The sequence below is a fragment of the Micropruina sp. genome (assembly GCF_047606365.1).
GTDB lineage: Bacteria > Actinomycetota > Actinomycetes > Propionibacteriales > Propionibacteriaceae > Micropruina.
The window spans coordinates 1-56,155 of record NZ_JASGEN010000036.1 but is presented as its reverse complement, the minus strand read 5'-3'; the positions used below and the strand labels follow the sequence as shown (position 1 = coordinate 56,155).

The 56,155-nt window shown below is 68.2% G+C and carries 54 protein-coding genes and 1 CRISPR repeat array (1 of these 55 cut by a window edge); of the genes, 20 read left to right on the top strand and 34 right to left on the bottom strand.

Annotated elements, in window-relative coordinates:
* Nucleotides 1–512 carry the 5' portion of an aminoglycoside phosphotransferase family protein gene (locus QM624_RS05145; RefSeq protein WP_415089423.1) on the bottom strand. It extends 418 nt beyond the left edge of the window, so the window shows 512 of its 930 coding nt (coding positions 1–512); its start codon is at nt 510–512; its stop codon lies beyond the left edge, outside the window.
* Between the two features lie 59 nt (nt 513–571).
* Between QM624_RS05145 and QM624_RS05140 the strand changes: the two genes are divergently transcribed.
* Complete coding sequence (locus QM624_RS05140) at nt 572–1,147, top strand: GNAT family N-acetyltransferase (protein ID WP_415089421.1); 576 nt, start codon at nt 572–574, stop codon at nt 1,145–1,147.
* 10 nt (nt 1,148–1,157) lie between these two features.
* On the opposite strand, the gene QM624_RS05135 is transcribed toward QM624_RS05140, so the two are convergent.
* The 3 genes from QM624_RS05135 to QM624_RS05125 all read right to left on the bottom strand — a co-directional run bounded on the left by QM624_RS05135 (nt 1,158) and on the right by QM624_RS05125 (nt 3,070).
* Complete coding sequence (locus tag QM624_RS05135) at nt 1,158–1,451, bottom strand: DUF1905 domain-containing protein (RefSeq protein WP_415089419.1); 294 nt, start codon at nt 1,449–1,451, stop codon at nt 1,158–1,160.
* 178 nt (nt 1,452–1,629) lie between these two features.
* Nucleotides 1,630–2,367 (bottom strand): siderophore-interacting protein, encoded by a 738-nt coding sequence (locus QM624_RS05130; RefSeq protein WP_415089417.1) that lies wholly within the window; start codon nt 2,365–2,367, stop codon nt 1,630–1,632.
* A gap of 34 nt (nt 2,368–2,401) precedes the next feature.
* Nucleotides 2,402–3,070: a TetR/AcrR family transcriptional regulator gene (locus QM624_RS05125; protein ID WP_415089415.1), complete on the bottom strand. Its 669-nt coding sequence runs from the start codon at nt 3,068–3,070 to the stop codon at nt 2,402–2,404.
* 113 nt (nt 3,071–3,183) lie between these two features.
* Between QM624_RS05125 and QM624_RS05120 the strand changes: the two genes are divergently transcribed.
* Both QM624_RS05120 and QM624_RS05115 read left to right on the top strand, forming a co-directional pair.
* Nucleotides 3,184–3,684 (top strand): DinB family protein, encoded by a 501-nt coding sequence (locus QM624_RS05120; RefSeq protein ID WP_415089413.1) that lies wholly within the window; start codon nt 3,184–3,186, stop codon nt 3,682–3,684.
* A gap of 26 nt (nt 3,685–3,710) precedes the next feature.
* On the top strand, nt 3,711–4,139 hold the full coding sequence (locus QM624_RS05115; protein ID WP_415089411.1) for a VOC family protein: 429 nt from the start codon (nt 3,711–3,713) through the stop codon (nt 4,137–4,139).
* Nucleotides 4,140–4,240: 101 nt separating this feature from the next.
* Here the strand turns inward: QM624_RS05115 and QM624_RS05110 are convergent, their stop codons facing one another.
* Nucleotides 4,241–4,711: an AAA family ATPase gene (locus QM624_RS05110; RefSeq protein ID WP_415089409.1), complete on the bottom strand. Its 471-nt coding sequence runs from the start codon at nt 4,709–4,711 to the stop codon at nt 4,241–4,243.
* Between the two features lie 129 nt (nt 4,712–4,840).
* Between QM624_RS05110 and QM624_RS05105 the strand changes: the two genes are divergently transcribed.
* Both QM624_RS05105 and QM624_RS05100 read left to right on the top strand, forming a co-directional pair.
* Entirely contained in the window at nt 4,841–5,068 is a 228-nt protein-coding gene (locus QM624_RS05105) for a hypothetical protein (protein ID WP_415089407.1), read from the top strand.
* Nucleotides 5,061–5,468 (top strand): PIN domain-containing protein, encoded by a 408-nt coding sequence (locus QM624_RS05100; RefSeq protein ID WP_415089405.1) that lies wholly within the window; start codon nt 5,061–5,063, stop codon nt 5,466–5,468. The genes QM624_RS05105 and QM624_RS05100 overlap by 8 nt, the downstream gene beginning before the upstream one ends.
* Nucleotides 5,469–5,608: 140 nt before the next feature.
* Here the strand turns inward: QM624_RS05100 and QM624_RS05095 are convergent, their stop codons facing one another.
* Complete coding sequence (locus QM624_RS05095; RefSeq protein WP_415089403.1) at nt 5,609–6,571, bottom strand: helix-turn-helix transcriptional regulator; 963 nt, start codon at nt 6,569–6,571, stop codon at nt 5,609–5,611.
* Between the two features lie 96 nt (nt 6,572–6,667).
* On the opposite strand from QM624_RS05095, the gene QM624_RS05090 reads away from it, so the two are divergent.
* On the top strand, nt 6,668–7,288 hold the full coding sequence (locus tag QM624_RS05090; RefSeq protein WP_415089401.1) for a DUF664 domain-containing protein: 621 nt from the start codon (nt 6,668–6,670) through the stop codon (nt 7,286–7,288).
* A gap of 133 nt (nt 7,289–7,421) precedes the next feature.
* Here QM624_RS05090 and QM624_RS05085 read toward each other — a convergent pair whose 3' ends face one another.
* Nucleotides 7,422–9,962, bottom strand: coding sequence for an ATP-dependent DNA ligase (locus QM624_RS05085; RefSeq protein ID WP_415089399.1), 2,541 nt, complete (start codon nt 9,960–9,962; stop codon nt 7,422–7,424).
* Between the two features lie 70 nt (nt 9,963–10,032).
* On the opposite strand from QM624_RS05085, the gene QM624_RS05080 reads away from it, so the two are divergent.
* The 3 genes from QM624_RS05080 to QM624_RS05070 all read left to right on the top strand — a co-directional run bounded on the left by QM624_RS05080 (nt 10,033) and on the right by QM624_RS05070 (nt 12,421).
* A complete protein-coding gene (locus tag QM624_RS05080) occupies nt 10,033–10,491 on the top strand; it encodes a YdeI/OmpD-associated family protein (RefSeq protein ID WP_415089397.1) in 459 nt (152 codons plus the stop codon).
* A gap of 105 nt (nt 10,492–10,596) precedes the next feature.
* On the top strand, nt 10,597–11,424 hold the full coding sequence (locus tag QM624_RS05075) for a type II CAAX prenyl endopeptidase Rce1 family protein (RefSeq protein WP_415089395.1): 828 nt from the start codon (nt 10,597–10,599) through the stop codon (nt 11,422–11,424).
* Nucleotides 11,425–11,434: 10 nt separating this feature from the next.
* Nucleotides 11,435–12,421 carry an aldose epimerase family protein gene (locus QM624_RS05070; protein ID WP_415089393.1) on the top strand — a complete coding sequence of 329 codons (987 nt, stop codon included), beginning with the start codon at nt 11,435–11,437 and terminating at the stop codon, nt 12,419–12,421.
* Between the two features lie 46 nt (nt 12,422–12,467).
* On the opposite strand, the gene ppgK is transcribed toward QM624_RS05070, so the two are convergent.
* The 4 genes from ppgK to QM624_RS05050 all read right to left on the bottom strand — a co-directional run bounded on the left by ppgK (nt 12,468) and on the right by QM624_RS05050 (nt 16,584).
* The gene (gene ppgK, locus QM624_RS05065; RefSeq protein ID WP_415089391.1) at nt 12,468–13,202 is read right to left on the bottom strand and encodes a polyphosphate--glucose phosphotransferase; all 735 of its coding nucleotides are present in this window, start codon (nt 13,200–13,202) and stop codon (nt 12,468–12,470) included.
* Between the two features lie 26 nt (nt 13,203–13,228).
* Nucleotides 13,229–14,653: a sugar porter family MFS transporter gene (locus tag QM624_RS05060; RefSeq protein WP_415089388.1), complete on the bottom strand. Its 1,425-nt coding sequence runs from the start codon at nt 14,651–14,653 to the stop codon at nt 13,229–13,231.
* A gap of 159 nt (nt 14,654–14,812) precedes the next feature.
* A complete protein-coding gene (locus QM624_RS05055) occupies nt 14,813–16,009 on the bottom strand; it encodes an ROK family transcriptional regulator (protein ID WP_415089386.1) in 1,197 nt (398 codons plus the stop codon).
* A gap of 41 nt (nt 16,010–16,050) precedes the next feature.
* On the bottom strand, nt 16,051–16,584 hold the full coding sequence (locus QM624_RS05050) for a peptidase (RefSeq protein ID WP_415089384.1): 534 nt from the start codon (nt 16,582–16,584) through the stop codon (nt 16,051–16,053).
* 312 nt (nt 16,585–16,896) lie between these two features.
* Between QM624_RS05050 and QM624_RS05045 the strand changes: the two genes are divergently transcribed.
* From QM624_RS05045 to QM624_RS05020, 6 genes are all read left to right on the top strand, one after another.
* Nucleotides 16,897–18,273, top strand: coding sequence for a DUF6421 family protein (locus QM624_RS05045; RefSeq protein WP_415089382.1), 1,377 nt, complete (start codon nt 16,897–16,899; stop codon nt 18,271–18,273).
* Entirely contained in the window at nt 18,273–18,845 is a 573-nt protein-coding gene (locus tag QM624_RS05040; protein WP_415089380.1) for an SDR family NAD(P)-dependent oxidoreductase, read from the top strand. The genes QM624_RS05045 and QM624_RS05040 overlap by 1 nt, the downstream gene beginning before the upstream one ends.
* A 414-nt stretch (nt 18,846–19,259) precedes the next feature.
* A complete protein-coding gene (locus tag QM624_RS05035) occupies nt 19,260–20,312 on the top strand; it encodes a threonine aldolase family protein (RefSeq protein ID WP_415089378.1) in 1,053 nt (350 codons plus the stop codon).
* Between the two features lie 93 nt (nt 20,313–20,405).
* Nucleotides 20,406–20,942, top strand: coding sequence for a VOC family protein (locus QM624_RS05030; RefSeq protein WP_415089376.1), 537 nt, complete (start codon nt 20,406–20,408; stop codon nt 20,940–20,942).
* Nucleotides 20,926–21,738, top strand: coding sequence for a MerR family transcriptional regulator (locus QM624_RS05025; protein WP_415089374.1), 813 nt, complete (start codon nt 20,926–20,928; stop codon nt 21,736–21,738). The genes QM624_RS05030 and QM624_RS05025 overlap by 17 nt, the downstream gene beginning before the upstream one ends.
* 57 nt (nt 21,739–21,795) lie before the next feature.
* Nucleotides 21,796–22,221, top strand: coding sequence for a leucine zipper domain-containing protein (locus QM624_RS05020; protein ID WP_415089427.1), 426 nt, complete (start codon nt 21,796–21,798; stop codon nt 22,219–22,221).
* Nucleotides 22,222–22,346: 125 nt separating this feature from the next.
* Here the strand turns inward: QM624_RS05020 and QM624_RS05015 are convergent, their stop codons facing one another.
* The gene (locus tag QM624_RS05015) at nt 22,347–22,895 is read right to left on the bottom strand and encodes a YbaK/EbsC family protein (protein WP_415089372.1); all 549 of its coding nucleotides are present in this window, start codon (nt 22,893–22,895) and stop codon (nt 22,347–22,349) included.
* Complete coding sequence (locus QM624_RS05010) at nt 22,879–23,436, bottom strand: pyridoxamine 5'-phosphate oxidase family protein (RefSeq protein WP_415089370.1); 558 nt, start codon at nt 23,434–23,436, stop codon at nt 22,879–22,881. The genes QM624_RS05015 and QM624_RS05010 overlap by 17 nt, the downstream gene beginning before the upstream one ends.
* A gap of 58 nt (nt 23,437–23,494) precedes the next feature.
* On the opposite strand from QM624_RS05010, the gene QM624_RS05005 reads away from it, so the two are divergent.
* Both QM624_RS05005 and QM624_RS05000 read left to right on the top strand, forming a co-directional pair.
* A complete protein-coding gene (locus tag QM624_RS05005; protein WP_415089368.1) occupies nt 23,495–23,977 on the top strand; it encodes a YqhA family protein in 483 nt (160 codons plus the stop codon).
* A gap of 9 nt (nt 23,978–23,986) precedes the next feature.
* A complete protein-coding gene (locus QM624_RS05000; RefSeq protein WP_415089366.1) occupies nt 23,987–24,643 on the top strand; it encodes a GNAT family N-acetyltransferase in 657 nt (218 codons plus the stop codon).
* A gap of 452 nt (nt 24,644–25,095) precedes the next feature.
* On the opposite strand, the gene QM624_RS04995 is transcribed toward QM624_RS05000, so the two are convergent.
* The 5 genes from QM624_RS04995 to QM624_RS04975 form a co-directional block, all read right to left on the bottom strand.
* The gene (locus QM624_RS04995; RefSeq protein WP_415089364.1) at nt 25,096–26,199 is read right to left on the bottom strand and encodes an adenosine deaminase family protein; all 1,104 of its coding nucleotides are present in this window, start codon (nt 26,197–26,199) and stop codon (nt 25,096–25,098) included.
* Nucleotides 26,200–26,464: 265 nt separating this feature from the next.
* Entirely contained in the window at nt 26,465–27,538 is a 1,074-nt protein-coding gene (locus QM624_RS04990) for an extracellular solute-binding protein (RefSeq protein ID WP_415089362.1), read from the bottom strand.
* Nucleotides 27,539–27,584: 46 nt separating this feature from the next.
* A complete protein-coding gene (locus QM624_RS04985; protein ID WP_415089360.1) occupies nt 27,585–28,592 on the bottom strand; it encodes an ABC transporter ATP-binding protein in 1,008 nt (335 codons plus the stop codon).
* The gene (locus QM624_RS04980; RefSeq protein WP_415089357.1) at nt 28,589–29,386 is read right to left on the bottom strand and encodes an ABC transporter permease; all 798 of its coding nucleotides are present in this window, start codon (nt 29,384–29,386) and stop codon (nt 28,589–28,591) included. Before QM624_RS04980 ends, QM624_RS04985 begins: the two co-directional genes overlap by 4 nt.
* On the bottom strand, nt 29,383–30,201 hold the full coding sequence (locus tag QM624_RS04975) for an ABC transporter permease (protein ID WP_415089355.1): 819 nt from the start codon (nt 30,199–30,201) through the stop codon (nt 29,383–29,385). Before QM624_RS04975 ends, QM624_RS04980 begins: the two co-directional genes overlap by 4 nt.
* Nucleotides 30,202–30,399: 198 nt before the next feature.
* Here QM624_RS04975 and QM624_RS04970 point away from each other — a divergent pair, with 198 nt between their 5' ends.
* Nucleotides 30,400–31,356 (top strand): LacI family DNA-binding transcriptional regulator, encoded by a 957-nt coding sequence (locus QM624_RS04970; protein ID WP_415089353.1) that lies wholly within the window; start codon nt 30,400–30,402, stop codon nt 31,354–31,356.
* 215 nt (nt 31,357–31,571) lie between these two features.
* Here the strand turns inward: QM624_RS04970 and QM624_RS04965 are convergent, their stop codons facing one another.
* The 5 genes from QM624_RS04965 to QM624_RS04945 all read right to left on the bottom strand — a co-directional run bounded on the left by QM624_RS04965 (nt 31,572) and on the right by QM624_RS04945 (nt 36,314).
* A complete protein-coding gene (locus tag QM624_RS04965; RefSeq protein ID WP_415089350.1) occupies nt 31,572–32,033 on the bottom strand; it encodes a type II toxin-antitoxin system VapC family toxin in 462 nt (153 codons plus the stop codon).
* A complete protein-coding gene (locus QM624_RS04960; RefSeq protein ID WP_415089348.1) occupies nt 32,014–32,244 on the bottom strand; it encodes a FitA-like ribbon-helix-helix domain-containing protein in 231 nt (76 codons plus the stop codon). The genes QM624_RS04965 and QM624_RS04960 overlap by 20 nt, the downstream gene beginning before the upstream one ends.
* A 210-nt stretch (nt 32,245–32,454) precedes the next feature.
* The gene (locus QM624_RS04955; protein ID WP_415089346.1) at nt 32,455–33,363 is read right to left on the bottom strand and encodes a 1,4-dihydroxy-2-naphthoyl-CoA synthase; all 909 of its coding nucleotides are present in this window, start codon (nt 33,361–33,363) and stop codon (nt 32,455–32,457) included.
* A gap of 123 nt (nt 33,364–33,486) precedes the next feature.
* The gene (locus QM624_RS04950) at nt 33,487–34,200 is read right to left on the bottom strand and encodes a glycerophosphodiester phosphodiesterase (RefSeq protein WP_415089344.1); all 714 of its coding nucleotides are present in this window, start codon (nt 34,198–34,200) and stop codon (nt 33,487–33,489) included.
* Nucleotides 34,201–34,202: 2 nt separating this feature from the next.
* On the bottom strand, nt 34,203–36,314 hold the full coding sequence (locus QM624_RS04945) for an acyltransferase family protein (protein WP_415089342.1): 2,112 nt from the start codon (nt 36,312–36,314) through the stop codon (nt 34,203–34,205).
* 65 nt (nt 36,315–36,379) lie between these two features.
* Between QM624_RS04945 and QM624_RS04940 the strand changes: the two genes are divergently transcribed.
* Nucleotides 36,380–38,050 (top strand): DUF885 domain-containing protein, encoded by a 1,671-nt coding sequence (locus QM624_RS04940; RefSeq protein WP_415089340.1) that lies wholly within the window; start codon nt 36,380–36,382, stop codon nt 38,048–38,050.
* A gap of 248 nt (nt 38,051–38,298) precedes the next feature.
* Here QM624_RS04940 and QM624_RS04935 read toward each other — a convergent pair whose 3' ends face one another.
* The 3 genes from QM624_RS04935 to QM624_RS04925 form a co-directional block, all read right to left on the bottom strand.
* Nucleotides 38,299–39,405, bottom strand: coding sequence for a PQQ-binding-like beta-propeller repeat protein (locus QM624_RS04935; protein WP_415089338.1), 1,107 nt, complete (start codon nt 39,403–39,405; stop codon nt 38,299–38,301).
* A 271-nt stretch (nt 39,406–39,676) separates the two neighbouring features.
* The gene (locus QM624_RS04930) at nt 39,677–41,587 is read right to left on the bottom strand and encodes a M3 family metallopeptidase (protein WP_415089336.1); all 1,911 of its coding nucleotides are present in this window, start codon (nt 41,585–41,587) and stop codon (nt 39,677–39,679) included.
* Between the two features lie 42 nt (nt 41,588–41,629).
* Nucleotides 41,630–42,589 carry a DNA-3-methyladenine glycosylase family protein gene (locus QM624_RS04925; RefSeq protein WP_415089334.1) on the bottom strand — a complete coding sequence of 320 codons (960 nt, stop codon included), beginning with the start codon at nt 42,587–42,589 and terminating at the stop codon, nt 41,630–41,632.
* Between the two features lie 313 nt (nt 42,590–42,902).
* On the opposite strand from QM624_RS04925, the gene QM624_RS04920 reads away from it, so the two are divergent.
* Nucleotides 42,903–44,450 carry an ATP-dependent DNA ligase gene (locus tag QM624_RS04920; RefSeq protein WP_415089332.1) on the top strand — a complete coding sequence of 516 codons (1,548 nt, stop codon included), beginning with the start codon at nt 42,903–42,905 and terminating at the stop codon, nt 44,448–44,450.
* Here the strand turns inward: QM624_RS04920 and QM624_RS04915 are convergent.
* From QM624_RS04915 to QM624_RS04880, 8 genes are all read right to left on the bottom strand, one after another.
* Nucleotides 44,437–44,733 carry a hypothetical protein gene (locus tag QM624_RS04915; protein ID WP_415089330.1) on the bottom strand — a complete coding sequence of 99 codons (297 nt, stop codon included), beginning with the start codon at nt 44,731–44,733 and terminating at the stop codon, nt 44,437–44,439. The genes QM624_RS04920 and QM624_RS04915 overlap by 14 nt on opposite strands.
* A gap of 298 nt (nt 44,734–45,031) precedes the next feature.
* Nucleotides 45,032–46,813 (bottom strand): ABC transporter permease subunit, encoded by a 1,782-nt coding sequence (locus QM624_RS04910; RefSeq protein WP_415089327.1) that lies wholly within the window; start codon nt 46,811–46,813, stop codon nt 45,032–45,034.
* Nucleotides 46,810–48,366: an ABC transporter substrate-binding protein gene (locus tag QM624_RS04905; RefSeq protein ID WP_415089325.1), complete on the bottom strand. Its 1,557-nt coding sequence runs from the start codon at nt 48,364–48,366 to the stop codon at nt 46,810–46,812. The genes QM624_RS04910 and QM624_RS04905 overlap by 4 nt, the downstream gene beginning before the upstream one ends.
* Before the next feature lie 9 nt (nt 48,367–48,375).
* Nucleotides 48,376–49,227, bottom strand: coding sequence for an ABC transporter ATP-binding protein (locus QM624_RS04900; protein WP_415089323.1), 852 nt, complete (start codon nt 49,225–49,227; stop codon nt 48,376–48,378).
* Nucleotides 49,224–49,925 carry a dipeptide/oligopeptide/nickel ABC transporter ATP-binding protein gene (locus tag QM624_RS04895; RefSeq protein ID WP_415089321.1) on the bottom strand — a complete coding sequence of 234 codons (702 nt, stop codon included), beginning with the start codon at nt 49,923–49,925 and terminating at the stop codon, nt 49,224–49,226. The genes QM624_RS04900 and QM624_RS04895 overlap by 4 nt, the downstream gene beginning before the upstream one ends.
* Before the next feature lie 452 nt (nt 49,926–50,377).
* On the bottom strand, nt 50,378–51,859 hold the full coding sequence (locus tag QM624_RS04890; protein ID WP_415089319.1) for a phosphatase PAP2 family protein: 1,482 nt from the start codon (nt 51,857–51,859) through the stop codon (nt 50,378–50,380).
* Between the two features lie 280 nt (nt 51,860–52,139).
* On the bottom strand, nt 52,140–52,673 hold the full coding sequence (locus tag QM624_RS04885) for an alpha/beta hydrolase (protein ID WP_415089317.1): 534 nt from the start codon (nt 52,671–52,673) through the stop codon (nt 52,140–52,142).
* Between the two features lie 160 nt (nt 52,674–52,833).
* The gene (locus QM624_RS04880) at nt 52,834–53,469 is read right to left on the bottom strand and encodes a carbonic anhydrase (RefSeq protein WP_415089315.1); all 636 of its coding nucleotides are present in this window, start codon (nt 53,467–53,469) and stop codon (nt 52,834–52,836) included.
* An 876-nt stretch (nt 53,470–54,345) separates the two neighbouring features.
* Nucleotides 54,346–56,110: direct repeats of the CRISPR family, unit length 36 nt; unit sequence GCTTCAATGATGCCCGTCATTCCTGACGGGTGTGAC.
* Between the last annotated feature and the right edge of the window lie 45 nt (nt 56,111–56,155).

The following is a 56,155-nucleotide window of genomic DNA, read 5'->3' as shown; positions in this document are numbered from 1 at the left end:
GGCGCCGCCTCGCCATAGCGTCCGCCGAGGTCGGCGAGGATGCCGCGCAGCCCGCTCGCCTTGGACTCGAACGCACGCCCGATCGCCACCGGCACCGCCCATGCCTGACGCAGCAGCGGCACGATCGTGCGCACCTGCCCGACCAGGTCTGACCGGACGCCCCAGAGCGTTCCGCCCAGCCGCTCGGTGAGCAGCGCCCCGCGGGAGGCGTCCCAGTCGAGTACCCGCACGTAGCCGTCCCCGCCTGCGGCGAGTAGTACAGCCGCGGCGACATCCTGGACGCCGGGCAGCTGAATCTTCAGTACCGCCGGCGCCCCGTCAGGGGCGATCACCGCCAGCGGCGGCGGATTGACCCCACCGCCGAACCACTCGGTCGGCGTCAGCGCCCAGACATCGCACACCTTCGCCAGGACGGACCCATAGTGAGCCACCTCCGCACCGAGATCTCGATCGGAGATCGCCTCCCGGCGCCGCGCTTCGTCGATGGCCGCCGCGATCACCTCCGAGTCCACCCTCCGAGGCTAGTGGTGTCCCGACCCCGGGATCTCGGCACGAAGCGTAGGTTGACCGCATGACCGTGCAGATCCACCCGGCGACCGCCGCCCGGTTCGACGACGCGGCAACGATCCTGGCCCCGAAGCGGCCCGGCGCTCAGGGCTGCTGGTGCCTCAGCTACCGGCTGCCGCCGGCGGAGAACGACGCGCTGCGCCAACCGCACCGGGGCGAGGCACTCCGCGAGCTGTGCGGACGCCGCGGGCGGGCGCCGGGCGTCCTCGCCTACGACGGCGACGAGGTGGTCGGCTGGGCCGCGATCGCGCCGCGCAGCGAACTGAACGGTCTGGGCGACAAGCACTTTCCCCGCGATGAGGACGATCCGTGGGCATTGACCTGCTTTCGCGTCCGCGCCGGTCACGGACGCCGTGGCGTCGCCCGGGCACTGCTGACCGGCGCCGTCGACTACGCCGCTTCGCGCGACGCAGCAGCCGTCATCGGCTACCCGATCGACGCGGACGGGGCGAAGATCGACCGCACCCAGGCGTCCGCGGGGCTACTCACATGGTTCACCGAGGCCGGTTTCGCGGTCATCGGCGATACCGGCTACAAGGTGAACGGCCGGCCTCGGGTGATCGTCCGCAAGGAACTCTGAGCCGCTCAGCTCACATCCCGCGGATCCGCAGGGTCACCTCGGCAACGTGGTCGACCGCAACCTTCTCGGCGTCACGGACGGCCGCCTTGACCGGCAGCAGGTACCCGCCGTCACGGGGAAACAATGAGGTGGTCCAGGTGGTTCGCCCGATCGTCGCCTCGACCGGGATCACACCCCAGCCGTAGCTGACCGCCCGCGCGACCACGCCGATCTGCTCGGCCACCCAGTCCGGTAGCGCGATGAAGTAGTAGGGCGCCGGCCCACGCCACTCGATCACTGTTCCGGAGAAGTCGAATTCGACCACGCGCAGAGTCTGCCACTAAGACGAGGTGGGCGCCCCACCGCTGGTTGAGCTCGTCGAAACCTGAGCTTGTCGAAAGACCATGCCTGCCTGTGGTCTCGACAAGCTCGACCAACGGTGGTTGAGTCCGCGAGTCTCGACAAGCTCGACCAACGGTGGTCGACCAAGGATCAGCGCTTCCTTAGCCGGTGGTGCGGCCCACGGTCCAGTAGCCCATCGCGTGGCCCTCCCGCTTGCCGGCACCAGTGGCCGTCCGCAGCATTTCCTTGATCGCCCGGGTCTGGGCGGTGTCCACGCAGACCCAGCCGAACCAGCCGTGCACGCCGGCAAGTTCGGTGCTGAGCCGCCTGGTGAGTTCCTCGTGCGGCACCCATGTCGCCCGCAGGCCGGGGTGGGAAGCCAGCGGCAACTCGTCGTCGGCAGGATGCTGCCGCCCTAGCCAGAGTTGGATCTGCAGATCGTCGGGCAGTGTGGGCAGAATGCTGTTCACCGCGGGCAGCGAGGCCGGGTCGGCCACCATGACGAAGCCGGGCGGCATCGGATCGGGCCGGACGTAGTCGTCGCGGGTCAGCACCGACACCTGGACGACGTCGCCGGGCTGCGCGGTGCGGGCCAGGTCCATGGCGTAGCCGGTGGAGTGCATCGCGAAGTCGATGTCGAAGGTGCCGGCTGCGGCGTCCGGGTCGACCAGGGTGAAAGCTCGTTGATAGAGCCGATCGGGTCCGGGGCACCACAGTCGGATCCACATGCTCGGGTAGGGCGGGTGGGCGGCCAACAGCTCGGGGGCGGCGAACGACAGCCGGCGATAGTACGGACCGATGTCGCGGGCGCCGGTCACCGTGATCGTGTAGTCGCGGGACCGGAAGGCCCGCATGATGACTCCTTGGACGCCCTTGCCCAGCGTCGCGGTCTCAGCCATTGCGCTTCCTTAGGTTAGGTTTGCCTAACCTAAATTAGCTGGTTTCGTCGCCTTCTCTTCGACTGCCCACGGCGAGGACGCCGTCCACCACGTCGCGGACGAGTCGTCGAGCCATCGCGTCGCGAACCTCACGCGGCGCTCCCCGCAGTGGGCCCTGGGTGGCCAGCGAGGCGAAGCCGTGCACGCTCGACCAGCACTGGATCGCCGCCGGTTCGACGCGCTCCGCCGGCAACGCCCCGACCGCGGCGAGGCCGGCGAGCGCATCGGTGAGCAGTTGGAACGGCGTCCGGCCGCTGTCGCCCGCACCCTCGGCCAGTTCGGCATGTTCCATGCCGAGCAGGCCGTAGAGACCGATCCGAAAGACCCGCGGCTGATCGAGGGCGAACGCCAGGTAGCCGTCACCGACCGCTTCGAGCATCGCGCGCGCCCGCGGTGCGGGGTCGGCGATCTCCACCCGGGACTGGTGCTCCTCGATGGATCGAGCCAGTCCGCGGATCGACCACAGCCCGATGGCCACCCGGAGCTCCTCCAGGCCGGCGAAGTGACGGTAGGCGGCGGCCGGGCTGACTCCTGCGCGCCGGGTGACCGCGCGCAGGGTGACGGCGTCCGGGCCCTGTTCGACGGCCAGGCGATAGCCGGCCTGCACCAACGCGGCCCGCAGATTGCCGTGGTGGTACCGCCCCTTGGGGGTTGCCTCCGCCATTCGCACCGCCTACGGTTTCAAGAACCAAATGTTTACATCGTTTACTTTAGACTTGGGAGCGCTGCTGTGAGGGAGCCGAACAAAGTGTCGGTGGCGGCATGCAGGCTGTGCCCATGACTTCAGACGTCGCGGAACGCGACCTGTTGCTGGGCCGGCTGCGCGGTCAGCGCCGGCACATTCTCGACCAACTCGACGGTCTGAACGACGAGCAGCTGCGCATGGCGACGCTGCCGTCGGGCTGGAGCATTCTCGGGCTGGTGCGGCACCTGACGCTGTCCGACGAGCGGTACTGGTTCGAGACGGTGATGGGCGGGGCGCCGCTCGATTTCTGGCCCGAGGGCGACAACGCCGACTGGCGGGTCGGTGCGGACGAGCCCGCCGATCAGGTGATCGCTGACTACCGGGCCGCCGTGGCCGCGTCCGATGCGCTGATCGAGTCCACGCCGCTGAGCGCGCCGCCCAAGAGTCCCGAGGACTGGTGGCCCGCCGCCGGCCTCGCCTTCCCCGACCTGCGCAGCGTGATCGTCCACGTCCTGGTCGAGACCGCCACCCACGCCGGCCATCTGGACGCCGCTCGCGAGCTGATCGACGGTCGGCAATACATCGTCTTGTGACATCAACCAACCGATAGGAGCACACCATGACCATCACGCTGAGCCCGTACCTGAACTTCGCCGGCAACGGCCGCGAAGCGATGACCTACTACCACGGCATCTTCGGCGGCGAACTGCAGCTGTTCGGCTATGCCGACTTCGGCATGAAGGACATGCCCGACGACGGCCTGATGCACGGCAACCTGCAGGTCAACGAAGGGCTGAGCATCTCGGCCTCCGACGCCATGCCCGGCGCCGAGCAGACCTGGGGCGGCACCCGCGTCTACTGCTCGTTCTTCGGCGACGACCTCACCACAATGCAGGGCTGGTTCGAAGCACTGGCCGCCGACGGCAGCGTGGGCATGCCGCTGGAGAAGCAGGTGTGGGGCGACATCTACGGCCTGGTCAAGGACAAGTACGGCATCGAGTGGATGTTCAACGTGTCCGCGCCCGGAGGCTGGTCGCAGCAGGACTGAGCCCTCCGCTGGTTGAGCTTGTCGAAGCCCAGGACCGTGTTTCGACAAGTTCACTCAGCGAGGGTCGAGCTTGTCGAGACCCTCCCAGCGGACAGTCGCGCTCACTCAGCGGTGTTGATCACCCGAGCGTCCTCGTCGGCCGCCGGCCAGTCGAAGCCGTCCACATAGAGCCGCAGCCGCGACTCGGTCAGCCGGACGGCGTTGGCGTGCTCTTCGTCGTTGCGCCGTTTGACCCGCTGCCAGAGCACCTCGAAGGGCGCGGTGAAGACCAGAAGTTCGCAACGGACACCGGCGGACGCGCACAGATGGCGCCACTCGTCGCGCACCGAGCGATCGGCCAGGGACAGGTCGACCACGACGTCCGAGCCCGCCTCCACGGCGTGGACCAGGTCGTCCCGCAGGCCGGCGTACAGCGCGTCGAGGCGTTCCTGCGGTGGCTCGTCCTGCCGCCAGCCGTCGTCCCAGACCGCCTCATCCATGGACAGCCGGACGGCGCCACGCCGCTCCAGCTTTCGCGCATAGGTGGTCTTGCCCGCTCCGGCGGGCCCGCACAGCAGCGTCACCATCGGCATGCCTGCCAGCATGCCAGCCGTCCGCCCACCGACAAGGCACCGAAGTGCCTTGTCACCCGTCAGGGTGGGACGGATCGAACAGGTCGGCACTGTCCTCGTGTAGCACTGATTCAGTGTCACACTGATCCAGTGGCGAACCTGACCATCACCGTGGACGACGCGACCCTGAAGCGTGCCCGTCAGCGAGCCCTGGAACGCAACGAGTCCGTGAACGCCTACTTGGCCGACGTGCTCCGTCGCTACGCCGGATCGGCCGATTCGACGATGGACGATGTCATCGCCCTGGCCCGTGCCAGCGAGGCCGGTTCGGCCGGCACCGGGCGCAACTGGACCCGGGACGAGCTTCATCGTGGCTGAGGTATTCCTCGATACGAATGTGCTGGTCTACGCGTTCGACACCTCCGACCGTGAGAAGCAGGCGCGGGCATTGGCGGTCCTCGCCCAGCACCCCGACGCGACGATCAGCACACAGGTCCTCCTGGAGTGGTTCGCCGCCGTGACCCGGAAACTCACCCCGCCGATGCCTCCCGCGACCGCTCAGAAGAGCCTGGAATCCCTCGCGAAGCTGTCGGTGGCTACGGACGATGCCGAACTCGTCGTGCGGGCGGCACAGACCTCGGTGGAGCATCAGCTGTCGATCTGGGATGCAATGGTGATCGAAGCCGCCGCCATCGCCGGCTGCCGCGTCCTGCTGTCGGAGGATCTGAACGACGGTCAGGTGATCCGCGGCGTCCGCGTCCAGAACCCGTTTGCTTGAGGCAGCGCTGACGTTCACGTCATCCCGAGCTCCGCCCCGGGATCTCTTCTGTTATGTCGCAGGACATCGGTGACAGTTCTGGATCTCTCCCGACCTGAGATCCCGGGTCGGAGCCCGGGACGACGATGGAGGGGCCTTGATTAGCGCATCCCCAACGCCGCCCGCATCCGTTCCGCTGCCTCAGCGAATGCGGCCCGGACGGCGTCGTCGCCGATCACCCGGTAGGGCACCGGCAGGTCGGACAACCAGCCCGGCACGTATTCCGCCCGTTCGGCACCGGTGCGTAGTTCGGTGGTGTGCTCGTCGATCGCGCTCAACACCGTGCGGTAGTGGCCGAACCACTCACTCACCGTCTCCAGCGGCGCGTCGATATGCACCAGCACGGCGAACGGATAGCTGTCGACCGGGATCCGGCGCAGCCGCTCCACCGGATCGGGTGGCTCCGGACGCGGCCGGAACCCGAGCGTGGACACGGCGACGTCGCTCATCCGATCGAGCCGGAACAGCCGCCAGTCATCCCGGTCGAGGTCGAAGGCCGACAGGTACCAGCCCCGCTCGGCGGCCACCAGCCGGTAGGGCTCGACACGACGTTGTTCCAGCAACTGGGCCGACCGGGTGGGCGGGTAGCTGAAGCGCAGCCGGATCCGAGCACGGATGGCGGCGGCGATCCGGGTCAGCAGTTCGGCGGGCACGGTCGCCGTGGTTCGCCCGGTGTGGCTGACGAAGCTGCGCAGGTCGCGGAGTCGTTCCCGCAGCGGCCCGGGCAAGGCGGCATCCAGTTTGACCAGCGCGCCGACCGCCGACTCGGCGTCCGGTCCGGAGGTCAACGCCGCCGCTCGCTGCAATGCGACACCGACCGCGACCGCCTCGTCCTCGGTGAACAGCAGCGGTGGCACCGCCCTACCCCTGGCCAATCGGTAGCCGCCCGCCGCACCTCGGTCCGCGTCGATCGCGTAGCCCAGTTGGCGCAGCCGGTCGACGTCGCGACGCACGGTGCGGGTCGTCACGCCCAGGTCACGGGCTAGTTCGGGCGCCGTCCAGCCGGGCCGGGCCTGCAGCAGGCCCAACACCCGCAGGGCACGTTCGGTGGTGTCGGTGGACATGAATCCAGAATCCCATGTGTAAGCGGACAAATACTGTCCTATTCAATGGAAACACTAGGCATGTCAACGAAGGAACACCTCACAAGGAGCACTCAGATGGCATTCCTCACCCCGAACGCACACGGCGAGGCCGGCGTGGTCAGCAGCTTCGTCCGCAATCAACTGGCGCAGGTCCGCAGCGCCGTCCACGGCCTGAGTGACGAGCAGTGGCACCAGCGCTCGACGGTCAGCGAATTCACCCTCGCCGCCCTGGTCGACCATGTCGGGCTGGTCGCCGAACAGTACGGAATCGGCATCGAGGCCGCGGCGGGCGGTGCCGTCGACTACAGCAAGGGCGCCACCGAGGACGAGGCGGAATCGGTCGCCGGCCACACCGGCGAACAGCTGCTGGCCGACTTCGATCGCCGGGTGGCCGGCGTCGAGGTCCTGCTGGAGCGGATCGAGACGGACCCCAGCCTGCTGGACGGCCTGGTGCCGGTACCCGAGGCGCCGTGGTTCCCCGAGGACCTGACCCATTGGGAGGTGCGCTGGGTGCTGTTGCATGTCGCGACCGAGGTGGCCCGGCATGCCGGCCATGCCGACATCATTCGCGAGAGCATCGACGGCAAGGGTTCCTACGAGCTGAACGCCCTGGCCGATGGCGAGCCGTGGCCGGCCTGGGGCGACGGCGAGTGGACCGACAGCGAGTGGACGGCGAACGAGACCGAGCGGGGCTGACCACCGCCGGTCGAGCTTGTCGAGACCCTTTCGACGCGGGTCGGCCTTCGTCATCCCGGCGGACGCCGGGATCTCCACAGCCGATCTCGCCGGTAGAGATCCCGGGTCAAGCCCGCGATGACGAGGGCGTTGATCAGTCGTCGTCGGGCAGGGTGACGTCGTCCGGGGTCTTGTCCGGACGCCATCCGCGCCACACCGGCATGCGGAGGCGTCCGGCCTGGGTCCAGACCCCGTAGCTCACCTCGCCGACCAGCACCGGCTCCACCCAGTGCGCGGTCTTGCGCTCGAGCGCCGGGACGTCGTCGACCGGCGTGCTGGGTGTCTCGATCTCGGCGAGCACCACGGCGGTGTCCTGCAGGTCCTTGTCGCTGAAGCCCGAGCCGACCCGGCCGACGTAGGTCAGCCCGTCGCGGCCCGGCACCGCCATCAGCAGCGCGCCGAAGGTGCGGGCCCGGGCGTTCTCACCGGGCAGCCAGCCGATGATGACCACTTCCTGGGTGAGGATGTGCTTGATCTTCACCCAGGTGTGGCCGCGGCGTCCGGGCTGGTAGACGCTGTCGGCGCGCTTGGCGACGACGCCTTCGAGGCCGAGTTCGGCGGTGATCGCCAAGGCTTCCTCGGCGTCGGTACCCAGCTGGGTGCTGAGCTGGATGCGCGTGCTGCCGCCGTCGAGCAGGTCCTCCAGCATCCGCCGCCGCTCGGTGTAGGGACGGCGCAGCAGGGATTGCCCGTCGAGATGCAACAGGTCGAAGGCCAGGTAGTGCGCCTCGCCGCGGTGTTCGGCGCGGTTCTGCAGCCGTTCGAAACTGGATCGGCCGGCCTCGTCGAGCAGCACCACCTCGCCGTCGACCACCGCGTCATGCCCGGCGAGCAGCCTGCCCAGTTCGGCGAGCTCCGGGAACTCGGCGGTGAGGTCGAGGCCGCGCCGGCTGGTGAAACTGACCCGTCCGCCGGAGGCCGCCGCCACCGCGCGGTAGCCGTCCCATTTGACCTCGAACACCCAGCCGTCCTCACGGACATCGGACGGCGTCCCCGGGATGGCGAGCATCGGCGCGAGCGCCGGCAGCTCACTCGCGCCTCCGCTGGTCGAGCTTGTCGAGACCCCGCCCACACCGTTGGTCGAGCTTGTCGAAACCCCTTCGCCACCGCTGGTCGAGCTTGTCGAGACCGCACCCTCTCCCTCTTCGCCGGGCTCAACCACCGCCGCACTCTCCCCGGCCGGCGCCATCAGATGAATCAGCCAGTTCTTCTCCTCGCCGCCCATCCGGGTGTGCAGCAGGGCGAACCGCCTCGGCACCCCGCCCAGGCCGCCGTCGGGGCGTCCGGTGAGGGTGGCGATGACCTCCTTGCCGTCGCGCCACTTCTCCAGTTCGAAGGTGCCGGCATCCCAGATCCGGACGTGGCCGCCGCCGTACTCGCCGCGCGGAATGTCGCCCTCGAAGCTGCCGTACTCCAGCGGATGGTCCTCGGTCTGCACCGCCAGATGATTGACCGCCGGATCGGTCGGCGGACCCTTCGGAACTGCCCAGGACACCAGCACCCCGTCGCGCTCCAGCCGGAAGTCGTAGTGCAGCCGGCGGGCGTGATGCTCCTGGATGACGAAGGAGTTGCCGGCATCGCCGGGCTGCGGGGGCGCCTCCGGCACCGGCTCGGGCGTCCGGTTCGCGTCGCGCATCGAGCGGTAGGTGGCCAAGCGGTCGGGAGCAGTTTCGTCGGTTGAGCGCGACGACTCCGCGCTGGTTGAGCTTGTCGAAACCTGGTCGAGAAGGGTCTCGACAAGCTCGACCGACGGGGCATCCAGCACCGCCATCGGGTCACCGAGGCTCTGGATCCGCTCCAGCACCTCGGGAAACTCCAGCTGCCGCAGGCCGGCGTCCAACTCGTCCCAGGTTCGTGGCGTCGCCACCGTCGGGCGTGCCCGGCCACGCAGCGAGTAGGGCGCGATGGTGGTCTTCGCTGAGCTGTTCTGACTCCAGTCCAGCAGCACCTTGCCCGCGCGGAGCGTCTTCTTCATGTCGCTGACTACGAGGTTCGGATGCATCGACTCCAGCGAGCGGGCCAGCTCGCGGGCCCAGTCGGACGCCTCGTGCGACGACATCGAGCCGTCCAGGGCGGCGTAGAGATGGATGCCCTTGCTGCCACTGGTCACCGGCACCGACGGAAAGCCGACCCCGTCCAGCACTTCGTGCAGCAGATGCGCGACCTCGACGCAGTGCTCGATGCCGGCACCCTCGCCGGGGTCGAGGTCGATCACCAGCCGGTTGGGTGGCTGGGCTCGGTCGTCACGGACCGTCCACTGCGGCACATGGAGTTCGAGGGCAGCCAGCTGAGCCAGCCAGACCAGGGTCGCCGCGTCGTCGATCAGCGGGTAGAGGTTGTCCCCCTCGCTGTGCTCGATGACGAAGGTGTGCACCCAGTCGGGTGTCGATTTGGCGTCCATGTTCTTGTGGAAGAACGGCCTCTGCGGGTGCTGCGGCGTGCCGACGCCGTTGGGCCATCGTTTCCGGGTCGCCGGACGCCGCCGCGCATGCGACAGGAACACCGGCGCGGCCGCCTGGTAGTAGGCGATCACCTCGCCCTTGGTGGTGCCGGTCTCCGGGTACAGCACCTTGTCGAGGTTGGTCACCTTGATCAGGCGCCCTTCCACCTCGACCTGCTGCACCGGCTGAGCCATGCGGCCAGTCTCCCAGCACCCGTCCCGGCAACCGCTACCCCCGAGCGGTGGGGCGTGGCAGGGTGAGCGCATGGGAACACTGCGAATCGTCCGGACGCTGGAGCCCCGCGGACCGGCCGGTGCCCTGGTGTTGACCGACGACGAGGTGGCCGAACTGGGCGGCGGGAAGCGGGCCGCGGTGCGCGTCCGGGTCGGTGAGCGGGAGGCCGCGATCCGATTGGCGGTGATGGGTGGCGAGAACCTGATCGGCATGAGCAAGGCCACCCGTGCCGCGCTCGCGGTCGAGATCGGTCAGCTGCTCGAGGCCACGATCACCGTGGACGACGCTCCGCGCGAGGTGACCGTCCCCGACGAGCTCGCGGCCGCACTGGCGACGGACGCCACGGCGTCCGCGTTCTTCGAGAAGCTGCCCTTCACCGCCCGCAAGGAATTCGCCGTCTGGGTGTCCGAAGCCAAGCGTGCCGAGACGCGGCAACGGCGCGTCGAGGAGTCGGTGCGGTTGCTGCGTGAGGGCAAGCGTCGCTCCTGACCGCAGGCCTCCGCGCTCGCCGAACTATTCGGGACTCGCTGAATTCGGCGAGCGGCAAGTAGTTCGGCGAGCATCGGATTGGCAGACGCATGGAAGACTCGCAGCATGCCGCCCACCCCTGGTCCCGCCGCACCGGGGTCCACGGCGGCGGTGATCCCTGCCGCAGCTCTGGGCGTCGCCGCGGTGATCCTGCTGGTGGTTCGCGATCCCCTGCTCGGCACCGCCGCGCTGGCGCTCGGCCTCCTCGGAGCCTGGTGGTGCGATGCCACCAACCGTTCGGACGGGCTGCTGCCCGACCTGACCGCGGTGGCGTCCGGCATCGCCATCCTCAGCCTGTCCGACCTGGCCGCCGACCTGTCCGATGCCGGAATGGTCCGGTTCACGCTGGTGCTGTCCGGGGCGCTGCTGGTGCCCTACGTGCTGGTTCGCTGGGTGTTCCGCCGCGACCCGGTCACCTTCCCGTGGGGCGGCTGGCGCTGGAACCGGGCCCAGTGGAGCTACCTGATCGTGGTGATCGTCGCCGGCTATCTGATCCTGCCCTGGTACTTCCTGAGCACCGGCGTCTATCGCAACTGGCCGGCCGTGCACGCGCCCGCCGAGATCGCCCGGTTGTTCGTCGGGGTGAACGCGGTCGGCATCTGGGACGAGCTGTTCTTCATCTGTACCGTCTTCGCCCTCTACCGGCGACATTTCCCGTTGTGGCAGGCCAATCTGTTGCAGGCGATGGTGTTCGTTTCGTTCCTGTGGGAGCTCGGTTATCAGGCATGGGGACCGTTGCTGACCATTCCGTTCGCCCTGGTCCAGGGGGCGATCTTCCAGCTCACCAAGAACCTCGCCTATGTGATCACCGTGCACCTGTTGTTCGATCTGGTGGTGTTCCTGGTGCTCATTCACGGGCACAATCCGTCCTGGCCGACCATCTTCCTGATCTGAGAGGCACCTCGTGAGTTCCACCGCCGCAATGCCGACCCGCCACGACTCCGGCAGCGTCCACGGCAGCACCGTCGAACGCGTCCGGCTCGAATCCGGCGACATCGTCGTCGACCTGTTGACCGTCGGAGCCGCCGTCCACCGGGTGATCGTCGACGGCCGCGACGTCGTGCTGGCTCATCCGGACGCCACCGACTACGCCGATTCGATGTTCGGCCTCGGACTGACCATCGGCCGGTTCGCCAACCGGATCGGCGGCGCCCGGTTCACCCTGGACGGCACCGAGTACCAGCTCGCCAGCAACGAGAACGGCAACACCCTGCACGGCGGCCCGGACGGCTTCGCCCGCCGGCTGTGGGGCGTCAGCGACGTGGCCCCGGGGACCGTCGAGTTCGCGCTGACCAGCCCGGACGGCGATCAGGGCTTCCCGGGCGAGGTGTCGGTCCGGGTCCGCTACACGCTGAGCGACGACGAACTTCGCATGGAGTACGCCGCCACCTCCACCGCGCCGACACCGATCAACCTGACCAACCACGCCTACCTGAACCCGGCCGGCGAAGCCTCCGGGTCGGCCGACGACCTGCTGCTGACCGTGCACGCCGACCAGCTCCTGGAAGTCGACGACACTCTGGTGCCGACCGGACGGCTGCTGGCCGCCGATCTGCGCGAGCCGCGACGGATCGCCGACGTGGCACCGCTGGACACCTGTTTCGTGGTGGACGGCGAGCCCGGCACGCTGCGCCCGCACGCGACGCTGGCGGCGTCCGATCTGGCCATCGACGTGTCCAGCGACCAGCCCGGCGTCCAGGTGTTCACCGCCGACGGGATGGCCGGCGTTCCCGGGCTGACCGGGGCGTACGGGCCGCGGGCCGGGGTCGCGCTGGAGACCCAGAACTTCCCGGACGCGCCGAACCACCCCGAGTTCCCCGATTCGATCCTGCGCCCCGGGCAGGTGCACACCACCACCACGGTCTGGCGCTTCCGCACGACGAGGGGCTGAGCGCGGAATCCGCAACTCAGCCCCTCGTGACTGGGGAGGGTGTCTGCTACCCCATGGCGCTGACCGCAGCGCCGACGATGCCCGACTGGTTCAACAGTTGCGCCGGGACGATCGGCGCCTGCAGCTCCAGCCGCGGTAGGAACTTCTCCGCCTTCTTACTGATCCCGCCGCCGACGATGATCAGGTCGGGTGACAGCAGTGCCTCGACGTGGCTGAAGTACCGCTGCAGCCGCGTCGACCACGCCTTGTACGACAAACCCTCGTTGGTCTTCACCGACGACGCCGCCCGCTTCTCCGCGTCATAGCCGTCGATCTCGAGGTGACCGAACTCGGTGTTCGGCACCAGCTTCCCGTCGACGAACAGCGCGGTGCCGATACCGGTGCCGAGCGTGGCGATCAGCACCACACCGGCGACACCGCGTCCGGCACCGAACCGCATCTCGGCGATCCCGGCCGCGTCGGCGTCGTTCAGCACCGTGACCGGATGCCCGAGCCGTCCGCTGAGTTCGGCAGCCAGATCGGTGCCGATCCAGCTGTGGTCGACGTTGGCCGCCGAGCCGACCACGCCGTGCCGGACTATGCCCGGGAAGGTGCAGCCCAGCGGGCCGTCCCAGCCGGCCTGCTCGACCACCGCGACAACGGTGTCGAGCACAGCCGGCACGGTTGCCGGCTGCGGGGTCGGAATCCGTACCCGCTCACCCGCCAACACACCCTGTGCGAGGTCGACCGGTGCACCCTTGATGCCGGTGCCGCCGATGTCGATGCCGAATCCGGTACCCACTTCTCCTCCTACTCCGTCCGACGGCATCAGTGGCCACCGGGGACGAAGCCGCCGTCGTCCATGTCTTCGAGCGCGACGCCCTTGGTTTCTTTGACGAACCTGAGCACGAACAGCAGCGACAGCAGTGCGAAGGCCGCATACAGGCCGTAGGCCATGCCGAGCGAGATGTCCTTCAGGGTCGGGAAGGTCACGGTCACGATCCAGTTCGCCACCCATTGCGCGAAACCGGCGACCGACAACGCCGCGCCGCGGTACATGTTGGGGAACATCTCGCCGAGCATGATCCACATCACCGGACCCCACGACATGCCGAACGCGATCACGAACACGTTCGCAGCCGCCAACGCCACCGGACCCATGGCACCCAGCTGCGGCACGCCATTGACCACCGGCGCGGTACCGAAGATGAACGCCATCACGCCGAGCGCCACCGTCATGCCGATCGAGCCAATGATCAGCAGCGGACGTCGACCGGCCCGGTCGACCGCGGCGATCGCGATCAGCGTGGTGACGATGTTGGTCACCGAGGTGAGCACGGTGATCACGAACGAGCTCGATTCGGTGAACCCGACCGCCTCCCACAGCACGTTGGAGTAGTAGAAGATCACGTTGATGCCGACGAACTGCTGGAAGATCGCCAAGCCGATACCGACCCAGACGATCGGATACCAACCACCCTTGGGTGATTTCAGGTCGGCCATCGACGGCTTGTGCGAGCTGCTCAACGAGGCCTGGATCTTCTCCACCGTCTCGTTGGCGCCCACGCCGAGCACCTTGGCCAGGATCTTCTGTGCTGCCTCGGGGTTGCCCTGGGCCACCAGGAACCGGGGCGATTCGGGAATGGTCAGCGACAACCCGCCGTAGGCGATCGCCGGGATGAACATCATGATGAACATCCACCGCCAGGCCTCGAGACCCATCCACAACATGCCCGAGGAGCCGCCCGCGGCTTCGGCCAGCAGGTAGTCGACCAGCAGCGACACGAAGATGCCCGACACAATCGCCAACTGCTGCAGCGAACCCAGCCGGCCACGAATGTGCGGCGGCGAGATCTCCGCGATGTAGGCCGGGGCGATCACCGAAGCGATACCCACCGCGATGCCGCCGATGACCCGGAAGATCACGAACAGCGTCAGGCTGTTCGACAAGCCACAGCCGATCGCTGAGATGAAGAACAGCACGGCTGCGATCTGCATCACCCGTAGCCGGCCGATTCGATCAGCGATTCGGCCGCCGGTGAATGCACCGGCCGCCGCACCGATCAGGGCCGCTGCAACCGCGAACCCGAGCGGCCCGGGCGCCACCTCGAAGTGCTTCTCGATGGCGCTGACAGCACCGTTGATCACCGCCGAGTCATAACCGAAAAGTAAGCCGCCCAATGCAGCCACCGAGGCGATCCGGACTACCCCGGAACCCTTCGGTGTCGTCGCAGGGCTTGTCTGTTCCGTCATTGCGCCACTCTCCTCGAGGGCACATCAAGTTGAAGCATTCTCCACACCTCCATGTGTTCGGAACTTGAACGCCGCCCGGCCACGCAGGGGGCACGTGCGGCGGTTGATGATTGGAGTGTCCACCTGAGCCCACAAGATGGTCAAGAGTTGAACTAAAAGTTACGCATCAACAAACTCGGCGTTCATGCGTTGCACTCGATGCTCGGTCAGCGCCACCTTCGCCGCTCCCAGCACTTCGGAACGCTTGCCCAGTTCGGACAGGACGATCTCGACCCGTTCCGCGGCACTCGGGATGGCGTACTGGCTGACCATCTGCCTGATCGGCTCGAGCAGCACCTCGCCCGCGCTGCTCAACTCGCCCCCGACGATCACCCGTTGCGGGTTGATCAGGTTGACCAGGTTGGTCACCGCGACGCCGATGTGCCGTCCGGTCTGCGCCAGCACCCGCCGGCACAGCGGGTCACCTGACGCGATCCGCTCGAGCACCTCGTCGAAGCTCGCCAGGCGACCCAGCTGCGGCTCCAGCAGGGCCAGCACGGCCGGGGTGGACACCACAGTCTCCAGGCAGCCCCGGTTGCCGCAGCGACACAGCGCCCCGGTCTCCGCTCGCTGCAGCGTGTGCCCCAACTCGCCGGCGATGCCACTGATTCCCGCGTACAAGGTGTCGTTCAGGATGAGTCCGGCGCCCAGGCCTTCCGACACCCAGATGTAGGCGAAGTGACTCACGCCGCGTCCCGCACCCAGCCGCGCCTCACCGACCGCGCCGACGTTGGTGTCGTTGTGCACGCTGACCGGAAAACCGAGGACGTCCTGCGCCAGGGCGGCAGGCTCGATCCCGCCCCAGCGCGGCAGGATCTCCGTCGAACCCAGCCGTCCCGAACTGATGTCCACCGGAGCGGGTAGGGCGAGCGCGCCGCGGTGCACCTCGGCGCGCGACCTGCCGGCCGCCGCGAGCACCCGATCGAGCAGGGCACTCAGTTCGACCATCGATTCCGTGGCGGGCAACTCGTCGGAGATCCGCATCCGGGCATCGGCGAGGATCTCGCCGTCCATACCGGCGACCGCCGCCGCCAGATGCCGGCGTCCGTGATCGAGGCCGACCACCAGCCCCGGCGGCGTGGACAGCCGGATCAGCTGGCTACTCCGGCCCGAGCCCCGGCGTTCGAACAGGACGTCACCGGCATCGGCAAGTTCGCGGACCAGCGCAGAGACGGTGGACGCGGCCAGCCCGGTCGCCCGGGCCAGGTCGGCCTGGGACAGCACCTCGCCGTCGGCGAGCGCGGCGAGCACCCGCTTCCGGTTCGCCTGCCGCAACGAGCGGGGCGAGCCAGGTCCGGAACGTGGCGCCTCCTGCACGCGAGGGATGTTACGCCACCGGCGAGGTTCGCGAGGCCCCATCAAGCAGCCAGGAACATCGCCAGCACTGCCGTGTCGGCGTCCTCCCTCGGGTCGAAGCCGGCCCGGCTGACCATCCGGGCGATGTTGCCGCGGCGGTCGGCCTCCACCCAGGCGGCGCGATGCTCCAGGCCCAGATGCGGAATTCCCGGCAACAGCACACAGCCGGCGGCCACCTCGTCCTGCTCGGGCAGCGAGGGCCGGATCTCGTGCGGCGGATGCAACACGATCAGCCCCGGCGGCTGATGCTCGGCGAACTGGCCGGGCGCCACAGCGCGTTCGCCGAGCACCGGACCCTCGGCGAGAACCAGACCGACCGCACCTGGCACCGGCGCCTCCGGCAATTCCTCGCGAACCCGGAAGACGGTGCTGGTCTCCAGCAGCCCCGGCACGCCGGCCATCTGGACGGCGAGCAACAGGAAGCGGGCCCATTCCACCGTGCTCGCCGGCCACCGCCCCGAGACCAGGAATCCGCTGAGCAGGCCATGCGCCTGCATGGGTGACACCTCGACCGAGACGTTGTCGTTCTCCAGCATGTCAACCTCCTGTTCGCGCACCGTTTCCCCTAATGGGTTCCGCTAATGGCGCCATGGTGGAACACAGTCGCGCTGGCAGACAAGACCCCTTGAGTGCCAACTCGGCCGGCGTCCACCTGACCCACCGGGCAACCTGCTACTGAGCTCAGGAGTGATCGTCGGTACCGGTTGATACCGGGTGTGAGCCAAGACGCTCCGGAATCCACCGTAAAATTTCTTGCCGTTTGGCGGTCGAGCTGCTGGAACGCCGTTGAATCTGCGCCTCGTGGACAGATACTGGCGGCTTCACCGTCCATCATGTGAGAATCCCTTATGACCACCGTCACCCAAGTTCCTGTGTCGGAACTCACCCGGCACCCGGCGTGGCTGCGGATCAAGACCGCCGCCACCGACCTCCAGCCTCTGCAGGCGGCCAACGGATCCATTGAGGACGCCGCCCACCACGAGCGAGCGCGTGCCCTTGTCAGCGAGCTGATCGAGGGCATCGCCGCGCTCGCCCCTCAGTTCCCGCATGACGCCGCGTACCTGGACGCCGTCCAGGACGACTTCCGGCGCTGGGCCGACAACGGCTTCGGCGAGCCCGACTTCTATGACTCACTGATCCAGTTCCAGCCGCAGCAGCATCGAATCGACGGGCTCACCCACCTGGTGGTGTTCCCGATGTACACCCAGAACGGCTCCCGCAACCGCCTGGTCGAGGCCGTCCTGGTCCAGGTGATCTGGCCCGACTTCGTCGCCGAACTGGAGGCCGGTGACTACAGCAACAAGCTGTTCGTACCGATCCGCTTCCTCGATTTCACCGCCGGCTACGACACCAACTCGGCGGTGTTGTTCCCCGAGACAGTGGCGATGCGACAGATTCCCACCTTCACCTGGGGCGCGATCTTCGCCGACCGCGAGGCCGCCCGGTTCCGCCGGGTGGTGCGCGCAGCGGTCGACGTCACCAAGCTCGACCTGCCTGCCGAAGCCGCCGAACTGCTCGACGATCAGCACCTGACCGAAGAGACCTTCGTGATGTGGGACCTGATCCACGACCGGACCCACATGCGGGGCGACCTGCCGTTCGACCCGTTCATGATCAAGCAGCGGATGCCGTTCTTCCTCTACTCGCTGGAGGAGTTGCGCTGCGACCTGACCGCCTTCCGCGAGTCCGTCGCCATCGACCGCCGGATCGCCGCCCTCGCCGAGCCGACCGCTGAGGATCTCGAACTCGCCCATCACGCCCGGCTGGTGCAGTACTGCGTGATCTTCGACCGGATCTTCCGGTTCGCGATCACCGGCAACCGTGTCCGCAACTACGACGGGCTGGGTGGGCAGCTACTGTTCGCCTGGCTGCATCAGCACCGCGTGTTGCACTGGACCGACACCCAGCTGGCTTTCGAGTGGGAACGGGTGCCCGACTGCGTCAACGAACTCGGTGCCGCCATCGAGCATCTCTACTGGCGCTCCATCGACCGGCCCAAGATCAGCCACTGGCTGGCCGCCTACGAGTTGGTGTCGGGCACGGTCGAGCCGCACCCGGCGTCGGCGTGGAAGGCCGGCGACCTGCCGCTGACCGGGCTGCCGCGTGAGCTGACCGACAAGGTGATGGACGACGAGTTCCCGCTGAGCATGTTCTACGAGGCCTTCGAGAAGAAGATGCGCGACGTCATCGCCTCCACCTCGGGCATCACCGGGACGGCGGACTGATGCGGGTGGTGATCGCCGGCGCGGGCAGCCCCGCCGGCGACGCCACAGCGTCCGCACTGCGCGAGCACGGTCATCAGGTGATCGAGATCGGCCCCGACGAGTGCGACCTGCGCGACTTCGCCGCCGTGCAGGATCTGGCCTCGCGGCTGGGCCCGGTCGACGGGGTGATCCACCTGGTCGGCGGCTGGCGCGGCGGCGGTGGCCTCGCCGGGCAGTCCGATGAGGACTGGGACTGGCTACAGACCATGATCGTCGGCACGCTGCGCAACACCACCCGCGCCTTCGTCGACGCCATCGCCGCGTCGCCGGCCGGAAAGTTCGCGATCGTCTCGCAGACCGGAGTGGCCAAGCCGACCGCCGGCAACGCCAACTATCTGGCAGCCAAGGCGGCCGCCGAGACCTGGCTGCTCGCCGTCGGCCATGCCCTGAAGGACAGCCCCGGCACGGTGCACATCGAGCGGGTGATGGCGCTGTACTCGGATCGTGACGTCGAAAAGTCCCCCGACAAGGACTTCAGCCGGCAAACCCATGTGAGTGAACTCGGCCAGCGGCTGGCGAGTCTGTTCGACTAACGGCCGGCACACGAGCCAAGTCAGCCACGGGCGGCGCTTTCGTGTTCGTCATCCCGGGCTCGCCCCCGAAACCTGGCTCCCCAGCCGAGATCCCGGCGTTCGCCGGGATGACGAGTTGCCGATGAAGGGCTGGCCACCGCCGGCCCAGCCTGTCCAGACCCCCTCAAGTGGTTTCGACAAGCTCAACCACCCGTTGGTCGAGCTTGTCGAGACCCATCCCACACGGGGTTACCCGCGATCAGTCTGAAATCGACCCCAGAGTGAGCAGGCCGCCTGCATGTTCCCCGCTTGGGCAGCACGCGCAAGCCGCCTCTCACCCACCACTCTGGGGTCGATTTCAGACTGATCCCAGGTACCCCCACCGTTCAGGCGGCGACAACCGGGCCGCCCGCACCGACATGGAAGGATGACCAGGTGCAACTCCACGATCCCGCCCGCCGGGGCTTCGCTAGCGACAACTATTCCGGCGTCCACCCCGAGGTGCTGGACGCCATCGCCGAAGCCAACGGCGGACACCAGACCGCCTACGGCAGCGACGCCTACACCGCGAAACTGACCGAGGTGCTCCGCGGGCACTTCGGCGAGCAGGTCGAGGCGTTCCCGGTGTTCAACGGCACCGGCGCCAATGTCACCGCGCTGCTGTCGATGCTGCCCCGCTGGGGTGCGGTGGTTTGTGCCCAGACCGCACACATCAACGTCGACGAGGGCGGCGCCCCCGAGAAGGTGGCCGGGCTGAAGCTGTACCCGGTCCCGACTCCCGACGGGAAGCTGACCCCTGAGTTGATCGACGTCGAGGCCCGCGGCTTCGGCGACGAGCACCGCGCGCAACCGCTGGCGGTCTCGATCACCCAGTCCACCGAGTTGGGCACCCTCTACACACCCGACGAGATCCGGGCGATCACCGATCATGCGCACCGCCTCGGCATGACCGTGCACATGGACGGCTCCAGGCTGGCCAACGCCGCCGCCGCGCTCGGTGTTCCGTTCGCCGACTTCACCACCGACGCCGGCGTCGATGTGCTCAGCCTGGGCGGCACCAAGAACGGCGCGCTCGGCGCCGAGGCGATCGTCGTGCTCAACCCGGACGCCTGCACCGGCCTCACCTACCTACGCAAGACGCATATGCAACTGGCCAGCAAGATGCGGTTCGTGTCGGCTCAGCTGATCGCCCTGTACGAGGGTGATCTGTGGTTGCGCAGCGCCACCCACTCCAACGCGATGGCCGCCCGGCTGCGGGCCGCCGTGGCGGACATTCCGGGCGTCGAGTTCGCCCAGCCGACCCAGGCCAACGGTGTCTTCGTCCGGCTGCCCGAAGGGGTCGCGGACGCCGTCCGCTCGGAGTTCTTCTTCTACGACTGGGACGAGGCCGTCCGCGAGGTCCGCTGGATGTGTTCCTTCGACACCACCGAGACCGACGTGGACGCCTTCGCCGCCCTGATCCGGGACGCCTGCACCCGACTCGCCTGAGCGGTAAACCTCCCCATAGTTACCGGGCCAACAGGTTGTCCCAGGGATCCCCGATTTGACCCTCACGTCGCGTGAGGGCCGAACGTGGAGTCCATGAGCAACTACTACAACGCCTTTGAGGTGAGCCCGGTCCCCGCTCCTGGGCCTGACGCGGTCGCACCGGAGCCCTTCCGTGGGATCTACGGGATGCCGTCGTTCGTGACAATCCCGACAACGGATTTGGTCGCCTCCGTCGACTTCTGGACCCGCGGCTTGGACTTCTTCGAGCTGTTCAGCGTGCCAGGCCAGCTCGTCCACCTGCGCCGGTGGGCCTTCCAGGACCTCCTGCTGGTCCCGACCGCATCGACTCCGGATCAGGTGCCGACTGTGAGCTTCAGCTTCGCATGCGTCTTGAACCAAATCGAGGTCCTCGTGGACGCATGCCGAGCCCACGACGCCGGCATGGTCGGCGAGCCACGGGACACACCCTGGGGCACCCGCGACGTCGAGGTGATCACGCCGGAGAAGGTACGAATCGTCTTCACCGCCGCGAAGCCTTTCGACCCGGCCAGCCAGGCCGCCAGGAACCTCGAAGCAATCGGCATCACCGTGCCGGACGCCAATGGCGGGAAGAATGGAGCGCGTGTTTGACGAAAACGACGCCGTAGACCTGACCGTTGGTCAGGCCTCGGCGCGCCTAGGCGTGACGGTCCGGACGCTACATCACTGGGATGAGATCGCCCTCGCTAGGCCGTCGTCGCGGTCAGCTGGCGGGTACCGGCTCTATGCCGAAGGCGACCTCGAGCGATTGCGGCGCATCGTGGTCTACCGCGAACTGGGGCTCGACCTGGATTCCATTCGGAGCGTCCTCGACGATCCGAGTGCGGCTATTGTCACTGCGCTGCGCGCCCAGCAGGGCCAGCTTGCGGCACGGATCGAGCATCTCAATGCGCTCGGCGATGACCTGGCCCGGATGGTCGACGCGCACGAGCACGGGCTGCTCATGACTGCCGAGGAGCAGACCGCCATGTTCGGGCCCGGATGGAATCCGCAGTGGCCGGCTGAGGCGCGGCAACGCTACGGCGATACGCCCGAGTGGAGGCAATACGCCGAACGCTCCGCGTCACGCACCGCGGACGACTGGCAGGCTATCGCTGATACTGCGGCGGCGCTTGATCAGGCCCTGGCCGACGCCATGGACACCGGTGTCGAACCCGGCAGCCCAGCCGCGGATTCTCTCGTGGAACAGCATCGCGAGGCATTCTCCGCCTACTTCCCGATCACCCGGCAAATGCAGGTCGTCCTCGGCCGCATGTATGAAGTTGATCCCGCATACACCGCGCATTACGAGGGAGTCCGCCCCGGGCTCGCCTCGTGGTTGCGACGCATTATCGACGCGAGCGCGCGCGCCCGCGGCATCGACCCCGATACCGCCGCCTGGCAATAGGAGTCGCGGGTTACGGGCGCGCGCAGGGACCGACGTCTCTCGTTCCGGAGACTCTCTCTGACTCACGCAAGCGCTCGTCGGACCCCACGCGGAAGGCAGCTGATCGTCGATCGCTTCCGTTCGGGCTGGAAGCAATCCCACATCGCCGCAGCATTGGGAGTTTCTCGCCGCTGCGTGAAGCGCCGGCTCGACCGCTACGAAATCGAAGGCGACGCCGGGCTGGTCGACCGATCGTCACACCCTCACCACTCACCGCGACGACAGGCTCCGCCAGAGCTCGAAGCGGCCGTGCTGGATCGTCGCCGTCGCGAAACGCCTTGGACAGGACGAGATCCCACCGGCAGGCCTCCGCCAACAACGACGAGCCCACCACAGCCCTCCGCCGGTGGATCGAACACTTCAACCAGACTCGACGTCACTCGGCGCCCGGCGGCAAACCCCCGATCAGCTGGCTGCCCCAACCTGATGGCCGACTACACCTAGTCGGGTCTTGAGCGCGCACCTCCATGGGCTCCGAGCTAAGATCCCGGCGTTCGCCGGGATGGCGAAGACGGGACCCACCATCCATCCCGGACTTGATCCGGGATCTCCTGCTCGGTGAGCCAAGTTCAACCGACGTCGCGGGCGAGATCGTCCACCCGCTCGGCACCGGGGAGGCCGAGCAGGCCGGCGACCGGAATGAACAGCTTGGAATGCCGCACGCCGGAACCGATGCACACCCAGTCCCGGTCGGCGACGGCGCCGTCCACCCAGATTGGCCAGCCTTCGGGCAGGCCGACCGGGTTGATCCCGCCGTACTCCATGCCGGTCGCCTCGACCGCGAAATCCATCGGCGCGAAGGAGGCTTTGCGGGCGTTCAGCCGGCGCCGGACGACGTTGTTCACGTCCACCCGGCGGTGTGCCAGGGTCATGCAGCAAGCGTGTGAGTCGACGCCGGCCCGGGTGCCGCGCACGATCACCGCGTTGGCCGAGGCGTCCATCGGAACCCCGTAGTGGGAGCACAGATTCTCGGTGTCCGCATAGGCCGGATCGATGGCTGCGACCAGCGCCTCGGGGATCAGCCCGATGGCGGCCAGGACCGGCGCGGCCAACAGATCCGGACGGCTGGCGGCAGGGACCGCGTCGAGGGTGCCGAAGACGTCAGACATGCTGCCCATCCTGCACCAGCCCGGTCGGGAAGCCGTCCAGCGATTCGGCGTTCTTCTCCCGCTGGTACACCAGCAGCCCGTCGTCGCCCTTCTTCGCCGCCCACGAGTCCAGCACGTCCCGGTCGCCTTCGAAGCTGTACAGCGGGACACCGAAACCGCACGAGGTCAGCACCAGGTCGATGTCCAGCACGAACACCTGCCGCGAGCCGCGCTGCGGCGGGAACAGTCCGACCAACTCGTCCCAGCCGTCTTCTCCCGGCTGCACCATGGTCGGCGTGCCGAACAGCCGGACGATCCACGGATTGCCCTCGAACGCACAGAACATCAGCGTCATCCGCGGCACATCCAGGATGTGTGCGGCGGTCTCATTGCCCGAACCGGTGAGGTTCAGCCACGCCACCTTGTTCGCGTCCAGGATGCGCAGCGTGTCGAGCCCCTTGGGCGACACGTTCACCCGCCCCGTCCGGGCCGCGGACGCCACGAAGAACATGTGCTGTGCCTCGATGAACCGCCGAATGCGGTCGGTGATCTGCGGGTAGCGCTGGGCCATGGTTCATTGTCCGCTCGCCAGCCGATAGCGTCGGACCATCCCAGACCCCGGAGGTGCCATGACCGAGAGCAGATCGCCCAGGAAGGGCCGTGGCCGGCACAGTGTCTCGCTCACCCGCTTCATCGTGTTGGTGCCGGCGCTGGGCATGTTGCTCGGTGCCGTCACCCTGACGATCGTCGGGGCGATCGAGGTCTACCAGACGGTCGTCAGCGCCTTCGACGGTCATGCCGAAGCCAAGGACTTCGTGATCGCCTTCGTCGAGATCGCCGACGTGTTCCTGCTTGCCGTGGTGCTTTTCATCATCGCGATCGGGCTCTACGAGTTGTTCATCGACGAGATCCCCGGGCTGCCGGAGTGGCTGGTGTTCGACTCGCTCGACGACCTGAAGAGCCAGCTGATCGGCGTGGTCGTGGTGGTGCTGGGCGTCTTCTTCCTGGGCCGCGCCCTGCATGGCGACAACGCCCTGAACCTGCTCTACCTCGGCGGCGGCATCGCCGCGGTGACCGCCGCACTCTCGCTGTTCCTGCGCGCGAAACACTGAGGATCAACCATGACCATCGGACGCCGCAGCCTCGCCGAGGCCTACCCCGTGCTCGGTCTACGGATCGTCGCCGGCCCCATCGAGTCGGCCGGAATGGACGACGACACCCTGATGGCGCTGGCCAACCTGGCGGCGGAGGGCATCCACGGCGACGACGAGATGCCGTTCCTGCACCCGTGGACGCGCACCCCGGCGGAGCGATTCCACCTGCACTACCTGCAACATCACTGGAGCGTCCGGTCGCGCTTCACCCCCGGCGCGTGGGACCTGGATCTGGCCGTTCGCTACGAAGGCGAGTTGGTCGGCACCCAGGGCGTGTCGACCCGGGACTTCCTGGCCACCCGCACCGGCGAGACCGGTTCCTGGCTGGGCCGCCGCTTCCAGGGACGCGGCATCGGCACCCTGATGCGCCAGACGCTGTGCGCCTTCCTGTTCGACCACCTAGATTTCGAGCAGATCACCTCGTCGGCGTTCGACGACAACCCGGCATCGAACCAGGTCAGTCAGAAGGTCGGCTACCGTCCCAACGGCGTCCAGCGGGTACCCAGGAACGAAACCTGGGTGAGTTCGAATGAGTACCTGCTCACCCCGGACGCCCTCGTCCGCGGGCCGGAACTGACCGTCACCGGAGCAGAACCCGTCCGCAAACTGATCGGACTGGAGTGATCCCCGCTGGTTGAGCTTGTCGAAACAACTCGTGCGTACAGAGGTCTCGACAAGCTCGGCCAACGGTGGCTGGCACGGTCTCGACCAACGGTCGTCCCGGCGGGGTCTCGACCAAGCTCGACCAGCTGGGGTGGTGCAGGGTCTCGACCAACTCGACCAGCGGGGTGGTGCAGGGTCTCGACAAGCTCGACCAGCGGGGGGTGAGTCCGGCAGAGACGCAACTTCAAAGCGGAGTGGGCTGCACCCCGTCCGGGTAGGTCGGGCGTAAAGCGCGCGAGCCCCCTGCCAGGGACTGAAAAACAAAAGCAGAAGTAGGGCGAGCTGCGCACGGGCGGGACGGGGTGCAGCCCACTCCGCGGACCCTGACGCAACCACCAAGAACCCGACCACGGAAAACAAGGTCTCGACAAGCTCGACCAGCGGTGGCCGACAAGCTCGACCAACGGCGAAAATCAGCGAGCTAACTCGGCGTCCAGCACTGCTAGCTCGCGCTCAAACCGGGCGCGCAGCGCCGCTTTCTCGGATGCCGGCAGCCAGCAGGCGTCGACGCCGGCGAGGGCCATCTGCCGTAGCCGAGGGTAGGCCACACCGAGATCGTCGGCGAGGATGCCGTATTCGGCCGCGAGGGTGGTGGGGAACATGCCGGGGTCGTCGGACGCCGCGATCACGTTGAGCCCGGCGTCCAGCATCGCGGCGATGGAGGCCCGCCGCCATGGTCGCCAGGAGCGCCGCGACGTGGTCGAGATGACCGTCATCGGGGTCTGCTCAGCGCGCAGCCGAGCCACCACCGCGTCGTCCTGCAGCACGAAATAGCCGTGGTCGATCCGGTCGCAGCCGAGCAGGTCGAGGCAGGTGATCGTGTTGACGGCGCCCGGTACATGCTCGGAGGAGTGCGCCGTCCGTCCGAGGCCTGCTTCGCCGGCCAGCCGGTAGGCGTCCGCGAAGCGTTCCGGCGGGCCGACGGTTTCCAGGTTGTCCAGGCCGATCCCGGCCAGGTAGTCGTGCGGGTGGGAGACCACGGTGCGCACCCAGGCCAGCGCTTGCTCGCCGGTGCGGCTGCGGTCGATGGCGGCGATCAGCCGTCCGGACATGCCGAACTCGCGCTCGGCCATCCGGATTCCCTCGGCGTAGGCCTCGACCAGCGCCGGGTAACCGATCCGGGCCAGCCGCCCCTGCGGCTCGTCGATGGACACTTCCAGGTGCCGGGTCGCACTCAGGGTGTGTGCGTCGGCGAAAGCCTCGTAGACGATCCGGGTCAGGTCGTCGGTGTCACGCAGCGCCTCGGTCACCCAGCCGGAGAGCTGGAACAGCGAGTAGGAGACCTCGGGCTCGTCGGCCGAACGGCCCTGCGGCACCGGGATGCGGGTGTCCCGGTACAGGTCGGGGTCGGGCGGCAGCGAGTTGCAGTCGGCGTAGATCCGCTCGGGGGTGTCGGGCAGGTCGAGACGCTCGCGGCGGGCCAACTCGGCGAAGGTGGACGCCCGCACGGTCCCGATCAGGTGGCAGTGCAGGTCGACCTTGGGCAGCCGGGCGATGATGCCGGCGTCGAGAGTCATGGACGCTCCTTGGTGGGGACGTACTGGTCGTTGGGGAAGCGCTGAGCCTCGTTGGTCGCTAGTCGATCAGCACTTCTTAGAGGTGCGGTTCGGGGCGAGATCCCGGCGTTCGCCGGGATGACGGAGGCGGGCCGGGATGACGGAGGCGGGCCGGGACGGAGGCGGGCCGGGACGGAGGCCGGGCCGGGATGACCGAGGGGGCCGCACCGGAAGTCGTCCGGCGCGGCCCCGTCGGGGCGGTCACGACAAGCGCGACCGGCGACGATCAGTTGCCGGTGACCTCGCGGGCGAACCGGTCGGCCAGCGTGCTGAACTCGGACGCGGCCTTGACGGCGTCGATGGTGCCGTAGCCGGCCTTGGTCGGATCGGGCACCGCACCGCCGAGCATCTTCGTCATCGACTCGGGCACGGTCACCTTGGTGTTCACCGGCAGATCGTTGTAGCCCTTCAGCGCCGCGGCCTGGGCGTCGGCGCCGAGCAGGTAGTCGATGAACTGGTAGGCGGCGTCGGTGTGCTGCGCGCCGACCGGGATCATCGCCCGGTTGGTCGCCAGGTACGCACCCTTCTCGGGCACGGCGAAGGCGAAGTTCGAGTCCTTGCTGATCAGGTCGGCGGCGAATCCGCTGATCGAGGCGGCGGCGACGATCTCACCCTGGGTCATCAGGTTCGACACCTCGGTGGTCGAGGCGTAGAACTTCAGCACGCTCGGCTTCCACTTGGCCAGCGTCGAGATCGCGGTGTCGTAGTCGAACGGACCGCTGCCGTAGGTGGTGCCCAGCCCCGAGACGGTCAGCTGGCCGGAGGTGGCGCTGATGTCGGGCAGGGCGACCTTGCCGGCCACCGACGATTCGCCGAACAGGTCCCACGACTTCGCCTGCTTGGCGTTCACCTTGCGGGTGTCGTAGACGATGCCGTTGAGCTGGTAGGTGGTGGCCGGACCGTAGAGGTCGGTGCCCTTGGCGAAGTCGGCCACATCGGCCAGCGCGGGCAGCTTGGCGGCGTCGATCTGCTCGAACAGCTTGTCGGTCTGGCCCTGGGCGGCGAAGTTGTCGGTGATCAGCATCACGTCGACGCCGGCGCTGTTCTCGGTCGCCTTCAGTTCGTTGAGCCGCTCGGCGTTCTTGCCGGTGACCACCTCGACCTTGATGCCGGTCTTGGCTTCGAACGGCTTGACGACGGCCTCGGTGAAGCCCTCCACGCCGAAGCTGAAGGTGCTGATCTTGAGGGTCTTGGCCGTGGAGGCGTCCCCACCGGGCGCCGCGCTGCTGCAGCCGGTGAAGGCCAGCCCGGCGGCTGCCACCGCGGCGGCGATCATGACCATGGGCTTCGATCGAGCCATGTCTGTCCTTTCGGTTTACGTGAATCCTGGGTCTGGGGCCCGGCGCTCAGGCGGCGAGCACGATCAGATGGTCGTGGGTGATGCTGAGCCGGACGGGCTGGCCCGGGGCGAAGGCACCGGCGGTGGCGCCGCGGATGTCGGCGACCAGTCGCACCTGCTGGCCGGCCGGATCGGTGACTTCGCTGGTGACCAGCAGGTCGACGCCGCGGTAGGCGACATCGGCGACCGTGCCGTCCAGCCGCAGTGCTCCGTCGGACGGGGTGTCGTCGGGGGTGCCCACCACCAGCCGTTCCGGACGTACGGCGGCGTGCTGCCCGTCGGCCAGGGTGAGGAAGTTCTCGTAGCCGAGGAATTCGGCGACGAACCGGCTGGCCGGCGCGCTGAACACCGCTTGCGGCGTCCCGGCCTGTTCGATCTTGCCGGCCCGCATCACCACCATCTGGTCGGAGAGCTCCAGCGCCTCGTCCTGATCGTGGGTGACCAGGACGACGCACAGCCCGGTCTCGGCCTGGATGCGGCGCAGTTCGGCGCGCATCTCGACCCGCAGCCGGGCATCCAGCGCCGACAGCGGCTCGTCGAGCAACAACAGCCGGGGCCGGATCGCGATCGCCCGGGCCAGCGCCACCCGCTGCTGCTGACCGCCGGACATCTGCCGCGGCCGCTTGTCGGCCTGCGACGTCAGCCCGACCAACTCGAGCGCCTCGTCGACCCGCTGCCGGCGCTCGGCGGTCGGCACCTTGCGCAGCTTGAGGCCGTAGCCGACGTTGTCGCGCACCGTCATGTGCGGGAACAGTGCGTACTGCTGGAACACCATGCCGAGGCCGCGCTTCTCGGGCGGCACCCGGGTGCATTCCTCGCCCTCGATGAAGATCTGCCCGGACGTGGGTTTGCCGAAGCCGGCCAGCATGCGCAGCGAGGTGGTCTTGCCGCAACCACTCGGGCCGAGCAGGGTGGTCAGCTTGCCCCGCTCGATGTCGAGCGAGATGTCGTCGACGGCGACCACATCACCGAAGGTCTGGGTGACGTTGACGAACTGGGCGGCGGGGACGCTCATTTGTTGATCCCTCCGAAGATCTGGGCGAAGCCGACGGTCCGTTCCGCGATGAACGCGATCACGACGGTCCCGGCGAGGACGAGGGTGGACATGGCGGCGATCATCGGGTCGATGCCCTGCGACACATAGTCAAGCATCTCGATCGGCAGGGTGGTGCTGCCCTTGGTCAGAAGCAGCGACAGCGGCACGTTGTTGAACGATGTGATGAACGACAGCAGCGCGGCGGAGAAGATGCCGGGCCGCAGCATCGGCAGAGTGACGTCGAAGAAGGCCCGCACCGGTGAGGCGCCGAGCATCCGCGCCGCCTCTTCGGCCTGGCCGTCCATGTTGGCCAGCGACGCCCCGGTCACCCGGACGGCGTAGGGCAGCATCAGGATGGTGTGGCCCAGGATCAGCACCGGCAGGTAGTTCTGCAGCCGCAGCGGGATCGCCAGCTGCTGGTAGAGCGCGGCGCCCAGCACCAGTTCGGGAATGATCAGCGGCGAGAAGAAGATGTTCTGGATCGCGCCCTTGGCCCGCAGGTTGCTTCTGGCCAGCGCCAGCGCCGCCGGAACGCCGAGCACCAAGCCGAGGAAGGTGGCGATGATCGCCACGATCAGGCTGGTCAGCAGCGCGCTGGTGAACCGCTCATGGGCCAGTGCCGCGCCGAACCAGCGCAGCGAGACGGCGTCCGGTGGGAAGGTGAGGGTGTCGCCGGCGTTGAACGAGATCGCGATCACGAAGAAGATCGGCACGATCATGATCGTGTAGCCGATGACGGCCAGCACCAGGGCGATCGGGTGACGGTTCTTCACTGCGTCCTCCCGAGCCGGCCAGTGGCGCTGGAGAGCGACGCGACCGCGAACACCAGGATCGTCATCATCAGCGCGACGGCGCCCGCCATCGTCCAGTCGACGTTGGTGTCGGTGTAGTAGAAGAGCTGGGTGGAGAGCATCTTGTCGCTCGATCCGCCGAGCAGGAAGGGCGTGGTGTAGGCGGTCACCGAGCCGGCGAAGACCAGGGTGGCGGCCACGATCACGCCGGGCAGCGAGAGCGGGACGACGACGCTCCAGAAGGTGCGGGTCGGGCTGGCACCCAGGCTGCGGGCCGCTTCGTCGAGGGTGGCGTCCACCTGGGCGATCGCCGAGTAGCTGGAGATGATGGCCAGTGGCAGGAAGAGCTGGATCAGGCCGAGCACGATGGCGAACTCACTGGCCAGCAACTGCGGCGGCTTCTCGACCAGGTGCAGCGCCATCAGCACCCGGCCCAGCACACCTTGGGAGCCGAGCACGACCAGCCAGCCGAAGGTACGCACCACGTTGCTGAGCAGCAGCGGGAAGATCGCCAGCGCCAGCCACATGCCCACCCAGCGCGAGCCGCTGCGGGCCAGCATGTAGGCGATCGGGAAGCCGATCACCACGCACAGGCCGGTCACGACCAACCCGATCCAGACGGTGCGCCACAGGATGCTCATCATGAACGGATCGCTGAAGAAGCTCCCGAAAGCGGCGAGCACCTCGCCCGGTCCGGAACGGCGTGGGAAGAAGAGCATGCTGATCGCGGGCACGATCAGGCCGACCACGAGAACGATGAGTCCGGGAACCAGGAGCAGACCGGCACGACTTCTCATCGCGCTCCCTCCTGGCGATCCAGGAAGCGGATCGGCCTGCAATCGTTTGCATTGGTCGCAGGAAAGCTATCCCATCCACGCCCGTACCGGTACCGTCTTGGGTAACGATCGAGAAAACAACCTCGCGGCAGCGGGTGGTCATCTCGCAGACAATCGGTTCGAATCGTGGTCGCAGGGCCACCGCGGGAGGGAGATGCCGTGGCCACCCTGTCCGACGTCGCCGCCCGTGTGGGCGTCTCCAAGGCAACTGTTTCCCGAGCTCTCAGCCGTCCTGATCTGGTGGCGCCGGCCACCGTCGCACGTGTCCGTGAGGCGGCCGATGAGCTGAATTTCGCGGTCAACCGAGCGGCCAGCGGTCTGGTCACCGGCCGCACCGGGGTGATCGCGATCGTCGTCCCCGATCTCGACAATCACTTCTTCACGCCGATCGTGGTGGGCGCCCAGCGGCGGGCAGCCACCCGGCAAAGGCAACTCACCATCGCGGCGAACCCACTGCAAACCCACGAGGATGTCCGCGATTTGGAACGGCTGGCCCGCCAAGTGGACGGATTGATCCTCGCCGCTCCGCTCGGGCCGGACGATCACGTCCGCCAGATCTGCCGCACCCGCCCTGTCGTGCTGGTCGATCGCGAGGTCGCCGGCGTCCGTTCGGTGAGCGCCGACGCGGCGAACGGCTTCGGCAATCTGGCCAGGCATCTGCTCGACGGCGGCCACCGCACCCTGGTGTATCTCGGTGGGCCGGCGGGCTCCTGGCAGGACGCCCAACGCACCCGCGCCATCGCCGAGCGGACGACGGGGCGCGCAGAGTTGGTCGTGCTCGGCCCGATGCCACCCACTTTCGCCGCCGGCGCTGCGGCCGCGGACGACGTCCTGGCCGCCGGAGCGAGCGCGGTGATCCCCTACGCCAGCCAGATCGGGCTGGGTCTGGTATTCGCCCTGCGAGCGCGAGGCGTCCTTCCCGACGACCTGGTGGTGACCACCGAGAGCGTCATCAGCACCGCGATCGGCGACACCCGGACGCCGACCATCGACGTGGACGGCAGCGAACTCGGCACCGCCGCCATGGACCTGCTGATCGAGGAACTGGACGCCGCGGGCGAGACACCCGTACGCACCATGCGCCTCCCGATGCAGGTCACCCTGCCCCTCGACTGAGCAGGTTCCCGGTCGCTGATTGAGCTTGTCGAAATCACGAGGGCCGAGGCAGCCGAAGACTCGTCATCCCGGCGAACGCCGGGATCTCCTACTGGCCGGATCAGGTGACGGAGATCCCGGGGCAAGCCCGGGATGACGGATGCGGCTCCGAATGAGGGTCTGACAAGCTCTGCCAACGGGCGCAACAGCTCCCAGGGGATCGGCAGGATCCTTCGTCAGGAGGCGTCCGTCAGATTCTCCACCGCGATCCGGTTGGCGAACCGGGCGAAGTGCCGGGCGTTGTCGGTAACGATGGCGTCCGCGCGATGGGCGAGTGCCACGGCAACGACATTGGCATCGCGCACCTGCTTACCCTCGGCCAAGCCGCGTCCGATCAAGTCCACCAGCGTGGCCGTGGTTGCGGCGTCCTCCGCGAGGAGTTGCATGTCTTCGAGGAACATGTCCAGGTTGGCGAGGGCGTCCGGCACGGCGAGGCCCAAGCCGTTGACATCAACGGGACGGGTAGCCACGGCGAGGTACTCGCGGACGATCTGCGGCGTGAGAGCCAGACGCCGTTCGTCCTCGTTGAGGAATCTCGTCGCCGCTCGATGGGCTGACCTGGCCCGGTCTGTCGCGGCCAGCAGGATGTTGGTGTCGACGACGACCAGCGCCGCCGGGTCAGCGGGCGTCGTCGTCATAGAAATCGGCTCGGTCGAAACCCTCGGTGTGACCGGTGTCCACCGTTCGAAGATTCAGCCGCTTCGGACGTGCACCCGGCACCGGCTCGCCGGCGGCGCGATCGAGCGCCTCCCGCAGTTCCTGCTGCATCGAATGTCCTTGCCGCGCTGCTCGCCGGCGTAGCGCAGCCACCGTCTCGTCCGAGACGTCGCGGATATGGAGGGCAGGCATGCCAGCAATGTTAGCACTCATGCTAACATCATCGGATTCCTTGATTCTGAACCGACCTGATGGCGCACTGCCACCATGACTCGCTTAGGGAATCGCTGACAATTCACGTCATCCCGGGCTCCGACCCGGGATCTCAGGCGAGGAGAGGTCCCGGATCAAGTCCGGGATGACGACGGCGGGCTTTGATCAGCGCATCCTTAGCTGACCGGCTCAGTAGTAGTACGGAAAGCGCGACCAGTCCGGACGCCGCTTCTCCAGGAACGAGTCCCGGCCCTCCACCGCCTCGTCGGTCATGTAGGCGAGCCTGGTGCTTTCGCCGGCGAACACCTGCTGGCCGATCAGGCCGTCGTCGATGGCGTTGAAGGCGAATTTGAGCATCCGCTGCGCGGTCGGCGACTTGCCGCAGACCAGTTCCGCCCAGGCCAGGCCCTCGTCCTCGAGGTCGGCGTGCGGCACCACCTTGTTGACGGTGCCCATCTCGTAGCCGCGCTGCGCGTCGTAGGTCTGACCGAGGAAGAAGATCTCGCGGGCGACCTTCTGGCCGACCTGCCGAGCCAGATAGGCCGAGCCGAAGCCGGCGTCGAACGAGCCGACGTCGGCGTCGGTCTGCTTGAACCTGGCGTGCTCGGCCGAGGCCAGGGTCAGGTCGCAGACCACGTGCAGCGAATGGCCGCCGCCGGCCGCCCAGCCGTTGACCAGCGCGATCACGACCTTCGGCATGAACCGGATCAGCCGCTGCACCTCGAGAATGTGCAGCCGTCCACCCTGAGCCTGGGTGCGCCGGGCGTCGACGGTATCGGCGGTCTCCCCCTCGGCGTACTGGTAGCCGGAACGGCCTCGAATGCGCTGGTCGCCGCCGGAGCAGAAGGCCCAGCCGCCGTCCTTGGCCGAGGGTCCGTTGCCGGTCAGCAGCACACAGCCGACGTCGGCCGACTGCCGGGCGTGATCGAGCGCGGCGTACAGCTCGTCGACGGTGTGCGGACGGAAGGCGTTGCGCACCTCCGGGCGGTCGAAGGCGATCCGTACCGCCGGCACGTCCTTGGCCCGGTGGTAGGTGATGTCGGTGAAGTCGAAGCCGGGAACCTCGTCCCAGAGCTCCGGACGCCAGGGGCTGGTCATGCCGACCAACCTATCGTCGGACGCCGGTCGGGTTCGTCGGGGGTCTCGACAAGCTCGACCAACGGTGGGTCAGGGTCTCGACAAGCTCGACCAACGGTGGTCAGGTCTCGACCGCCCGCCGAGTCACCAGTTGGGTCGTGCCTTGACCAGGTCGGTGAAGATGCCGTCGACGCCGAGCCGTTCGCATCGCTGCCGGTGGGTGGCCTTGTTGACCGTCCAGACCCGCACCTTGAAGCCGGCCCGGTGGGCTCGGGTGACGAACCCGGGGACCATCAGCACGTGCCGCGGCGGGTGCACCGCCTGGACGTCCAGTTCACGGAAGTACCGCCAGGGTTCGCGCAGCATGCCGTCGTGCACGGCGGCCAACTCCCCCGTCCAGCCGCGTTCCCGCAGCCGTTGCAGCGAATAGTGGTTGAACGACGAGAGCACCACCCGATCACCGAGCTTCCGTTCGGCCACCAGGTCGAGCACCTTCTTCTCCAGACCCTTGTACGGCTTGACGCTGTTCTTCAGCTCGATGTTGATCTGCTGACCACCGGACGCCAACAGGTCGAGCACTTCGACGAGGCTGGGAATACGGGTCGCCATCGGATCGCCCTTGGGCTTGATCAGCGAGCGCAGCTTCTGCAGCTGCGCCAGCGTGAACCCCGACACCCCGCCCGTGCCGTCATGGGTGCGGTCCACCGTCTCGTCGTGGATCACCACCGGCACACCGTCGGAGGTCAGCTGCACGTCGAGTTCGACGCCGTCCGCACCTGCCTCCATCGCCGCCGTGAAGGCGGCGATCGTGTTCTCCGGCTGCCGCGCGCTTGCTCCGCGGTGTGCCCAGATCTCCATCGTCACGCCCTTTCGATCGCCTGCATCAGCCTCGCCCGGACGAGGTCTGTCGTGGTCTCAACGTAATCTCGCGTCAGATGGTGCTGGTCCATCCACACTCTCACATTCCCAATCGTGGACACGCAGAGCCGCTCGGGGCAGGCCAGATCGGACAGATCCATGGTGTTCAGACCCTTCACCGTTTTGACCAGCGGAATCAGCGGATTCGGGGTATCGAGAATCGGATGCCCCGACTCGCAGGGCGGATCATCGGGCTGCCGGTTCGCCTCGCACTGGGTCAAACCCACCTCGAAGCGAGGCGTGTCGCGCATCGCGATCACCGTGCGTTCGGGCTTCACATGCTGCTCGAGCAGCTCCAGCCCGCTGGTCAGCACTGTTTCGCCGTCGTCCTCCGATTTGGTCGCGATGGTGATCACCAGATCAGGGTTGAGCGGCTCAATCGAATCGAGGACGTCCGGCCAGAAATCCGCGCATTTCTCGACCTCGTTGATCGGATCCCCGGCCGGCGCCAGATAACAGTTCTGCTCGTAGATCAGCAGCACCTGCCAGCCCTGCTGGCGGCCGATTTCGCGAATGGCCGTCGACCAATGCTGCATATGCGAATTGCCGACCAACAGCACCCGGGTGACCCCTTCCGCCGCCTGCAACGGGAGTGCGGACGCCGAAGCCGCCCCGGCACCACCAGCACCGGCGTCGTCCAGGCCCGGATCGGTCAGCACCTGGCACTGCTGCTGCGCTTTGGTCGGCAGCTGCCAGGACGTCGGGCAGGCCGGCCCGGCCAGACCCCACTGGTAGGGGATGTCGGCGATGGTCGGGATCGGTGGTTCGGTCGGCTCTGACTGCGGCCGGAACGCCGGGTCGAGCACCCGCGCGCCCGGATGCTCGGCGATCGCATGCAGCCGCGCCTGCTCGACCTGAGCCTGCTGTTCGGCGCGGTCCCGTTCGGCTTGATAGGTGAGCAGTTGCCGCCACCCGGTGACCGCACCCAGCACCAGCGCGATCGCGACCACCACCAACAGTCCGTCGCGCCACGGGCCCCAATGCGACGTCCGGTTGCGCAGCGGCAACTCCACCCAACGGTGCAGCGCAATCGCCAGCAGCACCGAACCCACGATGATCACGCCCCCGGCGAGCAGGCTGGGCCGATCGGCGTCCAGCGCGACGACGTAGGCGATCAGGATCGGCCAATGCACCAGGTACAGCGCATACGAGGCGTTACCCAGCCCGGCGATCCAGCGGTGGCCGAGCAGCCGCCCGACACTCCACCGGCCCGGGTCGTCGCCGACCAGCACGATGGTCGCCGCCGCCGTCAGCGGAATCAGCGCGATCCAGCCGGGGAAGGCGTTGCGCACGTTCACCACGACGCCGACCAGCAGGATGGTGGCCAGCCCCAGCCAGCCGGCTGCGGTGCGCCAGGTCGAACCCGGACGGCCCAACGGCCGTCCGCTGGTGGCCACCAGGGCGAGCAGCGAGCCGAAGGCGAACTCCCACAGCCGGGCGCGGGTGTCGAAGTAGGCGAAGGTCTGGTCGACCGCGGTGATCCATACCGACCAGGCCAACGAGGCCACGAAGATGAGGCCGAACGCACCGGCCAGCAGCCGCCGCACCGGGGCGTCCGGACGCCACCGAACGACCAGCGCGACGACCGCGAAGATCAGTGGCCAGGCCAGAAACACGGTGCCTTGGATCGACAACGACCAGAAATGCTGCAGCGGAATCGGCGCACCGCCGTAGTAATTGACGTCGTTGGCGGCCAGCCACCAGTTCTCCATGTAGACGGCACTGGCGATCGCCTGCTGCTGGATGTCGGGCCAGACGGCGATCGGCATCAGCCATTGCGCGGTGGCCACCACCGCCAGAATGGTGAGCGTGGCGAGCGGCACGATGCGGGCGAAGGTGCGCGTCCAGTAGCCGGCCAGTGCGAGCGGACGCCCGTCGTCCAGTTTGCGGGCGAACGATGAGGTCAGGAAGAACGCCGACAGCACCAGGAAGATGTCCACGCCGCCCGACACCCGGTCGAGCCACACGTGGTAGACGACGACAAGCAGGACGGCGACGAAGCGCAGCCCTTGGATGTCTTGTCGCAACGGACGTCGCGAAGCGGTATTCGTCATCAAGCGGAGCAGTGTAGACGTGCCGGCTGTGGGCGCCGCGGGCCCCCGCAGGTAGGGTCCGTGGGGTGAGCACCCGTGAACCCAGCGAGGTGGATGCCCTCGCCGACGCCTACACCCTGGCCGCCGCCGACCTCGATCCGATCTTCGCCACCGAGATCGGTTTGTCCGGCTACGACCACCGGATGAGTGAGACCGACCCCGACTTCCATGACGCGCGCGACGCCCTGATCCGCGACACGCTGACCAAGCTGGACGCCGTGACGCCCCGCGACGCCGTCGACCGGGTGACGGTCGCGGCGATGAAGGAGCGGCTCGGGTTGACCCATGAGCTGCACGAGGCCGGCGAGCATTTTCGCGACCTGAACAACATCGCCTCCCCACTGCAGGGTTTGCGCGACGTGTTCGACCTGATGCCGACCGAGACCGAGGAGCATTGGTCGAACATCGCCTCCCGGCTCAGCGGCGTGCCCCGCGCCGTCGACGGCTACCTGGCCTGCCTGCGCGAGGGCGTCCGGCGTGGTTCGGTGGCGCCGGCCCTGCAGGTCCGTGAGGGAATCAAGCAGGCCGGTGAACTCGCCGACACGGCGAACTCGTTCTTCACCGGCTTCCATCGCGAAGCCGGTCAATCGGCGGCGTTGACCGCCGAACTGGAGCGGGCCGGCGCAGCGGCTGCCGAAGCCTACGGAACGCTGGAGCAGTTCCTGCGCGAGCTCGAGCCGGACGCCCCGGCCGCCGACGCCGCCGGACGGGACCGCTACCGGCTGTGGTCGCGGGTCTTCCTCGGCGCCGAGGTCGACCTGGACGAAACCTACGAGTGGGGCCTGGACGAGTTGGACCGGGTCGCCGCCGAACAGGACGCCGTGATCGAGGCGATCGCCGGCACGGGTGCCGGCATCGACGACGCCGTCCGGGAACTGGACGCCGACCCCGAGCGGAAACTGGTCGGCACCGCCGCGTTGCGCGAGTGGATGCAGTCCACCGCCGACGAGGCGATCCGGCAGCTGAACGGCGTGCATTTCGACATTCCCGACCAGGTGCAGCGCATCGAGTGCATGATCGCGCCGACCCAGAACGGCGGCATCTACTACACCCCGCCGTCGGACGACTTCTCCCGGCCGGGCCGGATGTGGTGGTCGGTGCCGCCGGGCGTCGAGGAGTTCAACACCTGGCGCGAGAAGACCACCGTCTACCACGAGGGCGTGCCCGGGCATCATCTGCAGCTGGGCCAGGCGGTCCACAACCGCGCCGAACTCAACCTGTGGCGCCGGCTGGTCTGCTGGGTGTCGGGCCACGGCGAGGGCTGGGCGCTGTACGCCGAACGGCTGATGGAGGAGTTCGGCTACATGGACGACCTCGGCGACAAGCTGGGCCTGCTCGACGGCCAGCGGATGCGGGCCACCCGAGTGGTGCTCGACATCGGCGTCCATCTCGGCAAGCCGGCGCCGCAACGCTGGGGCGGCGGCACCTGGGACGCCGAGAAGGCCTGGGAGTTGCTGCGCGCCAACGTCAACATGGACGCCCAATTCCTCCGGTTCGAACTGAACCGTTACCTGGGCTGGCCGGGGCAGGCGCCGTCGTACAAGATCGGGCAGCGGCTCTGGGAGCAGTTGCGTGCCGAGGCGGCCGCGCAGGCCGGGGACGCATTCTCGCTCAAGGACTTCCACAGCCGGGCACTGAACCTCGGTTCGCTGCCGCTCAGCGTGCTGCGCGACGCCGTGCTGGACACCACGAGCTGATCGAGCCTGTCGCTGGTTGAGCTTGTCGCTGGTTGAGCTTGTCGAAACCCTGCACCGCGACCCGGCGGGGTCTCGACAAGCTCGACCAACGGAATCGTCGCCACACCGTTCTGGCGGTCTTGAGGGCCGTTGACTGAGATCCCGGGGCAAGCCCGGGATGACGAACAAGCCGCACCCGGGATGACGAACACACCGCGCACCGTCATCCCGGCGGACGCCGGGATCTCGGCGGAATCAACGCACCCGGGTCAACGGGCCAACAGCACCCAGCGGTCGCCGTTCTTGTCGCTGACCAGGATTCCGGTGCCGTTCGCGTAGCGGATGGACGGCAGCACAGCATCGGCGATCAGGACGTGGCCGGTGCGGGCGTCCAGGACGTCGCCGCGTCCGTCGCGGCGCCAGAGGTAGACCCAGTCGTTGACGATCGCGATCGATTGGGCCGGCACCGACGACGCCCACAGTTGGGTGCCGTTGGCGAGTGCGTAGCCGGCGATCCCGGCGTTCAGGCAGATCAGCACGCCGGAGGTGGCGGCGCAGGGTGGCTCCGCCTCGCCCAGATCGTCGATCCGGGCGATCTCCAGGCCGAGGGCGGGGTCCAACCAGACCGCCGATGAGGCCATCCCCGCGACGATCACCTCGGAGGTCTGCGCCAGCAGCGGGCCGAGCGGCGCAGCGGCCTGCCAGCGTTGCTTGCCGTCGCCGCGGGCCCGTCCTCCGCGGCGGGTGACGACCGTGCCGGCGCTGGCCGCGACCGCCTGCTCATCGACCCGCCACATCAGTCGTCCGTCAGACATCCGGACCACCCCGGTCTGCCGTCCCGACTCGGGGTCGTCGGCCAGCACGAGGGTGTCGGCATCGGCGGCAAGCACCGTGGGCGGTAGATCCACCGACCACTTCCGGCCCGGGTCGGCCATCAGGCGCTCGGCGACGACGGTGCCGGTGGCTGCGTCCAGCAGCAACAGGTTGATTCGCGCACCGGCGTCGGTATCGACGGTGCGCACCGCGATCACCGTCGACTGGTTGGTGCTGAGTCCGAGCTGGGGTCGGGCGTCCCAGGCCTTGCCCATGGTGAACGCGGCTTGCCACAGCGTGCGTCCGCTGGCCAGGTCGAGGGCGACGACGGTGCCGTCCTCGGGGGTGGTGAAGGCGCGTCCGGCGGAGATCACCCAGTGTCCGGCCGAGCCGAGCTGGACGGGTGTGCCGCCGGTCAGGTCGTCAGCAACCGGTGGACGCGCCACGGCGGACGCCGTGGTCGAGGGCGTCGTGGACGGGGTGACGGCGACACCTGCGGCGCACCCGGCGAGCAGTAGCGCGAGGGCCACGACTCCCGCGCGAGCGGACCTGCCTGTCGGCATGGCATCACGGTAGTCCGCGGAACCTTCCGACACTGGCGAATGACGAGATCCCGGGTCGAGCCCGGGATGACGATCTCAGCCCCAAACGGATGACGGCCCCACCCGGCATGACGACCTCCACCCGGATGACGACCCACCCGTCATCCCGGCGAACGCCGGGATCCCGAGGCGCCACCGCCGCTGGTTGAGCTTGTCGAAACCACTCGGCCAGCAGGGTCTCGACAAGCTCGACCAACGACAAGCTCGACCAACGACGAGCGCGAAGCGGCGGTCAGCGGTTGAGCCAGTCCTCGAACGCCTTGGTGTTGTACGGACGCCCGAGGAAGTCGGCGACCAGTTCGCCGGCGTCCTTGCTGCCTCCGGGCGCCAGGACGGCGTCCCGATAGTGGGCGGCCACCTCGGGTTCGAGGAGGTTGTCCGGGTCGAAGGCGCTGAACAGGTCCTTCGCGATCACCAGGCTCCACATGTAGGTGTAGTAGCCCGAGGTGTACCCGGCGAGGTGCCCGAACCCGGTGTAGAAGTGCGTATCGGGCAGCGGCTTCACCAGGCTGTACTCGGCGTAGAGCTCGAGCATGCGGGCGGTCGGATCGGTGGGCCGCTCGAGATGGAACCGGTAGGCCAGCGCCGCGTAGAACATCTGGGTGCGGGCCAGGAACCCCTTGCCGAACTCCTCGGCGGCCTTCATCTGCGCCACCAGTTCGGCCGGGATCGGGGTGCCGTCGGCATCGGTGGCGAACAGCTGCAGGACGCCGGCGTCCCAGGCCCACTCCTCCAGCAGTTGGCTCGGCGCCTCGACGAAGTCCCATTCGGTCGCGACGCCGGAGAACCGCACCCAGCTCTGACCGCCGCCGAGCAGATGGTGGATCAGGTGGCCGAACTCGTGGAACAGGGTGACCACGTCGCGGTGCTCCATCAGGCCACGCGGGAAGTTGCAGACCAGCACGCCCTCGGGCAGTTGCCGGTCGCGGACGCCGGCCACCAGGTCGAACTGGGCGGCGTGGTTGTACTTGCGTTCGCGCGGGTGCAGGTCGAGGTAGATCCGGCCGATCTGACGGCCGTCGTCGAAGCTGACGTCGTAGCTGGTCACATCGGGATGCCAGGGCCGGGCCTGGTCGGCCGGCACCGGGGTGAAGCGCAGCCCGAACAGCTGGCCGGTGATCTGCAGCAGGCCGTCGTGGACCTTGCCGAAGTCGAAGTAGCGGCGCACCTGGTGGGCGTCGACCCCGTACTGCTCGCGCTTGACGAACTCATGGAAGTACCGCCAGTTCGAGGCATCGATCTCGGTCTCGCCGTCGAGTGCGGCACGGGCGGCGAGGATGCCGATCTCTCGCTCGCCGGCCGGCCCGGCCGCCGCGCTGACCGTGTCGATGAACGCCGCGATCGCGTCACCGGAGCCGATCATCTTCACTTCGGCGTCGTAGTCGGGCCAGTTGGCGTAGCCGAGCAGGGTGGCCAGTTCGTGTCGGGCCTGCAGCAGCTCGGCCAGCACGGGATCGTTGATCGGCGAGGCGATGCTGAAGAAGGTGCTGGCGACAACCCTTCGGGCGGCCGCGTCGGTGGAGAAGGTGAGGAATGGCAGCACGTCGGGGTAGTCGGTGGAGATGCCGACCAAGCCGTCGGAATCGACCGGATGCGTCTCGACATAGTCGGCCGGCAGACCGGCGAGCGCCGACCCGGGTACGCGCGCCTCGAGGCGTCCGTCGCGGATGTTGCGCGAGAAGGCCAGGCTGAGTTCGGTGGTCTTCGCCTCCAGCTCTCGGACGCGGTCGCGAACCCCGGCGTCACGGTCGACGCCCGAGCGGTGGAAGTCGCGCAGCGATTTGGCGAGCATGCGGCGTCCGTCATCGTCGAGGTTGGCCGGGGCGACGGAGCTGAGCGCGCGATACACGTCGGGGTCGAGATGGAGGTCGGTGGAGTAGCCCTGCACCTCCACCTCGATCTCTTCGGCACGCTCCATCACGGCGGCTTCGGGGTGCACCGAGGAGAGCAGCCCGGCGACCGATCCGGCGTTACGCAGGGCGATCGCGGCGTCGTTCCACAGCTGCACGATCAGCAGGCTGCCCGGCTCGGCGCGGACCAGTTCGGCGATGCTCTCGCGGGCGGCCTGCAGTTGGCCGGCGCCCCGTTCGTTGAGCCAGGTGAGCCAGTCGTCGGCGGGGAATTCCAGCGGTGTCAGGGCCATGCCGGGCACACTACGGGCTCGGTCTGACACTGCAAAGAACTCTCACCCCCGAGGGGTGCGGGGCCGTCGCGGAGCGGTCGGCAAATGGGTGCGCGGCGCCAACCGCGGGCCGTGCCGCTCCCGCCAGCGCCGGGTGCCGAGCAGTGCCTGCACCCGATGCCGGTGCGGTCGGTACGGCTCGAGCAACTCCTCCAGAGCGGCGTCGTCCAGGTCGTGCCCGACCAGCGCGTGACCGATCTCGTTGGGGATGTGGTAGTCGCCGAAGCTGACCGCGTCGGCATCGCCGTGGGCCCGGAAACGAATCTCGGCGGAAGTCCAGATGCCGATGCCGGGGATCGACCGCAGCCGCCGATCGGCCTCGTCGGAGGGCAGGCCGAGGGTGCGTTCCAGCGCGTCGGCGCGTTGAGCGCAGTGCAGCAGGGTGCGGGAGCGGGCCGGGTCGATGTGCAGCTTGAGCCACTCCCAGGACGGAATCCGGCGGACGGTCTCGGGTCCCGGCGGCACCCACAACCGCAGCGCCGCGCCCGGCCCCGGCGCGCGCTCGCCGAAGAAGTTCACCAGCCGGCGGAAACCACCGAAGGCCTCCTGCCCGGTCACCTTCTGTTCGATGACGGCAGGTAACAACGCCTGCCAGACCAGCCCGCCGCGTCCGAGACGCCAATGCGGATGCTCGTGAAGGACCTGGGCAAGTTCCGGGTGCCGCGGGCTGAAACCCGCCGGGTCGTCGTCCGCGCCGAGCATGGACGGCAGCCGATCCAGCACCCAGTCGGCACCCTCACCCCAAGCCTGCGCCTCGATCACGCCGACGTGATCCAGCGGTCGGACGGCCAGCGTGGCCGCCCCGATCGGCGTGCGGATGCCACGCCAATGCCGTCCGGCCTCGATCCGGTAGGTGGGGTCGCCGGAACCCCGACGCCAGTGCGCCCAGATCTCTCCCACCGGACACGGCCAGGCCGGACGCCACTCTCGCGTCCGCGCCGCGGCGTCCGTGGTGATCGTCATGGGCCTCCTTGCTCGGAGGCGAGCGTAACCCGGCGACCTGACAGTTTCTTACCGCGCCGGTCACCCCGCTGATCGAGCTTGCCCCGCATCCACCGGTGATCGAGCTTGTCGAGATCCATCTGGGGGTCTCGACGGGCTCGCACATCCGGGGACGGTTCTTTGACGTTCGAAAATCGCAGGTGCAAGAACCGTCCCCGGATGTGCGAAATGGGTCTCGACGGTCTCGACCGACGGGGGGCTGAGATCCGGCGTGCACCGGGACGATGACGAGGGCTCGGCGAAACCGTCAGTGGGCGGCTGCACAATGGTCGGCATGCTGTTGGCCGAACTCGTCACGACCTCCGCGCAGGTCGCCGGCACCCGCTCGCGACTGGCCAAGGTCGCCGCCTTGGCCGAGACACTGCGTCATGCCGAGCCGGACGAGATCGAGATCGTCACCAGCTATCTCTCCGGTTCGCTCCGCCAGCGCCGCACGGGGGTGGGTTGGCGCTCGGCGCGCGCGACCGTCCCGGCAGCGACCGAAGCGTCCCTGACTGTGACCGAAGTGGACGCGATCTTCGCCGAGTTGGCCGAACTGTCCGGACCCGGTTCGCAGCTGGCCCGGAAGGCTCGGCTCGACGAGTTGATGGGCCGGGCGACCTCCGATGAGCAGCGCTGGCTGGCCGGGTTGATCACCGGCGAGACCCGGCAGGGTGCCCTCGATGGCGTGATGGTCGACGCACTGGTGAAGGCGTCCGAGCTGCCCGCAACCGCGGTGCGACGTGCAGTGATGCTGGCCGGCGCCACACCACCTGTCGCGGTCGCCGCACTCACCGGCGGTGCGGACGCCGTCGCCGCCATCGGGCTGAGCGTCGGCCGTCCGGTGCGGCCGATGCTGGCGGCCAGCGCCAAGTCGGTGGCCGAGGCGATGACGAGCCTGGGCGGTGAGGTGGCCGTCGAGGCCAAGCTGGACGGCATCCGCATCCAGGTGCATCGCGACGGCGACGACATCCGGGTCTTCACCCGCAGCCTGGACGACGTCACCGACCGGCTGCCCGACGTGGTCGAGGCGGTGGCCGCGCTGCCCGCCCATCGGCTGATTCTGGACGGCGAGGCGCTCGCTCTGGACGTCGAGGGCCGGCCCCGTCCGTTCCAGGAAACCGCGGCCCGCTCGATGAGCGACGACGCCGCAGCGCTGCGCGGCCGGACCCCGATGACTCCGTTCTTCTTCGATCTGCTCGCTGTCGATGACGAGGAACTGCTCGACCTGCCCGGACGCGAGCGGGTGGCTCGGCTGACCGAGTTGATGCCGGAACCGGCCCGGGTCGGCCGGATCGTCACCGACGACCCGGCGGTTGCCGAACAGTTCACCACCGCGGTGCTGGCCTCCGGCCACGAAGGTGTGGTGCTCAAGGCGCTCGACGCGCCCTACGAAGCCGGACGCCGCGGCTCGTCCTGGGTGAAGGTGAAGCCGGTGCACACCCTCGATCTGGTCGTACTGGCCGTCGAATGGGGGTCCGGACGCCGCCACGGCTGGCTGTCGAACATCCACCTCGGCGCCCGCGACCCGGCCACCGGCGGTTTCGTGATGCTGGGTAAGACGTTCAAGGGCATGACCGACGCCATGTTGACCTGGCAGACCGAGCGCTTCCTCGCGCTCGAGGATCACCGCGACGACTGGACGGTGTACCTGCGGCCCGAGCAGGTGGTCGAGATTGCTTTCGACGGCCTGCAGCGCTCCACCCGTTACCCGGGCGGGCTGGCGCTGCGGTTCGCCCGGGTGCTGCGCTATCGAGACGACAAATCCGCCGACGAGGCCGACACCATCGAGACGGTGCGTCGGCTCGCCGGCGGATCTGAAGGGTCGGTCAGCAGCGGTTGATGCCGTCGAATCGCCCGGCCACTCCGGTGGAGTGCTTATAGGTCTTGCCCGGCGCCAGCGACTTGCAGGCGCTGTCCGGCGCGAAGGCCCAGATGATCTTGACCCGCTGCGTGGTCTTGCAGTCATTGCGGATCTTCACCCAGGGGAAGCCCCAGCTCCGTCCGGAATCGATGTGTTTGACACAGGACGGCGCGGTCGCCGCCTGCGCCTGTGGCGCCGTCGCCACCACACTGCCCATGGTCAGGGCCACCGCGGCGAGACCCACTCCAATCGTGCGTTTCATGTCGTCCTTCTCCTTCCCGGGGCGCGGGGGTCGCCCCCGAATGCCGGTCACGCTACCGACGCGAGGGTCAGCTCCCGGACGTGCCGTCGGAGGGGCCACGCAGGCTTACCCGGGGCGTCCGATCGCGCGATCGACCACTGGTTTCGGGATCGGTCTTCCACTTTCGGGATATTTCCCGAAAGTAGTGATGGTTCCCGCCAGCTGTGGTGGATCGCGCGATCGAGCAACCCTGTCGGCCGGCTGGCATCACGCCGTTCAGGGGTCTCGACAAGCTCGACCAACGGTCGCCGGTAGCGATTCAGTCCCGGTCGGCCGCCAATCCGACGGCGATCATCGCCGTCACCACCAGGGCAGCGGTCGGGGCCAGCACGGCCCAGGGTGCGCGCTCCAGGTACCCGATGCCCTCACTGACGACCAGACCCCACTCCGGCGTCGGCTGCCGCGGACCGAGTCCGAGGAAGCCCAGGGACGCCAACGCCAGCGCGATACCGGGCAGCCGCAGCATGGCGTGCCGGAACACCGGCCCGGAGACCGCGGGTAGCAGGTATTGCCACAGCATTCGGGCGCGACTGACGCCGAGCACCGGCAGCAGCGCCACATACGGTTTGGCCCGCTCCTCCTGCAGCAGCGCCGAGGTGTGCGCGGCCAGCGGCGCCCAGCTCACCGCGGCGACCGCGATCGCCGCGCCGAACACCGACGGCCCCCAGACGGCGGCCACCAGCAGGCCGGCGATCACCGGTGGGGCGGCGTTGGTCACCTCGATCGGCCCGATGGACAGTCGCGGCACCATGCCGATCGCCAGGCCCAGCGCCAGGCAGAGCAGGGTGACCGCGACCGCCGTCCCGACCGTGGTGAGTGCGCCGTGCGCCACTCGGGCCAGCAGGTCACGTCCGCTGGCGTCCGCACCGAACGGCAGCCAGGGCGACAGCGACGGCTGCTGCAGCCGGTGGTAGTCGGACGTGTACGGGTCGCGCGGCAGCCCGAGCACCACCACCAGCAGCACCAGTGAACCGCCGACGATCGGCACCCACCGGACGGCCCGCGACGTCGCGGTCGGGGCCGCGGCCACGCCCATCGCCCCGGCCCGCAGTGAACCGCCGAGCAGCAGCCGCCGGATGATCTCGACCGCGATGCCGGCCGCCACCGCGACCAGCACCAGGGCCAGCACACCGGCCTGCAGGGCGGGCAGGTCCTGCGAGCTGGCCGCGCCCAGGGTGGCCCGGCCGAGACCGGGAATGGCGAAGACCTCTTCGACGGCGACCGCTCCCCCGGTCAGCCCGACCAGCACCAGTCCGACCTGGCCGAGCACGGACGGCAGCGCCCGCCGGACGATGCCGCCGGCCACCCGTGCCTTGCTCAGTCCGGCCAGTGTCCAGGTGGTGACCCAGCGTTCCGCGGAGGCGTCAGCGATGGCGTCCGAGACGAGTCGTCCGACCAGGCCGCCGGCCGGCATGCCCAGCGCAAGCGCAGGCAGCACGGCATAGAGCGGCCCGTTCCACCCGTACGGCGGGAACCAGCCCAGCCAGACCGCGCCGATCAGCAGCATCAGCGCGGCCAGTACGAACTCGGGCAGTGCGGTCAGCATGGCCGCCACCGCACCGGCGTCGCGTCGCGGCACCCCACGGACGCCGGCCAGCAGCGCCGGCAGGCTGATCAGCGACGCGATCACCACCGCCACGGCGAGCGCGAACAGCATCAGGGTGAGCGACACTCCCAGCGCCGACAGCACCCCGGGCAGCACCGGTGTCCCGGTGATCCACGAGTCGCCGGCGTCGCCGCGCAGCAGTCCGCCCAGCCAGTCGGCGAAGATCAGCAGCGGTCCGCGGTCGAGCCCGAGCTCGGTGCGCACCATCGCCAGGTTCTCGGGGGTTGCCTCGAGGTCGGCGTAACGGGCGCGCAGAATCGTGTACTCGGCGCCGTTGCCGGACAGCCAGGGCAACAGACCGAGGAACACCACCAGCGCCAGGATGGCGACCACCCGGGAGAGGGTGACCACCCCCGGCCCGCTCAGCCACGGACCCAGCGCCCGGGCCGCCGGAGCGGCGACCCGGGGACGGGTGCGGGTCGTGGCCTCGGTCACGCGCCGACCGTCGACTTGGCGGTGAGCAGGGCCCGTTCGCGCGGGTCGCGCTCCACCCCGGTGACGCCGGCGGCCTCACCCTGGATCACCCGCTCGTGCAGCATCGGCACCGCTGCGTCGTTGCCGAGGATCAGCGCCTCCGCTTTGGCAATGGCCTTACGGCGCCCCTCACCGGCCGGCGCCTGGGCGGCGGCCTTCAGTGCGGCGTCCACCTCCTTGTCGCAGAACTGGGAGATGTTGAACGAGCCCTCGCAGGCGAAGTCCGAGTACATGTAGGCGACCGGGTCACCCGAGTCGAGCACGGTGGCCCGGGACAGGATGAACGCGTCGAAGTCGCCGTCGAGCGCGTCAGCTTCGATGTACTGGTATTCGCGGACGTCCTGGGTCACCTCGAAGCCGGCAGCCTCCAGCTGCTGTTCGAGTAGCACCGCAACCTCGGGCAGCTCGGCCCGGTCGGTGAAGGTGCCCAGGGTGATCTTCACCTTGTCGACCTTGGCCGGTTCGGCCCGGTGTCCGTCGCGAAGCCCCTTGTAGGCCTCGTCCCGCTCACCGGCCATCCAGGGCAGCGCCGGTCCGAGCAGACCCTCGGCGATGTCGGCCCGGCCCTCGTAGACGGTGTCGACCAGGCGTGCCCGGTCGATGGCGGCGCGGGCCGCGGCGCGCACCGCCGGGTCGGCGAACGGACCCTTCTTGGTGTTCAAGTAGAGGGTGTTGGTGCGCGGCATCGGCACCTCATGGATCAGGTTCTGATCGACGCTGGCAGCCTGCCCGACCGGGACGGCCTCAACGACCTGGGCGGTGCCGGTGCGCAACGCGGCAGCGCGAGCGGCACCGTCCGGAACGAAGTTGACGTCGATGCCCGAGGCGAGCGCCTTGTCACCCCAGTAGCCGTCGAAGCGCTGCAGGGTGGCGCCGCTGGTGCCGTTGACCGCGGTCAGCTCGAACGGTCCAGTGCCAGTGCCGACCGGCGACACCGACTTGCCGCTGTAGGCCTTGGCGGCCAGGATCACCAGCTGCGGGCTGGAGAGCCGTTGCGGCACCAACGGATCGGGTTCGGCGGTGGTGATGGTCACCGTGGTCGCGTCGTGGCTGATCTTCAGCGTGACGCCGTCCAGGATGCGCGGCTTGGGGCTGGCCTTGGTGGCCGCGATGAGCGAGGCCTCGACCCGTTCGGGGGTCAGGTCAGTGCCGTCGTGGAACTTCACCCCTTGGCGAATGGTGAACACCCAGGTCTTCGGCGAGGTCTGCTTCCATTCGGTGGCCAACCCGGGCTGCGCCTCGCCGTTGGCGTCGAGCATGATCAGGGTTTCGGCGGTCGCCCAGCGGGAGAGTTTGAAGGCGTCGTCGCTGAGTGGAGTCAGGCCGGAACGCGGCGGCTGCAGCATGGCGAGGGCGATCCGCTGGCCGGTGCCCTGGCTGGCCTGTTGCGCGGGCGCCGCGTTGAAGCAGCCACCCAGAAGGGTCAGGCAGGCCAGGCCGGCAGCGCCGGCGAGCAGTCGGTTCAGCGGGCGCCGTCCGGAGATCCGGGCAGCAGCGGGCTTGGGGTCGGTCATGACGTCCTTTCAGTGGGTGGCAAGTGCGGACGGCTCGGTGAGACGTCCGTCGGCAAGAAGCAGGGTGCGGTCGCAGAGCCGGGCGACCGCTTCGGGATCATGGGAGACGAACAGGACGCCGAGACCCCTGGTCACCCCGGACGCGGTTTCCGTCGTCCCAGGTGTCTGCTCCGTCATCCCGGGTTCGACCCGGGACCTCTGCGTAGCGGTTTCCGCCGTCCCGGAGGCGCTTTCAGTCATCCCGGGCTTGCCCCGGGATCCCAGCGCGTCCCCGTCGAGGCTGAGCTCGTGCAGCAGGTCGAGCACCTGGTCGCGCAGTTCGTGATCGAGTCCGCTGACCGGCTCGTCGGCGAGCACCACGGCGGGACGCAGCGCCAAGGCACGGGCGACGGCCACGCGTTGTGCCTGGCCACCGGAGAGTTCATGCGGACGGCGCCGCCAGAAGCGTTCGTCGAGGCCGACCCGCTCCAGTGCCCACCGGGCGATCTCGAGACGCGGTTCGGGTGCCTGCAGCCGGATCAGCGGCACCAGCACATTGCGTTCGGCGGTGAGCCGCGGAATCAGTGACGCGGCCGGATCCTGTGGGATCAGTTGGACGTGCCGCCGGTAGTCGCGCAGGGAACGCAACGACCCGGGCCGGATCGCGGTGCCGTTGAACCGGACGGCACCCGCGTCCGGAGCGGCCAGGCCGAGCAGAATCCGCAACAACGTGGACTTGCCGCAGCCGGAACGACCGACCAGACCCACCCGCTCCCCGCTGCGGACCCGCAGGCTGATCCCGTCCAGCACCCGATGCCCGGACGGCGACCCCGGCCTGGGCGGAAAGGTGAAGTGCAGATCATCCGCGACCAGTTCGTTCATCCCTGAACGCCCGTGGCCTCGTCGATCAGCTCACCCTGCGCCATCCGGATCGAACGATCGGTGCGCGTCGCGGCAACCCGGCGGTCGTGGGTGATCAGCATCAGCGCGGTGCCGTGCCGCTGCCGGACCCGCTCAATGGCGTCCAGCACCTGCTCCTGGGTGTCCACATCGAGGGCCGTGGTGGGTTCGTCGGCGACCAGCAGCTTGGGCCGGCAGGCCAGCGCGATCGCGAGGCAGACCCGCTGGCGCTGGCCGCCGGAGAGTTCGGCCGGGTAGCGCCACAGCAGCTTGTCCGGGTCCTCGAACCCGACGTCCTCCAGCAGCGACGTGGCTACCGAGGTGGCGACGGCAGCGCGGGTGCCGTGGGCACGCAGCACCAGATCGAGTTGGTCGCCCACCCGAAGCAGCGGATTCAGCGCGGTGCTCGGATCCTGATGGACGGCGGCGACCCCGGTCCGCGAGCGCGGCAGCCGTCCGGGCCGCACGTCGCACCCGCAGACGCTGATCGCACCGGACGCGTTCAGCGTCACTGGCAGAGTGCCCAGCACTGCGGCCGCGGTCAGCGATTTTCCCGACCCGGACGCGCCGACCAGCGCCACCCGTTCGGCCTCTTCGAGCGTGAACGAGATGTCACTGACCAGCCGAGCACCGGCAGCGGTGTGCACGCTCAGGCGCCGGACGTGGACGGCATGCCCCATGGTTTCCTCCTCTGTCGCGGAGGATCCTAATGACAATCATTCTTGTTCTCAACATGAGTCCATCCATCGTCGCCCGAGCCTGCAGGGCCCCCGCCGCCACTGGCCGAGACCCACCTGGCACGCGGGGACGGTTCTTTTCGTACCACTTGAAGGGACGGTTCTGGCGTGAGAGGGCGGAACGGAGGGACGGTTCTTTTCGTACCGCTGAGGGACGACGGGGACGGCAGCTCTTCCGGTCCACGGCATGGCCGCGGGACCGCTTCGTACGCCGGGGACGGGCTCTTTCGGTCCCGTGGCGGGATGGTTCTGGCACGAAAAGAACCGTCCCTCCGTACCGCGTCACCTCCGCCCACCGGCGGGCGATTCCGGTACGAGAAGAACCGTCCCTTCGTACCGCGTCCGGACATGGCGAAGGGCCCGGCGTCCTCTCGAACGCCGGGCCCTTCTCACACTCACTTCCGGGGCTGCTTGACCTTCGCCGCGCCACCCACGCTGAGCACCTTGACGCTGCCGTCGGCGCGCACCTGGACGGTCGCCGACATGGCCGCGGCCAGGTTGAGCCGCTGCCACGAGCCGGGGGCGGTGCCGATTCGGCTGCTGATCGTGGTGTCCAGCGGATGGCCCGACTTGATCTCGGTCTGGGCCAACACCTGCCGGCGCTGCTTATTGGTCAGCGTCGGGAAGGTGGTCCGCAGCAGTGCCTCGGCACCCTTCGGCACGGACGCCGAGAGCCGGGTCGACGTCACCGGCGCGAAGCCGTACGAGAGCCGCTCGGTGTACACGTTCAGCGCCGACTTGCGATCGGTCACCTTCTGCGCAGTGCCGCCGGGGATCTTGGCGCCGCCGTAGGGATTGTTCACGTACGAGGTGTCCTTGGCGATGCAGGCGGCGAGGCTCGCGCCGCACTTGGACTCCAGGTAGCTCACCAGCTCCTTGCGGGCCGGGTTCAGCACCTCTTTGCGGAACCGCGCGTCCGACCAGCGGGAGGCCAGCGCCACCTCGCCGGAGATCCGGCCACCGACGATATCGAGCGCATAGTGGACGCCGAGCACGATCCGGTTGTTGCCGGCCTCGGACGCCCGGGCCAGGATCTGCGGCGCCAACTCGGGCAGCAGCGTCGCCAGGGTGATGCCGGCCTGGTAGGCGGTCGCGGTGTGCCCGCTCGGGTACGAACCGCCGGTGCACAGCGCCGCTTCGCCGTAGATCGGGTCGAGGGTGACGCTGGTGCTGGCGAACTTGTGGGTGGTGTCAACGGTCGCAGGCACCCGGGTGATCTTCAGGTTGCCCTTGGCGTCGGCCCACTTCTTGCCCTTGCGGATCGGCGCCACCGAGGAGCTGTTCACCTTGCTGGGCGCGCAGGCGTCCGTGTCGCCCTCGACCTTCGGCGCGCTCGGATCAGCGTTCAGGAACGGACGCGGGTAGCTGAAGGCGGCCTTGGCGTTCGAAGTGCTCACGTAGGCACCGGTGGTGCCGTTCGAACTGTTGATCAGCGCGGCAACCTTGGGCAGGTCGCCGTTGATCCGGCCCTGCGCGTACAGCGTGCCGAGCTGGCCTCCGAGGCCGTCGGCGATCGAGATGGACTGGTCGTAGCCGCTGCCGTCCGAGTTCAGGTAGGCGGCGTTCTGCAGCGCGCGGAACTGCTGGGACTTGGTGGCGTGCTGGTTGATCCAGCTGGTCACCCGATCGTTCCACTGCAGTGTCGGACCGTCCTTGACGGTGCCGTGCAGGTCGTTCAGTCCGGAGGTCTGCCACAGCGAGCTGTAGCCGCTGAGCGCCGGGACCAGGTCGGGCCGGGCGTCGCTGACGTACGGGTCGGCAGCCTGGGCGGGCGTGACGCCGATCGGGGCGAGCAGTGCCGCCGACGCGCCAACGACGGCGGTCGCCGCGAGGAACCGCCGCAGTCGCGGGTTCCGGCGGGAGGTATTGAGGGCCATGGGGCGCCTTCCATTTCGAGGACGGCGGGCGTGTCCGCTCGCCGCTCAGCAAGCTAGGGACGTGAGGTTTCCATCGGCCGTCCCTGGACCCATCGCTTGGTGAACGGGCGTCGGCGTCGCCGTGAACGGACCTGCTGAACCACCGCCGGTCGAGCCGCCACGTCATCCCAGGGTCTCAGTCGCACACCACGCTTGACCCTCCGCCGGTCCAGCTTGCCGAACCCAACTCACCGCTGGTCGAGCTTGTCGAGACCCTTCCCCGCCAGCCTCCTGCCCAGACTCAGGCGCCGTCCGCACTCCTGTGCAGCGCGCGGCGAAGGAACTCCTCCACACCGTCGACCACGCCGGCACAACGCAGCGAGTCGAACCGGTCCAACGTGTGATGCGCACCGGGCAGTTCGGCATACACGACTGGCGATGCGGACACCGTCCGCAACTGGGTAACCAGCTCTCGCGCGGACGCCGCAGCCACCATCGGATCCCGATCGCCATGCACGATCATGATTGCCGGAATGTCGGCACGTCGTCCCCTGTCAGGGCGGGAAAGGTAGTCGAGCGGATCGGACGGCGGCCCCGACGTCGGCGCAGGACCGTAGTAGCCGTACAGGCTGATAACTGCCGCAACACTGGTCTCGGCATCCTCGAAGCCCGGCTGGAAGCGTGGATCGCCCCCGGTCAGCGCGCAGATCATCGCCCCGTGCGCTCCTGCCGACCCTCCGACCAGCGCGACGGTGCCCGGATCGGCGCCGTACTCGTCCGCATACCCACTCAGCGACGACCTAAACCACCCTCGCCGATCAAGCTTTGTCGCCACCCCTGGTCGCCACCGTTGGTCGAGCTTGTCGAGACCTCGCACGGCACGCACCACACCGTCATCCCGGCGGAAGCCGGGATCTCCCGACCCCAACCGCCACCGTCGGACCTTGCCGAACCCTTCGCTGGTTGAGCTTGTCGAAACCCCCTCGGCGCGGCAATCAGCTCCCGTACCGACTCGGATCCGGCCGCGGCATCCCAACGGGCTCGACCACCTCGTCCGGCTCATCAGGCAGGAACTCGATGCCCCGCGTGTCGTCATCCAACACGCCACCCGCGATCTTCAACTGCCCGCTACGTGTCAAGCTCAGCAGCGAATCAGCCTTGCGAAGCCGAGCCCGCAACGCCCGGACGTGACCCGTGACAGCGTCGGCGGTCACACCTTTGACCGGCAGCGCACCACTGCCCGCGGCGGCCGAGCCAACCCACTCTTGCAGCGCTCCCGGCAACCGCAACTCACCCACCTCGCGAGCATCCTTGGCGGCACTTACGACGCCGCAATCCCGGTGGCCGAGCACGAGCACGACCCCGACGTTCTGCACCAACGCCGCGTACTCGATGGCCGCCATGGTGTCCTGACCAAGGCTCGGCCCGGCCGTCCGAACGCACTCGATAGCCCCCGGACGCTCCGCGAACAGTTCCTCGCCCGCAGCCCCTGGCTCCAGGCAGCCCACGACAAGCGCAAACGGGAACCCGGCAGGGGTCACATCACCGGACGCCTGACTCTCGCCTGCAGACTCGCGCCGATGGCGTCCGTTACCTGCGATCAAGCGCCGCAACGCCTGCGCGGACGGCATCCGGTGGGTAGGTAGCCCCGCGGGTCGCATCCAGTCGGGAACGCTCGGGGGAAGGGCCATGCCCCCGGACACTAGTAGCGGTGAAACCGCTTGTCGAGAGTTGATTTCCGGGCTGAGGTCGAAAGCGCGTCACCAACCAAACCTGGAACCCAGTGGGCCGCAATCGCGATGACCTCAAGATGAGTCCACAGCTATCGATGTCAACCCCCACCGCGGGCGCGGATGGCCACCGACACAGCTCAGCCGAGCGCATTCTCCGCCCCCTGAATCCACGACACACCCTCACAGTGGACGAGACGACTCCTCCCACCCGGGCACTAACACCATCCTTCAGGTCTGGCCTTGCTGTTCGCCGCTTTCCGATTCACGACGGAACTGCAAGCTTCACATCAGAACCCATGCGGCCCCCATCGCCATCTTTCAGTTGGATCGGGGGCACCGTTCACCAGCATCGCGACAGCCAAGAGGCGCCGATCAAATGCAGCCTTCTCGCCAGTTGAGCTCGCCAAAACCCCTTGCCAGAGCGTTCCCGACCAGCCTGCCGACGACGGATCAACGCTTTTCTAACAGACCCCTACACCGGCTGACCCCTTGCCAGCGTCCCACGATCTCGGCGAGCAGGACTCAGCCATTAGAAGCCCACCCGCACGGCCGGGGCGCCACCCCTAGGGGCCAGCCTTCCCAAGGCCCAGACCGCTGCTCAGCCATGGCGCCGCCAGAGACCCGAGACCGCCCTCAATGAGACTCGCCGCATCTGGCGGGTGCGACCGAGATCGGAATGGCCAAGACCCGACACTGGGCCAAACTGCAATGATGCCCGCCATTCTGGCGGGTGCGACTGCGGGTCGTCGCCGGCGCCACCGCGACCCCGATCGCGCTTCAATGATGCCCATCATGCCCGACGGGTGTGACGCGCCGAGGCCGATCAGCTTCTTCGTTTCGCCGCCACTTCAATGATGCCCGTCATTCCTGACAGGTGTGACCCCGCAATACGGCGGATCGGATGTTGGCCCGCAGTGGGCTTCAATGATGCCCGTCGTTCCTGACGGGTGTGACCCTCTTAACTGCCCCCTCACCCGGCCGGTGTTGGGGTGCTTCAATGATGCCCGTCATTCCTGACGGGTATGACCTCGGCACGCACGGCGCCGTGGGTAGGGGGATGTCCCGCTTCAATGATGCCCGTCATTCCTCACGGGTGTGACGGTGCCGGTACGCCCATCGACAGGGAGCGGTGGAACAGGCTTCAATGATGCCCGTCATTCCTGACGGGCGTGACCGACAGCGGACATGGTTCCTCCTGTGGGTTGGTCAGCTTCAATGATGCCCGTCATTCCTGACGGGTGTGACGGTCGGGCGGCACCGCACGCCACACGGCGCCGTTGGCGCTTCAATGATGCCCATCATTCCTGACGGGTGTGACGTCGCCAGCTGGGCCGAGCAGGCCGAAGCGGACGTGATGCTTCAATGATGCTCGCCAATGAACTCACTGACGCGAAGCTGGACCAGCTTCAATGATGCCCGTCATTCCTGACGGGTGTGACTACCGACCCGGCAAGACCCGCACCACCTGGCTCGCGCTTCAATGATGCCCGTCATTCCTGACGGGTGTGACCAAGCGCGGTGACACCGGTCCGGACGTCGCCGAGCTGTCGCTTCAATGATGCCCGTCATTCCTGACGGGTGTGACCACCGCGGCGCAACACGGTGACCCGCAGCACCAGGCCGCTTCAATGATGCCCGTCATTCCTGACGGGTGTGACAGAGGACCGGTGAAGAACCCGACCTGAGCGTCAGTGATGCTTCAATGATGCCCGTCATTCCTGACGGGTGTGACCGATCTCCATCGGCTCGAGCGTGTGCTTCGCCTTGCCGCTTCAATGATGCCCGTCATTCCTGACGGGTGTGACCCGCCCCACCGAGACGCAGACCTGCACGGTCGAGTCGCTTCAATGATGCCCGTCATTCCTGACGGGTGTGACCCAGCGAGGACTTCCGTAAGGCGGTCGATACCGGCTTCGCTTCAATAATGCCCGTCATTCCTGACGGGTGTGACGCCGCTGATGTTCGTACCGGGCGGGGCCGCGCAACTTGCTTCAATGATGCCCGTCATTCCTGACGGGTGTGACCCGCGCCTGCGGCGACTGTCGTCGCGACCGAAGATGAGCTTCAATGATGCCCGTCATTCCTGACGGGTGTGACGTGTGCCTGGACGGAACCGAGACCGCTGGAGTATTAGTGCTTCAATGATGCCCGTCATTCCTGACGGGTGTGACGCGTCGCAATGCAGGCTGCGCAGCTGCACCAGATGCGGCTTCAATGATGCCCGTCATTCCTGACGGGTGTGACGGGTCATGATGCTTGGTCCTCCTGTAGGACGTAGGGCGCTTCAATGATGCCCGTCATTCCTGACGGGTGTGACACGGCCGCCACACCTTGGTCTCGACACCGAGAGTTCCGGCTTCAATCATGCCCGTCATTCCTGACGGGTGTGACGTGGGTGACCTCACCGTCGAGCTGACCGAACTGCTCGTTGCTTCAATGATGCCCGTCATTCCTGACGGGTGTGACGTTCCCGTCCGACTACAAGGTGACCGGGAACCTCGGCGCTTCAATGATGCCCGTCATTCCTGACGGGTGTGACGTTCCCGTCCGACTACAAGGTGACCGGGAACCTCGGCGCTTCAAT

Excerpts from the sequence above, each read along its gene's own strand:
- QM624_RS04895 (WP_415089321.1), bottom strand. The coding sequence starts at position 49,925 with ATGGGGCATGCCGTCCACGTCCGGCGCCTGAGCGTGCACACCGCTGCC.
- QM624_RS05000 (WP_415089366.1), top strand. The coding sequence starts at position 23,987 with ATGACCATCGGACGCCGCAGCCTCGCCGAGGCCTACCCCGTGCTCGGT.
- QM624_RS05080 (WP_415089397.1), top strand. The coding sequence starts at position 10,033 with ATGGGAACACTGCGAATCGTCCGGACGCTGGAGCCCCGCGGACCGGCC.
- QM624_RS05120 (WP_415089413.1), top strand. The coding sequence starts at position 3,184 with ATGACTTCAGACGTCGCGGAACGCGACCTGTTGCTGGGCCGGCTGCGC.
- QM624_RS04915 (WP_415089330.1), bottom strand. The coding sequence starts at position 44,733 with ATGAAACGCACGATTGGAGTGGGTCTCGCCGCGGTGGCCCTGACCATG.
- QM624_RS04925 (WP_415089334.1), bottom strand. The coding sequence starts at position 42,589 with ATGACGATCACCACGGACGCCGCGGCGCGGACGCGAGAGTGGCGTCCG.
- QM624_RS05115 (WP_415089411.1), top strand. The coding sequence starts at position 3,711 with ATGACCATCACGCTGAGCCCGTACCTGAACTTCGCCGGCAACGGCCGC.
- QM624_RS04935 (WP_415089338.1), bottom strand. The coding sequence starts at position 39,405 with ATGCCGACAGGCAGGTCCGCTCGCGCGGGAGTCGTGGCCCTCGCGCTA.
- QM624_RS05085 (WP_415089399.1), bottom strand. The coding sequence starts at position 9,962 with ATGGCTCAGCCGGTGCAGCAGGTCGAGGTGGAAGGGCGCCTGATCAAG.
- QM624_RS04890 (WP_415089319.1), bottom strand. The coding sequence starts at position 51,859 with ATGGCCCTCAATACCTCCCGCCGGAACCCGCGACTGCGGCGGTTCCTC.
- QM624_RS05005 (WP_415089368.1), top strand. The coding sequence starts at position 23,495 with ATGACCGAGAGCAGATCGCCCAGGAAGGGCCGTGGCCGGCACAGTGTC.
- QM624_RS05075 (WP_415089395.1), top strand. The coding sequence starts at position 10,597 with ATGCCGCCCACCCCTGGTCCCGCCGCACCGGGGTCCACGGCGGCGGTG.
- QM624_RS05140 (WP_415089421.1), top strand. The coding sequence starts at position 572 with ATGACCGTGCAGATCCACCCGGCGACCGCCGCCCGGTTCGACGACGCG.
- QM624_RS05040 (WP_415089380.1), top strand. The coding sequence starts at position 18,273 with ATGCGGGTGGTGATCGCCGGCGCGGGCAGCCCCGCCGGCGACGCCACA.
- QM624_RS04985 (WP_415089360.1), bottom strand. The coding sequence starts at position 28,592 with ATGAGCGTCCCCGCCGCCCAGTTCGTCAACGTCACCCAGACCTTCGGT.
- QM624_RS04920 (WP_415089332.1), top strand. The coding sequence starts at position 42,903 with ATGCTGTTGGCCGAACTCGTCACGACCTCCGCGCAGGTCGCCGGCACC.
- QM624_RS05030 (WP_415089376.1), top strand. The coding sequence starts at position 20,406 with ATGAGCAACTACTACAACGCCTTTGAGGTGAGCCCGGTCCCCGCTCCT.
- QM624_RS05125 (WP_415089415.1), bottom strand. The coding sequence starts at position 3,070 with ATGGCGGAGGCAACCCCCAAGGGGCGGTACCACCACGGCAATCTGCGG.
- QM624_RS05025 (WP_415089374.1), top strand. The coding sequence starts at position 20,926 with ATGGAGCGCGTGTTTGACGAAAACGACGCCGTAGACCTGACCGTTGGT.
- QM624_RS05015 (WP_415089372.1), bottom strand. The coding sequence starts at position 22,895 with ATGGGCAGCATGTCTGACGTCTTCGGCACCCTCGACGCGGTCCCTGCC.
- QM624_RS05110 (WP_415089409.1), bottom strand. The coding sequence starts at position 4,711 with ATGCCGATGGTGACGCTGCTGTGCGGGCCCGCCGGAGCGGGCAAGACC.
- QM624_RS04930 (WP_415089336.1), bottom strand. The coding sequence starts at position 41,587 with ATGGCCCTGACACCGCTGGAATTCCCCGCCGACGACTGGCTCACCTGG.
- QM624_RS04995 (WP_415089364.1), bottom strand. The coding sequence starts at position 26,199 with ATGACTCTCGACGCCGGCATCATCGCCCGGCTGCCCAAGGTCGACCTG.
- QM624_RS04900 (WP_415089323.1), bottom strand. The coding sequence starts at position 49,227 with ATGAACGAACTGGTCGCGGATGATCTGCACTTCACCTTTCCGCCCAGG.
- QM624_RS04945 (WP_415089342.1), bottom strand. The coding sequence starts at position 36,314 with ATGACGAATACCGCTTCGCGACGTCCGTTGCGACAAGACATCCAAGGG.
- QM624_RS04975 (WP_415089355.1), bottom strand. The coding sequence starts at position 30,201 with ATGAGAAGTCGTGCCGGTCTGCTCCTGGTTCCCGGACTCATCGTTCTC.
- QM624_RS04955 (WP_415089346.1), bottom strand. The coding sequence starts at position 33,363 with ATGACCAGCCCCTGGCGTCCGGAGCTCTGGGACGAGGTTCCCGGCTTC.
- QM624_RS04880 (WP_415089315.1), bottom strand. The coding sequence starts at position 53,469 with ATGCCGTCCGCGCAGGCGTTGCGGCGCTTGATCGCAGGTAACGGACGC.
- QM624_RS04905 (WP_415089325.1), bottom strand. The coding sequence starts at position 48,366 with ATGACCGACCCCAAGCCCGCTGCTGCCCGGATCTCCGGACGGCGCCCG.
- QM624_RS05130 (WP_415089417.1), bottom strand. The coding sequence starts at position 2,367 with ATGGCTGAGACCGCGACGCTGGGCAAGGGCGTCCAAGGAGTCATCATG.
- QM624_RS05045 (WP_415089382.1), top strand. The coding sequence starts at position 16,897 with ATGACCACCGTCACCCAAGTTCCTGTGTCGGAACTCACCCGGCACCCG.
- QM624_RS05095 (WP_415089403.1), bottom strand. The coding sequence starts at position 6,571 with ATGTCCACCGACACCACCGAACGTGCCCTGCGGGTGTTGGGCCTGCTG.
- QM624_RS05090 (WP_415089401.1), top strand. The coding sequence starts at position 6,668 with ATGGCATTCCTCACCCCGAACGCACACGGCGAGGCCGGCGTGGTCAGC.
- QM624_RS05050 (WP_415089384.1), bottom strand. The coding sequence starts at position 16,584 with ATGCTGGAGAACGACAACGTCTCGGTCGAGGTGTCACCCATGCAGGCG.
- QM624_RS04960 (WP_415089348.1), bottom strand. The coding sequence starts at position 32,244 with ATGCCTGCCCTCCATATCCGCGACGTCTCGGACGAGACGGTGGCTGCG.
- QM624_RS04965 (WP_415089350.1), bottom strand. The coding sequence starts at position 32,033 with ATGACGACGACGCCCGCTGACCCGGCGGCGCTGGTCGTCGTCGACACC.
- QM624_RS05060 (WP_415089388.1), bottom strand. The coding sequence starts at position 14,653 with ATGACGGAACAGACAAGCCCTGCGACGACACCGAAGGGTTCCGGGGTA.
- QM624_RS05010 (WP_415089370.1), bottom strand. The coding sequence starts at position 23,436 with ATGGCCCAGCGCTACCCGCAGATCACCGACCGCATTCGGCGGTTCATC.
- QM624_RS04990 (WP_415089362.1), bottom strand. The coding sequence starts at position 27,538 with ATGGCTCGATCGAAGCCCATGGTCATGATCGCCGCCGCGGTGGCAGCC.
- QM624_RS04950 (WP_415089344.1), bottom strand. The coding sequence starts at position 34,200 with ATGGAGATCTGGGCACACCGCGGAGCAAGCGCGCGGCAGCCGGAGAAC.